45 protein-coding genes and 6 tRNA genes (1 of these 51 running past the window's edge) are annotated in these 57,671 nt (G+C 42.8%); 41 read left to right on the forward strand and 10 right to left on the reverse strand.

Annotated features, from left to right (window positions below; translation table 11 throughout):
• Window positions 1-295 precede the first annotated feature (295 nt).
• Complete coding sequence (locus GQA99_RS09550) at window positions 296-1,534, reverse strand: hypothetical protein (protein WP_160053665.1); 1,239 nt, start codon at window positions 1,532-1,534, stop codon at window positions 296-298.
• A gap of 278 nt (window positions 1,535-1,812) precedes the next feature.
• Window positions 1,813-3,480: an energy-dependent translational throttle protein EttA gene (ettA, locus tag GQA99_RS09555; RefSeq protein WP_160053666.1), complete on the reverse strand. Its 1,668-nt coding sequence runs from the start codon at window positions 3,478-3,480 to the stop codon at window positions 1,813-1,815.
• A gap of 249 nt (window positions 3,481-3,729) precedes the next feature.
• Between ettA and glyA the strand changes: the two genes are divergently transcribed.
• The 9 genes from glyA to GQA99_RS09600 all read left to right on the forward strand — a co-directional run bounded on the left by glyA (window position 3,730) and on the right by GQA99_RS09600 (window position 11,234).
• Entirely contained in the window at window positions 3,730-4,983 is a 1,254-nt protein-coding gene (gene glyA / locus GQA99_RS09560) for a serine hydroxymethyltransferase (RefSeq protein WP_160053667.1), read from the forward strand.
• A 102-nt stretch (window positions 4,984-5,085) separates the two neighbouring features.
• Window positions 5,086-5,535, forward strand: coding sequence for a transcriptional regulator NrdR (gene nrdR, locus GQA99_RS09565; RefSeq protein ID WP_160053668.1), 450 nt, complete (start codon window positions 5,086-5,088; stop codon window positions 5,533-5,535).
• A gap of 70 nt (window positions 5,536-5,605) precedes the next feature.
• Window positions 5,606-6,751: a bifunctional diaminohydroxyphosphoribosylaminopyrimidine deaminase/5-amino-6-(5-phosphoribosylamino)uracil reductase RibD gene (ribD, locus tag GQA99_RS09570; protein ID WP_160053669.1), complete on the forward strand. Its 1,146-nt coding sequence runs from the start codon at window positions 5,606-5,608 to the stop codon at window positions 6,749-6,751.
• 64 nt (window positions 6,752-6,815) lie between these two features.
• Window positions 6,816-7,475, forward strand: a complete 660-nt coding sequence (locus GQA99_RS09575) for a riboflavin synthase (RefSeq protein WP_160053670.1) — start codon at window positions 6,816-6,818, stop codon at window positions 7,473-7,475.
• An 89-nt stretch (window positions 7,476-7,564) separates the two neighbouring features.
• The gene (ribBA, locus tag GQA99_RS09580) at window positions 7,565-8,668 is read left to right on the forward strand and encodes a bifunctional 3,4-dihydroxy-2-butanone-4-phosphate synthase/GTP cyclohydrolase II (protein ID WP_160053671.1); all 1,104 of its coding nucleotides are present in this window, start codon (window positions 7,565-7,567) and stop codon (window positions 8,666-8,668) included.
• A 123-nt stretch (window positions 8,669-8,791) separates the two neighbouring features.
• Window positions 8,792-9,268, forward strand: a complete 477-nt coding sequence (gene ribH, locus GQA99_RS09585) for a 6,7-dimethyl-8-ribityllumazine synthase (protein ID WP_160053672.1) — start codon at window positions 8,792-8,794, stop codon at window positions 9,266-9,268.
• Window positions 9,269-9,281: 13 nt separating this feature from the next.
• On the forward strand, window positions 9,282-9,686 hold the full coding sequence (gene nusB / locus GQA99_RS09590; protein ID WP_160053673.1) for a transcription antitermination factor NusB: 405 nt from the start codon (window positions 9,282-9,284) through the stop codon (window positions 9,684-9,686).
• 87 nt (window positions 9,687-9,773) lie between these two features.
• A complete protein-coding gene (gene thiL, locus GQA99_RS09595) occupies window positions 9,774-10,733 on the forward strand; it encodes a thiamine-phosphate kinase (protein ID WP_160053674.1) in 960 nt (319 codons plus the stop codon).
• A gap of 6 nt (window positions 10,734-10,739) precedes the next feature.
• On the forward strand, window positions 10,740-11,234 hold the full coding sequence (locus GQA99_RS09600; protein ID WP_160053675.1) for a phosphatidylglycerophosphatase A family protein: 495 nt from the start codon (window positions 10,740-10,742) through the stop codon (window positions 11,232-11,234).
• Window positions 11,235-11,307: 73 nt separating this feature from the next.
• On the opposite strand, the gene GQA99_RS09605 is transcribed toward GQA99_RS09600, so the two are convergent.
• From GQA99_RS09605 to barA, 6 genes are all read right to left on the reverse strand, one after another.
• Window positions 11,308-12,444, reverse strand: a complete 1,137-nt coding sequence (locus tag GQA99_RS09605; protein ID WP_160053676.1) for a hypothetical protein — start codon at window positions 12,442-12,444, stop codon at window positions 11,308-11,310.
• A 66-nt stretch (window positions 12,445-12,510) separates the two neighbouring features.
• Entirely contained in the window at window positions 12,511-14,169 is a 1,659-nt protein-coding gene (recN, locus tag GQA99_RS09610; protein ID WP_160053677.1) for a DNA repair protein RecN, read from the reverse strand.
• Between the two features lie 128 nt (window positions 14,170-14,297).
• Window positions 14,298-15,266 (reverse strand): AEC family transporter, encoded by a 969-nt coding sequence (locus GQA99_RS09615; RefSeq protein ID WP_160053678.1) that lies wholly within the window; start codon window positions 15,264-15,266, stop codon window positions 14,298-14,300.
• A 268-nt stretch (window positions 15,267-15,534) separates the two neighbouring features.
• A complete protein-coding gene (locus GQA99_RS09620; RefSeq protein ID WP_160053679.1) occupies window positions 15,535-15,708 on the reverse strand; it encodes a DUF3319 domain-containing protein in 174 nt (57 codons plus the stop codon).
• A 190-nt stretch (window positions 15,709-15,898) separates the two neighbouring features.
• Entirely contained in the window at window positions 15,899-16,495 is a 597-nt protein-coding gene (locus tag GQA99_RS09625) for a YjaG family protein (protein WP_160053680.1), read from the reverse strand.
• Window positions 16,485-19,322, reverse strand: coding sequence for a two-component sensor histidine kinase BarA (barA, locus tag GQA99_RS09630; protein WP_439144427.1), 2,838 nt, complete (start codon window positions 19,320-19,322; stop codon window positions 16,485-16,487). Before barA ends, GQA99_RS09625 begins: the two co-directional genes overlap by 11 nt.
• Window positions 19,323-19,442: 120 nt before the next feature.
• Between barA and rlmD the strand changes: the two genes are divergently transcribed.
• The 13 genes from rlmD to rpoS all read left to right on the forward strand — a co-directional run bounded on the left by rlmD (window position 19,443) and on the right by rpoS (window position 33,762).
• The gene (rlmD, locus tag GQA99_RS09635; RefSeq protein ID WP_160053682.1) at window positions 19,443-20,810 is read left to right on the forward strand and encodes a 23S rRNA (uracil(1939)-C(5))-methyltransferase RlmD; all 1,368 of its coding nucleotides are present in this window, start codon (window positions 19,443-19,445) and stop codon (window positions 20,808-20,810) included.
• 180 nt (window positions 20,811-20,990) lie between these two features.
• Complete coding sequence (relA, locus tag GQA99_RS09640; RefSeq protein ID WP_160053683.1) at window positions 20,991-23,198, forward strand: GTP diphosphokinase; 2,208 nt, start codon at window positions 20,991-20,993, stop codon at window positions 23,196-23,198.
• Window positions 23,199-23,292: 94 nt separating this feature from the next.
• Window positions 23,293-24,114 (forward strand): nucleoside triphosphate pyrophosphohydrolase, encoded by an 822-nt coding sequence (mazG, locus tag GQA99_RS09645; RefSeq protein ID WP_160053684.1) that lies wholly within the window; start codon window positions 23,293-23,295, stop codon window positions 24,112-24,114.
• 115 nt (window positions 24,115-24,229) lie between these two features.
• Window positions 24,230-25,867 carry a CTP synthase gene (gene pyrG, locus GQA99_RS09650; RefSeq protein WP_160053685.1) on the forward strand — a complete coding sequence of 546 codons (1,638 nt, stop codon included), beginning with the start codon at window positions 24,230-24,232 and terminating at the stop codon, window positions 25,865-25,867.
• 274 nt (window positions 25,868-26,141) lie between these two features.
• Window positions 26,142-27,443: a phosphopyruvate hydratase gene (gene eno, locus GQA99_RS09655; RefSeq protein ID WP_160053686.1), complete on the forward strand. Its 1,302-nt coding sequence runs from the start codon at window positions 26,142-26,144 to the stop codon at window positions 27,441-27,443.
• Window positions 27,444-27,541: 98 nt separating this feature from the next.
• A complete protein-coding gene (gene ftsB, locus GQA99_RS09660; protein WP_160053687.1) occupies window positions 27,542-27,841 on the forward strand; it encodes a cell division protein FtsB in 300 nt (99 codons plus the stop codon).
• A gap of 60 nt (window positions 27,842-27,901) precedes the next feature.
• Window positions 27,902-28,603 carry a 2-C-methyl-D-erythritol 4-phosphate cytidylyltransferase gene (gene ispD / locus GQA99_RS09665; protein WP_160053688.1) on the forward strand — a complete coding sequence of 234 codons (702 nt, stop codon included), beginning with the start codon at window positions 27,902-27,904 and terminating at the stop codon, window positions 28,601-28,603.
• Between the two features lie 82 nt (window positions 28,604-28,685).
• Entirely contained in the window at window positions 28,686-29,171 is a 486-nt protein-coding gene (ispF, locus tag GQA99_RS09670; RefSeq protein WP_160053689.1) for a 2-C-methyl-D-erythritol 2,4-cyclodiphosphate synthase, read from the forward strand.
• A gap of 22 nt (window positions 29,172-29,193) precedes the next feature.
• Window positions 29,194-30,288 (forward strand): tRNA pseudouridine(13) synthase TruD, encoded by a 1,095-nt coding sequence (gene truD / locus GQA99_RS09675; protein ID WP_160053690.1) that lies wholly within the window; start codon window positions 29,194-29,196, stop codon window positions 30,286-30,288.
• An 11-nt stretch (window positions 30,289-30,299) separates the two neighbouring features.
• A complete protein-coding gene (surE, locus tag GQA99_RS09680) occupies window positions 30,300-31,049 on the forward strand; it encodes a 5'/3'-nucleotidase SurE (RefSeq protein WP_160053691.1) in 750 nt (249 codons plus the stop codon).
• A complete protein-coding gene (locus GQA99_RS09685) occupies window positions 31,046-31,681 on the forward strand; it encodes a protein-L-isoaspartate(D-aspartate) O-methyltransferase (protein ID WP_160053692.1) in 636 nt (211 codons plus the stop codon). Before surE ends, GQA99_RS09685 begins: the two co-directional genes overlap by 4 nt.
• Before the next feature lie 98 nt (window positions 31,682-31,779).
• On the forward strand, window positions 31,780-32,712 hold the full coding sequence (locus GQA99_RS09690; RefSeq protein ID WP_373291420.1) for a peptidoglycan DD-metalloendopeptidase family protein: 933 nt from the start codon (window positions 31,780-31,782) through the stop codon (window positions 32,710-32,712).
• A 78-nt stretch (window positions 32,713-32,790) separates the two neighbouring features.
• Window positions 32,791-33,762 (forward strand): RNA polymerase sigma factor RpoS, encoded by a 972-nt coding sequence (gene rpoS, locus GQA99_RS09695; protein ID WP_160053694.1) that lies wholly within the window; start codon window positions 32,791-32,793, stop codon window positions 33,760-33,762.
• A gap of 88 nt (window positions 33,763-33,850) precedes the next feature.
• Here the strand turns inward: rpoS and mutS are convergent, their stop codons facing one another.
• A complete protein-coding gene (gene mutS, locus GQA99_RS09700; protein ID WP_160053695.1) occupies window positions 33,851-36,427 on the reverse strand; it encodes a DNA mismatch repair protein MutS in 2,577 nt (858 codons plus the stop codon).
• Window positions 36,428-36,711: 284 nt separating this feature from the next.
• Here mutS and recA point away from each other — a divergent pair, with 284 nt between their 5' ends.
• From recA to GQA99_RS09780, 16 genes are all read left to right on the forward strand, one after another.
• A complete protein-coding gene (gene recA, locus GQA99_RS09705; RefSeq protein ID WP_160053696.1) occupies window positions 36,712-37,776 on the forward strand; it encodes a recombinase RecA in 1,065 nt (354 codons plus the stop codon).
• An 873-nt stretch (window positions 37,777-38,649) separates the two neighbouring features.
• Entirely contained in the window at window positions 38,650-41,274 is a 2,625-nt protein-coding gene (gene alaS / locus GQA99_RS09710) for an alanine--tRNA ligase (protein ID WP_160053697.1), read from the forward strand.
• A gap of 447 nt (window positions 41,275-41,721) precedes the next feature.
• Complete coding sequence (csrA, locus tag GQA99_RS09715; RefSeq protein WP_160053698.1) at window positions 41,722-41,919, forward strand: carbon storage regulator CsrA; 198 nt, start codon at window positions 41,722-41,724, stop codon at window positions 41,917-41,919.
• Between the two features lie 263 nt (window positions 41,920-42,182).
• Window positions 42,183-42,274, forward strand: a tRNA-Ser gene (locus GQA99_RS09720).
• A 22-nt stretch (window positions 42,275-42,296) separates the two neighbouring features.
• Window positions 42,297-42,373, forward strand: a tRNA-Arg gene (locus GQA99_RS09725).
• Between the two features lie 27 nt (window positions 42,374-42,400).
• Window positions 42,401-42,477: transfer RNA gene (locus tag GQA99_RS09730), tRNA-Arg, on the forward strand.
• Between the two features lie 27 nt (window positions 42,478-42,504).
• A tRNA-Arg gene (locus GQA99_RS09735) sits at window positions 42,505-42,581 on the forward strand.
• A 7-nt stretch (window positions 42,582-42,588) separates the two neighbouring features.
• Window positions 42,589-42,680: transfer RNA gene (locus tag GQA99_RS09740), tRNA-Ser, on the forward strand.
• A 60-nt stretch (window positions 42,681-42,740) separates the two neighbouring features.
• Window positions 42,741-42,817 (forward strand) — tRNA-Arg (locus tag GQA99_RS09745).
• A gap of 823 nt (window positions 42,818-43,640) precedes the next feature.
• Window positions 43,641-43,883: an OadG family transporter subunit gene (locus GQA99_RS09750; RefSeq protein ID WP_160053699.1), complete on the forward strand. Its 243-nt coding sequence runs from the start codon at window positions 43,641-43,643 to the stop codon at window positions 43,881-43,883.
• A 13-nt stretch (window positions 43,884-43,896) separates the two neighbouring features.
• Complete coding sequence (gene oadA / locus GQA99_RS09755) at window positions 43,897-45,675, forward strand: sodium-extruding oxaloacetate decarboxylase subunit alpha (protein WP_160053700.1); 1,779 nt, start codon at window positions 43,897-43,899, stop codon at window positions 45,673-45,675.
• Between the two features lie 9 nt (window positions 45,676-45,684).
• On the forward strand, window positions 45,685-46,815 hold the full coding sequence (locus GQA99_RS09760; protein ID WP_160053701.1) for a sodium ion-translocating decarboxylase subunit beta: 1,131 nt from the start codon (window positions 45,685-45,687) through the stop codon (window positions 46,813-46,815).
• A 397-nt stretch (window positions 46,816-47,212) separates the two neighbouring features.
• Window positions 47,213-48,571, forward strand: a complete 1,359-nt coding sequence (locus GQA99_RS09765) for a CmpA/NrtA family ABC transporter substrate-binding protein (RefSeq protein WP_373291425.1) — start codon at window positions 47,213-47,215, stop codon at window positions 48,569-48,571.
• Window positions 48,572-48,643: 72 nt separating this feature from the next.
• Window positions 48,644-49,576, forward strand: a complete 933-nt coding sequence (locus GQA99_RS09770) for an ABC transporter permease (protein ID WP_373291424.1) — start codon at window positions 48,644-48,646, stop codon at window positions 49,574-49,576.
• A 10-nt stretch (window positions 49,577-49,586) separates the two neighbouring features.
• Complete coding sequence (locus GQA99_RS09775; protein ID WP_160053703.1) at window positions 49,587-50,459, forward strand: ABC transporter ATP-binding protein; 873 nt, start codon at window positions 49,587-49,589, stop codon at window positions 50,457-50,459.
• A 161-nt stretch (window positions 50,460-50,620) separates the two neighbouring features.
• On the forward strand, window positions 50,621-51,784 hold the full coding sequence (locus tag GQA99_RS09780; protein WP_373291423.1) for an alginate export family protein: 1,164 nt from the start codon (window positions 50,621-50,623) through the stop codon (window positions 51,782-51,784).
• A gap of 290 nt (window positions 51,785-52,074) precedes the next feature.
• Here the strand turns inward: GQA99_RS09780 and GQA99_RS09785 are convergent, their stop codons facing one another.
• Window positions 52,075-53,325 carry a dicarboxylate/amino acid:cation symporter gene (locus tag GQA99_RS09785; protein ID WP_160053705.1) on the reverse strand — a complete coding sequence of 417 codons (1,251 nt, stop codon included), beginning with the start codon at window positions 53,323-53,325 and terminating at the stop codon, window positions 52,075-52,077.
• A 310-nt stretch (window positions 53,326-53,635) separates the two neighbouring features.
• Between GQA99_RS09785 and GQA99_RS09790 the strand changes: the two genes are divergently transcribed.
• From GQA99_RS09790 to gshA, 3 genes are all read left to right on the forward strand, one after another.
• Window positions 53,636-54,055 carry a YqaA family protein gene (locus GQA99_RS09790; protein ID WP_160053706.1) on the forward strand — a complete coding sequence of 140 codons (420 nt, stop codon included), beginning with the start codon at window positions 53,636-53,638 and terminating at the stop codon, window positions 54,053-54,055.
• A gap of 85 nt (window positions 54,056-54,140) precedes the next feature.
• Window positions 54,141-56,996: a M16 family metallopeptidase gene (locus GQA99_RS09795; RefSeq protein WP_373291419.1), complete on the forward strand. Its 2,856-nt coding sequence runs from the start codon at window positions 54,141-54,143 to the stop codon at window positions 56,994-56,996.
• Between the two features lie 610 nt (window positions 56,997-57,606).
• Window positions 57,607-57,671, forward strand: partial view of a glutamate--cysteine ligase gene (gene gshA, locus GQA99_RS09800; protein ID WP_160053708.1) — the start only. 1,561 nt of this gene lie beyond the right edge of the window; only the first 65 of its 1,626 coding nucleotides appear in the window; the start codon lies at window positions 57,607-57,609; the stop codon falls past the right edge of the window.

Genomic DNA, 57,671 nt, shown 5'->3' on the forward strand with positions numbered 1-57,671 from the left:
TTAGCCGCCACTGCGCAAAATATGAAGAAAATGGCGTTACTCGCCGCTTTTTTGCATTTTTTTAGGGTGATATTAGCGCATATGAAGCTCATAAGAAGAGAGTTGGACGTCGATAATCAACAATGCTGCTCAAGATGTGTTTTTAAATAAAAGTCCTGAAATGCGAATAAACCTATAAAAGAAAACCCCCACTTTAAAAAAAAGTGGGGGTTTGTCATTAATCTGAAGCCATATCATTTGATATGGCTTTATTTTTTTCAATGGGTTGTACCATTACCTGTTTAGCACAACAGCATTACTTTTCGATAGGCTCGTTAGTAAACTCAATGTTTTGCTTTTTGGTAGCAGGGCTAACACCCATAAAGTATTCGTAACCTTTGTCGCTTGAGGTTTTCTTAGCATCATCATCACTTAATTTAATGCTTGTTTGATCTGAAAACAGTGTGTATTTCGCTTTAGGTTTTTGAGCCGCGGGTTGCTGAGCTGAGTTTACCGATGGTTTTAGTATCCCTTTTGGGACTTCTGCAACCACAACCGATGGCTTACTTACGGGTTTTTTAGCAACGGCAACATTAGTGAATTTGTAATTGAATACGCCATTACCTTCAATGTTTTCGACACTCGATTGGTCTTGATTTTGGTAAGACGCTAAAATGCCGTGTTTACCTAATGGAATTTCATGGAACAGTTTTTTACCGGTACCAATTTTAACACCATTAACAAACCAATCGGCAGGCACGTTACTGACTAATGTGACCATTGCTGATTTTAAACCCAACTTTTCATTGAGCATTTCGTCGATTTTGTTGTTATAAGATGGCTTGAACTTCATGGCCACTTTATAGTTTAAATCGCCTCTCATGTTCATGTTGGCATCAATGACTTCATACGACAGTAATACACTTTTATCGTTCAAGAATGGAGATTCATTACGCGTGTTGCTAAGAATACTGCTTTGAGATTCTTTTAAACAGTCAGCAATCGTTTGATACTTAGAACATTCTGTAGAGCCATTAATGTTAACCGGTAGCGTGCTGCTTGATTTTGATAGATCAGCAATTAAACGGTTAGTAATGTCAGTTTTGAGTTTAAATAACTGCTGACTTTTAGAGGCTCGTTGTTTGTTGATTTGTTCGTATTCAGACAGAATTTCTACTTTTTCAGTTTCAAGACGTTTGCTGTCTTCTTCTGCTTTTACGGTTAATTCATCAACTAATGTGACTGACTCTTCAATTTGTTTATATGTGTCAGGCAGAGAAGTTTTAGTGCGAATAGCCTGTGGTAAGCCATCAATCAATTCATCATAACGTTGTTGTTCTGATGCGATAGTCTTTTTTAGGCCTTCTACGTCGTAGGCTTTTTTATTGAGTTGAGAGAATTTGTCATTCACATTGATCAACAGACTATCGATATCATATTCGGTTTCGATTTTATTCAGTGTCTGTTTTTCTGAATTGGTGATGACTTCGAGTGCCGCAAATGAGTTGCTTGCGTATAAGCACAATAAAGCAAGGCTAATTGAACCGTATCTCACTGATCTCTCCATAATATTTCTCTACAAGCTGGAACCATCGACACTCTGTAATGCGCTGAGTGTAATCAGCAAAGAGCAAAATAATCCGTTAATAATTTATAATACTGAAGTTATTTTGGCTTTACAAACAGATTGTGGTGCATTGCTCACAATAAATTGACAAAATTTTGACACTTCTAGATGTTGAACTGAGTTTATAGTGAAAACAAGTAAATATAAACGTAAATCAGCCTGATAAAGCAAAACAGAGACCGGAGTCTCTGTTTTAGTATCAAACGTTATTTGCTGATGCGTTTGTATTTTAAACGGTGTGGTTCAACCACATCGGTACCCAGTGTTTCTTTTAGCCAGGTTGAGTACTCAGTGTAGTTACCTTCATAGAAGTTCACTTTACCTTCATCACGGTAATCAAGGATGTGCGTTGCGATACGGTCGAGGAACCAACGGTCATGCGAAATAACCATGGCACAGCCAGGGAACTCCAATAACGCTTCTTCAAGTGCTCGTAATGTTTCAACGTCTAAGTCGTTGGTCGGTTCGTCGAGTAATAATACGTTGCCGCCAGCTTGCAGTAGCTTCGCTAAGTGAACTCGGTTACGTTCACCACCCGACAGGGTACCAATGATTTTTTGCTGATCGCCACCACGGAAGTTAAAGCGGCCAACATAGGCACGACTTGGAATTTCTGTGTTGTTAATACGCATGATGTCTAAACCGCCAGAAATCTCCTGCCATACGGTATTTTTGTCGTTCATTGAGTCGCGGAACTGCTCAACTGAAGCAATTTGCACTGATTCACCCACAGAAATCGAACCGCTGTCTGGCTGCTCTGCACCCGATATCATTCTAAATAACGTTGATTTACCGGCACCGTTAGCACCAATAATGCCGACAATAGCTCCTTTAGGCACCGTGAATGTTAAGTCATCAATTAACACACGATCACCATATGACTTGGTTAAATTAGTCACTTCGATGACCTTGTCGCCTAGGCGAGGTCCTGGTGGGATAAACAGTTCGTTCGTTTCGTTCCGCTTTTGATAGTCATTGGTGTTCAATTCTTCAAAGCGCGCCATACGGGCTTTGCCTTTTGATTGACGGCCTTTAGCGCCTTGGCGAACCCATTCTAATTCTTTAGCAATGGTTTTCTGGCGTGCGCTTTCTGTTGATGACTCTTGCTGTAAACGTGCATCTTTTTGTTCAAGCCATGATGAATAGTTACCTTCCCATGGAATACCTTCGCCGCGGTCAAGTTCTAAAATCCAGCCAGCCGCATTATCTAAGAAGTAACGGTCGTGGGTAATGGCCACTACGGTACCATTATATTCTTGTAAAAAATGCTCTAACCATGCCACTGATTCAGCATCTAAATGGTTGGTTGGTTCGTCAAGCAACAGCATTTCTGGTTTTTCAAGCAACAAACGGCAAATCGCCACACGGCGACGTTCACCACCCGAGAGCACTTCAATTTTGGCATCCCATTCTGGTAAACGCAGCGCGTTGGCGGCACGTTCAAGAATGCGGTCAAGGTTATGGGCATCTTGCGATTGAATAATCGCTTCAAGCTCACCTTGCTCTTTGGCCAATGCATCAAAGTCGGCGTCGGGTTCTGCATAGGCGGCATACACTTCATCTAAACGGGTTAAGGCATTTTTGGCTTCGCTTACCGCTTCTTCAATGGCTTCGCGAACGGTTTGTTGTTCATTTAAGCGTGGCTCTTGGGGTAAATAACCAATTTTAAGCCCAGGCATTGGGCGAGCTTCACCCTCAATTTCGGTATCAATACCGGCCATGATGCGTAGCAGGGTAGATTTACCTGAACCGTTTAAACCCAGTACACCAATTTTAGCGCCAGGGAAAAAGCTTAACGAAATGTCTTTTAAAATTTGCTTTTTAGGTGGAACAATCTTACCCACACGAAGCATGCTGTATACAAATTGAGCCATGTTTATTCTGTCTAGTTGTCAACAAAGATGACGATAATTCTACTGTATTCTTTGCGTAACTCAACTGTGGATTATGGAATTAATTTTACGGTGCAGCGAAGCAGATTAAATACCACCTCGGGGGATTAACATGAATCGTTTTGTATTGAGAACACAGTGAATTTCATGTTGTTTCTACTGTGAATGATCATCGTTGCAGAGTAGAATACCGCGCAACCCTACTATATAGAAATTGATGTTGGAGCTACCATGTTGAAAAAAGCGATGAATATTGCGGATTACGATCCAGAATTATTTAAAGCCATTGAAGATGAAACTTGTCGTCAAGAAGAACACATTGAATTGATTGCGTCTGAGAATTACACCAGTCCACGTGTGATGGAAGCGCAAGGTTCACAGTTAACTAACAAGTATGCTGAAGGTTATCCTGGCAAGCGTTACTATGGTGGGTGCGAGTATGTTGATGTTGTTGAAACATTAGCTATCGAGCGTGCAAAAGAATTATTTGGCGCCACTTACGCTAACGTGCAACCACACTCTGGTTCACAAGCAAACAGTGCCGTTTTCATGGCGTTATTACAGCCAGGTGACACAGTGTTAGGTATGAACCTAGCTCACGGTGGTCATTTAACTCACGGCTCTCCAGTAAACTTTTCTGGCAAACTGTATAACATCATTCCTTATGGTATCGACGAGTCTGGCAAAATTGACTACGACGAAATGGAGCGCTTAGCGGTTGAGCATAAGCCTAAGATGATGATTGGTGGTTTCTCTGCTTACTCAGGTATTGTTGACTGGGCTAAAATGCGCGAAATCGCTGATAAAATCGGTGCATATTTATTTGTTGATATGGCGCACGTTGCAGGCTTAATTGCTGCCGGTGTATATCCTACGCCAGTACCACATGCGCACGTTGTTACCTCAACTACGCATAAAACTTTAGCGGGTCCACGCGGCGGCATTATTATTTCAGCAGCTGATGATGAAGACCTATACAAAAAGTTAAACTCAGCGGTATTCCCTGGTGGCCAGGGTGGTCCTTTAATGCATGTTATCGCGGGCAAAGCGGTTGCATTTAAAGAAGCATTAGAGCCAGAATTTAAAGTATACCAGCAGCAAGTAGTTAAAAACGCTAAAGCCATGGTTGAAGTGTTTTTAGCCCGTGGTTATAAAATCGTTTCTGGCGGTACTGAAAACCACTTAATGTTGGTTGACTTAATCGGTCGTGACTTAACCGGTAAAGAAGCCGATGCCGCGTTAGGCAGTGCAAATATTACGGTTAACAAAAACTCAGTACCAAACGATCCTCGTTCACCGTTTGTCACTTCAGGTGTGCGTATCGGTACACCAGCCATTACCCGTCGCGGCTTTAAAGAAGCTGAAGCGAAAGAGCTGACAACCTGGATTTGTGACATTTTAGATGACGCATCTAACACTGCGGTTATCGAGCGCGTTAAAGGCCAAGTGTTGGCGTTATGTGCTAAGTTCCCTGTATACGGTTAATCACTATTGCTGTTGAGGTTTAGGTTAACCTTGCTCAACAAATAGGATAAACTTTAATGGCCGCTAATTTTAGCGGCCATTTTGTTTTCTGCAGGAGGTTCAATGCATTGCCCTTTTTGTAGCGCGACCGACACCAAAGTCATCGATTCTCGATTAGTGGCCGATGGCCATCAAGTTCGCCGTCGCCGGGAATGTACCGAATGTCATGAACGTTTTACCACATTTGAAGGCGCAGAATTAGTGATGCCTAGAGTGATAAAACGCGATGGCACCAGACAGCCGTTTGACGAAGAAAAACTTCGTGGTGGCATGTTGCGTGCAGTTGAAAAACGCCCGGTATCAATAGATGAAATAGAACAAGCTCTGACCAAGATTAAGTCAACGCTGCGTGCAACCGGTGAGCGTGAAGTGGGCTCTGAGATGATTGGTAATCTGATGATGGAGCAATTAATGAGCCTAGATAAAGTGGCTTATATTCGCTTTGCTTCGGTTTATCGTGCTTTTGAAGATGTGTCTCAATTTGGCGAAGCTATTGCCAAACTGCAAAAGTAATCACCGACTAAACGCTGATTTTTGAATACTATTTATGTGCTTAACATGATATCAAACGAGAGTGGTAACCATGTCTAACTGGTCTAGCGTCGATATTGAAATGATGAGCCGAGCCATTATGCTGGCAGAACGAGGTCGCTATACCACTCGGCCCAATCCGTGTGTCGGTTGTGTGATTGTTGCAGATGGACAAATTATTGGTGAGGGCTATCACCAACGTGCCGGCCAGGGGCATGCTGAGGTTAACGCACTTAAGATGATCCAAGATCAAGGATTATCAGCTCAAGGGGCTACAGCATATGTCACATTAGAGCCTTGCAGTCATTACGGGCGTACGCCGCCTTGTGCATTAGGCTTGATAAATGCCAAGGTTGCTAGAGTGGTCGTCGCAGTAACAGATGCCAACCCTGAAGTGTCTGGTCGTGGTATTACAATGTTAAAAGAGGCTGGCATTCAAGTGGATGTGGGTCTACTTACAGAGCAAGCTTATGCCCTTAACCTGGGTTTTATGAAACGCATGAAAACTGGGTTACCCTGGGTAACGGTAAAAGTCGCGGCCAGTTTAGACGGAAAAACCGCGTTATCTAATGGTGTGTCAAAATGGATAACTGGCACTGCTGCGCGCGCTGATGTGCAAAAATATCGCGCTTGCCATTGTGCATTAATTACCGGCGTTGAAACGGTTTTAGTTGATAACCCAAGCTTAAATGTCCGCTTTGAATCATTGGGCGAGTTAACCAACCGCCATAACCCTGATGAGATTGTTCAGCCGCTTAGAGTGGTGTTAGATAGCCGAGCAAGATTAACCGCAAGTCAGCAGATGTTTACCATCGAAAGCCCGATTTTATTGGTGTCTGGGTGTGATTATCCGTCAGAGGTTAAAGCCGCTTTCCCTGAACATGTGTCATTTTTAGTTCTAGAGTGTGATTCGTCAGGTAGAATCCCATTACTGACCTTGCTAACGTATTTAGGCAACACGGCCAACTCAGTATTTGTTGAGGCGGGGGCAACGTTAGCTGGCGCATTTGTAGCACAAAATTTAGCCGACGACATTGTGCTTTATCAAGCACCTAAGATCCTTGGCAGTCATGGCCGCAATATGCTGCAATTACCCGATTATAGCACCATGGAACAAACGCCAGCGTTGCAACTCATTGATGAGCGCAGTATTGGCAATGATAAGCGTTATATCCTCAGATATAGCAAACCCTATTAATTGCTAGTTGCCAAGGCTAAAAGTCTGAGCGACAGCAAAGTATAAACGTTAAAAGTGAGTCATTATGTTTACTGGGATAATCGAAGCCCTTGGTACATTACGTAAAATTGATCGCAAAGGTAACGATATTCGCTTAACCGTTGCCAGTGGTAAATTAGATTTAACCGACGTGAAATTAGGCGACAGTATTGCCACTAATGGTGTGTGCTTAACCGTCGTTGAGCGCTTAGCAGACGGTTACGTGGCAGACATCTCAGCTGAAACGGTGGCGTTAACAGGCTTTAGTCATTATCAGGTGGGCCAAAAAGTAAACCTTGAAAAAGCCGTTACGGCGACGACAAGGTTAGGTGGTCACATGGTCAGCGGCCATGTTGATGGTATTGCTAAGGTTGAACAGTGTGCCTACAGAGGCAAAGCGCTAGAATTTTGGTTAATAGCTCCCGCAACGCTGAGTCGTTATATCGCTCATAAAGGATCGATTACTATCGATGGTGTGAGCTTAACCGTTAATGAAGTGGATGGAAGTCGTTTTAGATTAACTATCGTGCCTCACACTGCAGGCGAAACCACATTAGTTGAATTAAAAGTGGGTGATAGCGTAAATATCGAAGTGGATTTAATTGCTCGTTATTTAGAGCGGTTAATGCATCCAGAAGCAGACCATACTAAACCGTCATCGGGTGTGACGATGGAGCTATTGGCCAAATCTGGTTTCTTACGTTAACCGTATTAACATTGGTATCTCGCTTACTTATAAAAATAGAATGACTACTTCAGTATTGAAGCAAACTCTTAATAAATAAAGGTCTGACAATGGCGCTACATAGCATAGAAGAAATCATTGAAGATATTCGCCAAGGTAAAATGGTTATCTTGATGGACGATGAAGACAGAGAAAATGAAGGTGATTTAATCATGGCCGCTGACAAAGTTACGCCAGCAGCAATCAACTTTATGGCAACGTATGGCCGTGGGCTTATTTGCCAAACCATGACTAAAGCGCGTTGTCAGCAGCTTAATTTACCGCTGATGGTTACCAATAATAATGCCCAATTTTCGACTAACTTTACCGTGTCGATTGAAGCTGCAACAGGGGTAACCACAGGTATTTCAGCTCACGATCGCGCGGTAACCGTACAAGCGGCTGTGGCTAAAGATGCCAAAGCATCTGATTTAGTGCAGCCTGGTCATATATTTCCGTTGATGGCGCAAGAAGGTGGCGTGTTAACCCGTGCGGGTCACACCGAAGCCGGCTGCGATTTAGCACGTTTAGCCGGTTGTGAACCGTCTGGTGTAATTGTTGAAATTTTGAATGACGATGGCACCATGGCGCGCCGCCCAGATCTTGAAATATTCAGCGAAAAACACGGCATTAAAATTGGCACTATTGCTGATTTGATTGAATACCGTAATACCAATGAAACCACAGTCGTACGAGAGGCTCAGTGTAAATTACCGACCCGTTATGGCGAATTTACCATGGTGACCTTCAGAGACACTATCGATAATCAATTGCATTATGCTTTGGTTAAAGATGAAGTTAAAGCAAACTGTTTAGTGCGGGTACATTTACAGAATACCTTCAACGATTTACTGCACTCTGAGCGCGATCAAAAACGCAGTTGGCCGTTAGAAAAAGCCATGGAACGTATTGCAGCAGATGGTGGTGTTTTAGTGTTACTGGGTAACAATGAGCATTCAAGTCAGTTGCTTGCAAAAGTAAAAGCGTTTGAAGCTGAAGATAATGGTCAATCGCCAGCGCCCGCAATGTGGCAAGGAACATCACGTCGGGTTGGTGTCGGTTCGCAAATTTTATCCAATTTAGGCGTGACTAGTATGCGTCTATTGAGCTCACCAAAACGTTATCATTCGTTGTCAGGCTTTGGTTTAGAAGTGACGGACTATATTGCCGAGTAATATTGGCAAGTGGTAAATTTAACAATTTCATTAATTGCATAGCGCTCAGGGCTAATGGCTGTGATATCATAGCGCCTCTTTTTGCCCCGAGCCGGGTGCTTTAGCTAATTTAGGTAAGATAGAATGAACGTAGTTCAAGGTAATATCGAAGCGAAAAATGCCAAAGTGGCGATCGTAATATCGCGATTCAATAGTTTTTTAGTTGAAAGTCTGCTTGATGGTGCAATAGACACATTAAAGCGTTTCGGTCAGGTAAGTGACGACAACATCACTGTTGTACGTGTTCCTGGCGCAGTTGAATTACCACTGGCAGCAAAGCGTGTTGCAGCAAGCGGTAAATTTGACGGCATCATTGCACTTGGTGCGGTGATCCGTGGCGGTACCCCTCATTTTGATTTTGTTGCCGGCGAATGTAACAAAGGTCTAGCACAAGTTGCACTAGAATATGACCTACCTGTTTCATTTGGTGTATTAACGACAGATACCATAGAACAAGCTATTGAGCGTTCAGGTACTAAAGCAGGTAACAAAGGTGGCGAAGCCGCTCTTGGTTTACTTGAAATGGTTAATGTACTGCAACAACTAGAACAACAGCTGTAATAGTAGGAAAAGTATGAAACCTTCAGAGCGCCGTAAGGCCCGCCGTTTAGCCGTTCAAGCCATTTATTCATGGCAGTTAAGTAAGAATAATGTTGCTGACGTAGAACATGAGTTTTTAACTGAACAGAACACTGATGGCGTAGATGTCGCTTATTTTCGCGAGTTATTATCAGGTGTGGCCTCTAAAACCGCACAGATTGATGATTTGTTAAAGCCACATTTAGATCGTGATTTCGAAGATGTTTCACCAGTTGAAAAAGCCATCGTTCGTTTGGCAACTTACGAGTTGACCTTCCGTAAAGATGTGCCGTTTAAAGTGGCCATTAACGAAGGCATCGAATTAGCGAAAGCGTTTGGTGCAGACGACAGCCACAAGTTTGTTAACGGCTTGCTTGATAAGATAGTGAAGCAAAAGTAATACCAGAACGGTATCTTCGGATACCGTTTTTCATTTCTATTAATTGTTTCTAAATTAAGGTGGTCGGTTTACCGCACCAAACTGAATGTGAAAGAATTCCAACTTATCGAACATTACTTTCGTAATAAAGGCCAAAAAAGACGCGATGTAGCGCTTAGCATTGGCGACGACTGCGCTTTAGTTAATCCTGCAGAAAACAAATCAATTGCGATTTCATGCGATACTCTCGTTGAAAATGTCCATTTTTTAGCAGACATTCCAGCCCACGCATTAGGGTATAAATCTTTAGCGGTTAATTTATCCGATCTTGCCGCAATGGGAGCAGAGCCCGCATGGTTTACTTTGGCTTTGACGCTACCGAGTGTTGATGAACCATGGCTAGCCCGTTTTAGCGAAGGGCTTTTTGAAATTGCAGAATATTATGGCGTAGCATTAATTGGTGGTGATACCACTCGCGGCCCCCGCAGTATTAGCATTACCATTAATGGCCAGGTGATTAAAGGTACTGCATTGACACGTGCCGGCGCTAAAAATGGTGACTGGGTGTATGTCACGGGTACATTAGGTGATTCAGCATTAGGATTAGATATTTTAAGAGGTGTTAAAACCGTTAATACTGAAGATAAAGAGTACCTGATTAATCGTCATTATTATCCAACTCCGAGAGTATTAGCAGGCCAAGCGTTAAGAACATTAGCCACCAGTGCGATTGATTTATCAGATGGGTTGGTGTCAGATATCCAGCATGTACTAAAGGCTTCAAAAGTGGGCGCGATCATCGATGTCAGCCAAATCCCGCTGTCATCTTCCATTAAAGCAAACCTAAGTCGTGAAGAGGCGCTGAGTTATGCATTAACGGGAGGAGAAGATTACGAGCTATTGTTTACAGTGCCTGAGTCTCAGCGTGGCGCTATTGATACCGCGCTTATCCATGCCGGAGTTAAATTTGTCAAAATTGGCCAAATCTGTGCAGGTGATAAACTTAAATTTGTCGACGACGGTAAGGCATTTATCCCTGTCTCCCGTAGTTTTGAACATTTCAGTTAACCGATTATGAAACTTATCACTCAAGATAAATTCGTCAATAAGCTGTCTTTAGCTAATCCTATTCACTTTTTAGCATTAGGTTTTGGTAGCGGAAAAGCAGCGAAAGCACCTGGCACTTTTGGCACTTTAGCTGCCGTGCCTTTAGTACTACTAATGCAACAGTTAAGTTTAATGCCTTACTTGCTAATTACTGTGCTGAGTATGCTGGCAGGCTTTTACATTTGTGACAAAGCCGCCAAAGACATGGGCGTACATGATCACGGTGCGATTGTGTGGGATGAAGTGGTTGGTTTAATGATCACTATGATAGCAGCGCCTGCTGGTTTTGTGTGGTTGCTGCTTGGTTTTGTATTATTTCGTTTTTTTGACATTATTAAACCCTGGCCTATCCGCTGGCTTGATGCCAAAGTTCACGGTGGTTTTGGGATTATGATAGACGATGTTTTAGCAGGCATATTTGCATTAATTGGTGTGCAGCTAACGGTTTATTATTTAACCTAATTTATTAATGCTAGCCATGAATGAAATAATAAAAAAGAGCACCTGGGGCTCTTTTTTTATTATTGTTTTTTCGCTATTGAGTCATCATTAAATTGTTGCGTAGCTGTTCTATTTCAATATTCATATTGACGATGCGCAACTTAAGATCTGTTTCATAAAAAGTACAGCTTAATACTTTACCGATAGGATTGTAGCGTAATTGCCATAACTGCATCAAGCCATTGTCGTTATCGCAATATTCTGGTTGTATAAGCGTAATAGATGCATCTGTTGAAACGGGCTCTTTAACCATGTTAACGAAATATTCAGCCCGCAAGTTATCATCATCAATGGATTTAATAAACATTTTAGCTAACCATTGCTGGTAAAAAGGCACACTCTCTTGTTGAGCATCTATTTCCATTTGCTGCATAATATTACGACCAAAAAGCCATTCACCTGAAAATATTCGCTCAAAGTCGCTTTGAGTTAATACGAAAGGAGATTGCCAGGTGGTAATTTTTTTCGAAAACTCTTTGTTTTCAGGGGTAATAGAACTAGCCAAGTTTAACTGTAGCTTGAGCATGTTATAGGCAATAGTATGGCTCATTAACGAGCGAGAAGAGTGATACACATTATTCCAAAAATGAGCATCTCTATTTAAGAATACTGTAATGCTATCAATATCTAATTTACTTGCCGTTGCGTTAACGCCTTTTATCGATGCTAGTATGCTTAAATCTCTAAGTTGAAAAAGTTTACTCCAGTGGATTTGCTTCTGAAGTGTCAGAGATTGATCGCTTTCTTGCCAAAAAGGCATACTTAATAAAGTATTGTATTGCTCTATTTCTGCCTTGTATGCGCCTATAACATCCTTAATATCATTATCGTTATCATGAAAAAATTGATTACATGTAGTGATGTCAGTTTGATAACAAGCGGTTTTAAAACCCCGTGTTAACTCAACCGCTGCAGTGCTCAGGGTTAACAACGATTTTTGTTCAAGCGATGCATTATCTTCAGCCGTGCCAACGATAGTTTTGGCATATTCAAACCCGTTTGCGTCCGATACAACGGGTTGTTGTTTTAGCCAGCTTTCAACTAACAGTGTGTTTGGCGATTTTGTTCTGTCAGACGCGTTGATTGCCACTAGGCAAACAACGACAAATACCAATAGGCTGCTTATTATCCCAACCAGCACACCAATCGTTTTTAACAACGTCATCATCATTCTTTATCCGTAAAGTCCATTTAACACAATGGTAACATGTTGCTGGCATTTGATAAATCATGAGCTTTATTGTAATAACTCACGAGCGTTAGCTATGGTGTTTTCAGTGATCACGTCGCCACCTAATAAACGCGCCAGTTCATTTACGCGCTGATCTTTATCTAATGCTTGCATGGTGGTTTCAGTGCTGCCGGCCTTATTGAACTTATTTACAAACATGTGTTGATGACCATTGCCTGCAACTTGAGGTAAATGGGTAACACACAAGACTTGAGTCGATTCGCCAAGGCTACGCAGCATTCTGCCGACAACTGACGCGGTAGGGCCTGAAATACCCACATCAACTTCATCAAATATTAGTGTTGGGGTAGCGACTTTTTTAGCGGTTATCACCTGAATACCTAAACCTATACGTGACAACTCACCGCCTGAAGCGACTTTGGAAATCGGTTGTAAAGGTTGGCCTGGGTTAGTTGTCACCATAAAGTCGATACTGTCGCAGCCATTGACTGAGATATTGGCTGGGTCGTGATTGACTTGGATGCAAAACTTACCCTTAGGCATGTTGAGTTCATGAATCGATTGAGTCACCAATTTATCTAATTCTTTCGCATATCGGTTGCGGCTTTGACTCAGTTTTTGTGCATTGGCTAAATAGGCATTTTTGCTCGCATCTAATTGCAGTCTTATCTCGTCAAGTTTGCTTTCATCGCCAGCGAGTTCGGTGAGTTCTGCCATTAGCGCTTGGTGATGTAATGCTAGCTTGTCTGGGCTTACATGATGCTTACGGGCCAGTTGCATTGCTGTTGATAAGCGCTTCTCAAGATAAGCAAAGTGCTCTGGATCAAGTTCTAAGCGACTTAAATAGCTTTCTATTTCACTGGCACTTTCTTGTACCTGGATTAGCGCATCGTTAAGCATGGTACTAATGGGTGCAAGTGACTCATCATAACCTTGTAACGTGTCTGCAATGCTAGCAACTTTATTTAATAGTGACTCAATATTGCCCTCATCACTTTCGGTGAGTAAGTGCAACCCAGCCTGGCAACGCTCAATTAAATCGGTGCCATTCGCTAAACGCTTGTGTTCCTGCTCTATTTCATCAAACTCGTCTAGGCCCAGGTTAAATTCGTTAAGTTCTTCTACTTGATATTGCAGTAGTTGTTGGCGAGAAATTCGCTCGTGTTGAGCTTGTTCAAGCTGCTTGAGTTCATTCTCAACCTGTTTGCACCTCAGATAACTAGCGCTCACGTTGTCGAGTAATATTTTGTGGTTGGCGTAACTGTCGAGCAAATTTAATTGATGCTCACTTTTTAGCATTGCATGATGGGCATGTTGGCCATGAATACCAATTAATAATTGGCCTATAGCTTTTAATTGCGTCACTGGAACGGGATTACTGTTGATGTAAGCGCGTGAGCGACCATCACTATTAATGGTACGGCGAAGTATGCATTCATCGTCTGCGTCGAGATCATTATCTTCAAGCCAACGTTTTGCTAACGGCACATCTTGTAGGGTAAAGCGGGCACTGACTTCGGTTTTGCTGGCGCCTGGTCTTACGGTGTTGGCGTCACTGCGATTGCCTAAACATAAACCCAGTGCGTCGATTGCAATCGATTTACCGGCGCCGGTTTCACCGGTGATGCTTGTCATACCGGCTTTAAAGTCGAGTTCTAAAAAACGTACGATAGCAAAATTGTTGATGCTGAGTTGGCAAAGCATAATGAATTCCTGTCTATGAAACCACCAAACTACTGTATTGATAAACAGTATATACTGATTTTTTATACAGTAAAGTAGTAGACAAAAAATTATCTTTGCACGTTTGTTAAACGCGAATTGAACAATAGTTAACCATACGTTTTCAAAAGAGATTCTATAATAGGTAGGCTAATAAAAGTCATTAAGGTGCCATAGAGTATTGCTTGTGCACTGACTGTAGCATGCACCTGGTATCGGTCTGCCAGTAAGTAAACACTCGCTGCCGTTGGTAATGATGCGAGCAATACGCCCATCAACAACCACTGTTGTTCAACCCCAAATGCGCTTAATAAGCCGAAGGCAATGAGAGGCTGAATAACCAACTTGAGCAGATTAATCACATTGAGCTCGGCAATTAAGCTGGCGGTAAATAACTTATTGCCTGTTTGTTGGCGTAAGGCTTTGACTAATACCATGCCAATAGCAAACAGGGCACAAGGGCTCGAGGTATTACCTAATTGATGCAGCATCAGTGACACGCTATTAGGTAGACTAATATGGCAAGCAGATAAGATGATACCTATAGCACTTCCCACAACGATAGGGTTTTTACCCAGTGCATTAGCCATGATTAAAATAGCTGGTTCAGATGATTGTTTGTTTCGGCTAGCAAGCTCGATAGACACCAGTGCAAAAGCGAACATGATAACTGATAGTAAACTGGCTATGGCCGCAGCGACCAGTGCCATTTTGTTATTGGGGAACATTAAGCCCATTAATGGGATGCCAATAAATGCCGTATTGCCAAAGGTTGAGTTTAATCCACGCATAGCCGCGATGGCTTGTTGTTTAGGCGCTTGCCAAAGTGATAGAACAATAACCAATGCGTAAGTGATGACCATGGCTAAACTAAAGCCTGCAATAAAGCCCCATTGAGCAATGTCTTCGATAGGTGTTTCAGCTAATACAATCAATAGAATAGCGGGGAAAGCCACATAATAGACAAATTGGTTGAGCACCACATCGGTATCAGCGGGAAGCAACCGTAACTTTTGAACAAGGCTGCCTAGCAGCATGATGGCGCATACAGCGATTAGCGGGGTAAGAATACTCGACATCCCTCGCAATTCCTTAGCAAAATGATAATGTTGTCACTTTACTGCTTTTACTGGCTTTGATGCAATTAGACTTAGGCTCAAGGTGATGTTTTTTCAATAAATCATTGAATTAACACACCCTAGATTATTTGAGTATTGAACGTAGATAATTGATTTTATAACTTAGATTTAGCGTTGAGGTGATAGCTTAGATTGATATTTTCGAACCGCAGCTGAGGTTTATCCCCCTAGCGGTACAATAATGCAAGTACCACGTTATGAATGCGCCTTATTTAGCTATTTTAGGTGGCGGGAGAATACCCAGTTCGGTAAAAAAGTGTACTTGTCGTCTTAATTCAAATAACGAGCCCACGCGAACCTGATTGCCAATCACGAGTGTCCAATTGTCGGTTTTACCGTTTGGATTAGTGAAGGTGAAGCCTTGATAGAAAATTTTTTTCATAGGGCCTTTGACGTTTTAAAACTCAATATCACAGCGTGTTATGGTCGTTACTATAAGGGATGTTGCAAGGTGTGACGTTTTATCTTCATACTTAATAATAGCCTGAAATATTCAGGCTATTATTAAGGGGTAAAGGTGTTTACTTGGCTACAAACATCAATTTGTAGCCTCTCGTTAATGCCTGTATTGATTACTCGCTAATGCCAATGTTTGACACGCCAGCCTCAATAATATCTTTACGTAAACCTTTTACTAACTCGCTGTTAATGTCTGGGTTCGCTTCGATAATATCAAGCAACATACCTTGAAGCTCTTTTTCTTCTTCCATTACTGGATGAGAAAACACAAACTCATCTAACTCTTCATCCATTAATGATTCATCACTAATGGCTTCAATGTAATTAGCAACAGTACTTGATGATAGTTTGCTGATATTGGTGATGTCTTCTTCAATTTTACTGTCAATAGCACTCATTAACGTGGCGATAGCGACGGCGGCATCCATAGCAGGGTAGGCACCATAAGCTTCAAAGTCGCTCGGGTCTGGCGTGTTTTCATCGAGGCGCTGTAAATGTACATCAATGTTAAATTTAAGTTTTTTGTCGTATTGGCTTTGCCATAATAACTCAAGAGCGGTACTTAATACCTGAGGCTCACCAAATTCACATACTTCAGAGAATAGCTTGTAATTAGGTAGCATACGTTGACATAAGGCCAGCGCAAAAAGTTGTTTTTGCGGTAAAGAAAGTGCCTTAAGGCGTTTAAAGAATCCGGGTTTACTGGTCATTAGGTGTATCCACTGATAGCTGGTTTATCACTTGATTTGCCGCTGATTCTACCTTAGTTAGCTCATCAAGTAACTCAAGTATTTCAGGTTCAATATCATCAATATCAATTTTATGCTTCAAGGCCGATTCGATATCTTTACAAAGCTTTTGTGTTGTCGGAACGCCGCAATAGCATGTGGCGCCATGCAGTTTGTGTACAGCTTGTAATAATGTTGCACTATCATGCTTCTTAAAGGCACTGTCGATAGCCTCAATTGTTTCAGGAAGTGAGCTCACCAACATTTTGAGCATATCTAAGGCTAAATCTGGTTTTTGATTGGCTTGAGTCAAACACAAGTCCCAATTTAATATGCTGTTGTCGAAGTGGGTAAATTTAGGCTTGGTGATCCAACGACTAATCACACCTTTTAACGACACTTCATCAATGGGTTTGGGTAAAAAACCATCCATGCCACAGGCGAGAATTTTTTCACGTTCTTCAGCAATCGCATGAGCCGTCACCGCAATAATAGGGGTGTTACGGTTAAGTGATGCAAAGCGAATTTGTTCGGTTGCGGTAATACCGTCTGTGCCAGGCATTTGAATGTCCATAAATATTAAGTCAAATACATGTTCTTGAGCTTGTTTTATGGCGGCCTTTCCGTTGTTTACTGTGACAACATTAACGACTAACTCTTTTAATAAAGTGTCGATAAGTTTTAAATTGGCAATATTATCATCAACTGCGAGCACAGAGGCGTTGATACGTTGTGCGCCTTCATCACTCGGGCGCTCAGGTAAGCTGATTAATGCAGCAGGCGTTGGAGGATAAATTAAATGACGCGCTAGGGTAAAGTCACTGATTGGCGTGTTAAGCAGTACATCTGCATTAGCTTTAAGCACATTAATGATCACATCTTGATCAAGACAGTCATGCAGCAGCACAAGGCAATCAGTATGCTGACGCGCTTGTTTTAGTAAATGGATAAATTCAGCATTATCAACAAAGCCATGACAACTCATAATAATATAATCAAATTTACTGTGTTGACTTTGCAATACCGAGGTCAGGTTTTCTGGATTGGCGACATTGGTTAAAATTAACTGCCAAGAGACTAAGCGGCGGTTTAAAGTGTCACGAGACAACTCTCGAGGCTCATAAAGCAACACTGATTTATGTTGCAGTACATTAACGGGCAAGACTTCGCCTATTTCAAATTGGCTGATCCCAAGCGGTAAAATAAACCAGAAGTTTGAGCCTTTATTGGGGGCAGACGTAAAACCAATTTGACCGCCCATTTGGTTAATGAGGCGCTTGGTGATCACTAATCCTAATCCGGTGCCTCCAAAGCGACGTGATATTGAAGAATCTGCCTGACCAAACGCTTGGAATAAATATTCTTGCTGGCTCTCGTCGATGCCAATGCCGGTATCGATAACTTCACAGCGAAGAGTAATATTATCCTCATCTTGACCGACTAAATGAATCTTAAGAATTACACTACCAGAATCAGTAAACTTAATTGCGTTACCCACTAAGTTGGTAATAATTTGACTCACTCGCATGGCGTCACCGCTAACACTCTCAGGGACATTACTATCAATGTCGATAACCAGCTCCAGGCCCTTTTCTTGGGCGCTGCCTGCAATAATGGTCAGCGTTTCAGCAAGTGTTTCACGCAGTGCAAAAGGCATTTTTTCGAGTACCATTTTGCCCGCTTCAAGTTTAGAGAAGTCGAGAATGTCGTTAATAATACCCAGTAAGTTACTGGCGCTACGTTCAATGGTTTTGATGTAATCAAGCTGGCTAGTATGCAGTGGGGTTTTTAATAACTGCCTTGCAAAACCGATGACACCATTGAGCGGTGTGCGAAGCTCGTGCGACATATTCGCTAAAAACTCCGATTTAATTCGACTGGCTTCTAAAGCGCGTTTTTTAGCCAAATCTAACTCAACGTTTTGAATTTCAATTTGCTCTAGGGTTTCACGTAAATCTGATGTTGCTTGATCAATATTTTGCTGCATCTCGTCATGATATTCAGATAACGAGCCTGCCATGGCATTAATACCACGCTTTAATAAATCAAGCTCACCGATTAAATGGCCTTCAAGGCGTGTATCAAGTTTACCTTCACGAATTTTAGCCACCACCCGCACCATTTCGGTAATAGGGTGGTTAACATGTTTCACTAAGCGAAAGGTAAAAAAGAGATTAAATTGCACGCCAATTAACACAATAATAAATGCTGCTATGGCGGCTCTATGTTGCTCGAGTAGTGCATTTTCTTTATTAAGCAGGACTGAAATGTAGCCTAAAATCTGTTCTTGCTGGCTATTGAAAATAGGTTCTATGAATTGTGGGTTATGTTGTTTGCCTGTATCTGTATTGCTCACGCGATTTAAGCTACTGAGCAAGGTACTTTCAAGGCCGGTGTGCGAAATAATGGGAACCCGAATGACTAGGGTATCACCAATGGTCTCATGTTCTGTGCCAATCAGCGCGGTTAACGGCTTTTTAAAACGCATCGTTTCAAAATCTTTATGATAATGAGACGTCACAAATAATTGATTTTCAGCGTCAAACACGGCAATGGAGTGAATTAACGAAGCATTATTGATTTGCGATGCCGCCAGCAGACGTTTAGTCGATTCGCGGTCTTGATTAATAATACCAAACTCACTGGCAATGGCTAAAGGCTCAACAATATTGCTGCCTTTGATAATTAAGGTGTCTTCCAATTCATAAAAGCGGTTTATCGTGAAATAACTTCCAAGTAGAATACCCACGACAATTGTGGGCGCTAACGCAAGTACCAGAACCCAGGAGCGAAGGCTATATTTGGTCATATTGTTGGCACTTTTCATGGCAGTTAGGTGTGTTCCTGATACTAAATCGCTATTATAGCGTCTAGACTGCCAGAAACAGCGCACTCTTGACTAGTTTTTTATTCGACATCTGAGGCCGAAATGGCACAATTCTTCAAAGAAAAACCGAACAAATCTAAACAATTATCTGCAAAGCTCACGCTAGATGTTACCCAATTAGACCACCTAGGCGCGGGGATTGCCCAGCATCAAGGTAAAGTTGTGTTTGTCGCGGGAGCTTTACCCGGTGAGCGTGCAACGGTGCAGCTCGTTGAGCAAAAGAAAAGTTATGCCAAAGCTAAGTTAATTTCCATTGCTAATCCAGCGCCCAGCAGAGTCACACCTTTTTGTCAGCATTACAGTCAGTGTGGCGGCTGCGATTTACAACATATGGACACTCAGGCACAACGCGAACATAAACAAACAGCGTTAGTTGACCTTATTGCTAAGTTATCCAGTGCTGAAGCTGTAGCTGAAAACCTTGTTGCCACTCCCATTGTCGATGATGCCTGGCATTATCGACGCAGAGCTCGCCTAGCGACCGTATTTGACAAGAACACTCAGCGTTTACAGTTGGGGTTTCGCGCCGCCAGCAGCAACAAAATTGTTGAAATTAACCAATGTCCAGTGCTTGCAACGTCGTTGTCTGAACTTTTCACGCCGCTGGCGGTTAATTTAAATCAGCTAAAAGCCAAAGCCAGTATCGGTCATGTTGAGTTAACCCAAGCTGACAATGGACATTTTGCCGTTGTCAGGGTCACTAAAAACCTGCCTAACTCCGATATTAGGTGGTTAACTGGTTTTGCAGAAAAACATCAGCTTCATTTATTGTTGCAAGATGATACCGGGCAACTAACCCAGCTTTATCCTGCGCTCGCTACAACTGAGCAAGCGGTAACCTTACCTTTTTATCATTTAGTATCTGAAAGCGTACGATGTTCATTTACCCCAGGTAACTTTGTTCAAGTTAATGGCGCAATAAATCAGGCGATGGTAAATCAAGCAATCGATTGGCTCGATCCTCAAGCGGGTGAACGTATTCTCGATTTATTTTGTGGTGTCGGTAACTTCAGTTTACCGCTAGCTAAAAAAGCGGCGCAAGTGATTGGGGTTGAAGGTGTGCCTGAAATGGTTGAGCAGGCAAAGCAAAATGCCTTAGATAACCACTTAGACAATGTCACGTTTTATCATGCCGACTTAAGTGCCGATTTATCTGAGCAAGCCTGGCTAGGTAAAATTGATAAGTTGTTACTCGATCCTGCCAGAGCTGGCGCTTATGAAAGTTTACAGTGGTTACAGAAGATGCAACCTAAAAAAGTGGTGTACGTATCGTGTAATCCTGCAAGTCTCGCCCGCGACAGTAGTGTATTATTGGCTAATGGTTATCGTATAGCGCAAGTTGGATTTGTTGATATGTTTCCACAAACGCATCATATTGAGGCGATGGTCTTATTTGAACTAGGTAAATAAGTGTCAGCTTTTTTAATATTATCAAACGGTATGCTATAAATTTGTTCAACTAAACACGTTTGAATTGACAAAAGAGCCAAGGGCTTCAAGATAGCGTATTCAGTGGTAGTTAACGTCTGGTTTTTTCTAATTCACAGACACAAAGGTGTAAAAGTCGGTCATGCGGCTAAGGAAGGGTTCATGGTATCTGTTCGCGAAGCACATTTTAATACGCAAACATTCCAATTGGATGAGTGGGTCGCCCGTTATATTGACGATAAAGACGATGCTCAAACTTTATTAGTATTGATCCAGCAAGTGGAGGCCTTACCGGTCAAAAACAAACTGGCTCATACTGAATTGCTTGCTCGCGCTCGCGAAATGATCGAAATCTTAGCGCCGCTAAACATGGACATTGAAACCCTGCAAGCTGCAGTGCTGTTCTTAATGCATGAAGCAGGCGTGTTAAGTGATGAGCAATTAGCTGAACAATATGGCGACAATTTAGCAAAGTTGGTGGCCAGCGTGGTTACCATGAATGCCATTGGCGCACTTAAGGTCAGCGAAAACTCACGTGATGCCGAACCGCAAATCGACAATATTCGTAAAATGTTACTGGCGATGGTTGAAGATGTACGTGCCGTTGTCATTAAGCTTGCCGAGCGCGTGTGTTTATTACGCGCGGTTAAAAATGCCGATGAAGAAACACGGGTATTGCTCGCCCGTGAAATTGCCGATATCTACGCACCACTGGCAAATCGTTTAGGTATTGGTCAGCTAAAATGGGAGCTTGAAGATATTTCGTTCCGCTATTTACACCCAACGGTATATAAAGACATCGCTAAACAGCTTGATGGCAAACGTGTTGATCGTGAAGTGTTTATCGACAAGTTTGTCACCCAACTGCAGCAACGTTTAGACAATGATGACATTCGCGCTAAAGTCTATGGCCGTCCCAAACATATTTACAGCATTTGGCGTAAAATGAAGGGCAAAGATCTTAAGTTTGATGAGCTGTTTGATGTAAGAGCTGTGCGTATCGTTACCGAACGATTGCAAGACTGTTATGGCGCCTTAGGCGTAGTACATGATTTATGGCATCACATTCCACGTGAGTTTGACGATTATGTCGCCAACCCTAAACCGAACGGTTATCAATCGATTCATACCGTCGTTGTGGGGCCAGAAGGCAAAACCGTCGAAATTCAAATTCGCACAGAAGCCATGCATCAAGATTCTGAACTTGGTGTTGCAGCCCATTGGAAATACAAAGAAGGTGCAGGTAACACCAAACAAACTGGCTACGAAGAAAAAATTAACTGGCTGCGTAAAATTTTACAGTGGCAGGAAGATGTGGCCGAAAGCGGTAACCTGGTTGACGAGGTTCGCAGTCAAGTATTTGAAGACCGAGTTTATGTATTTACCCCTAACGGTGAAGTAGTCGATTTACCACTGGGTTCAACCGTACTCGATTTTGCTTACTACATTCACTCCCAAGTAGGACATAAATGTATTGGCGCCAAAGTGGACGGCCGAATTGTGCCATTTACTTATCAGGTTGAAACTGGTGAGCGCATTGAAATTATCACCTCAAAAACACCTAACCCAAAACGTGACTGGTTAAATCCAAACTTAGGCTATATTAAGTCGTCACGTTCACGCTCTAAAATTCAGCACTGGTTTAAGCAACAAGATCGCGACAAAAATATTGCCGCCGGTAAAGAGATGCTCGAGTCTGAATTATCGCGTGTGGGCTTAAAAATTAAAGATGCGGCAGTGGCGGTTGAACGTTTCAACCTTAATACCATGGACGACATGCTCGCGGCCATTGGTGGTGGCGATTTACGCTTAAACCAAGTAGTGAACTTTACTGAAACTAAAATCCGCAAAGTCGTCGATACCGATGAAGACCTCGTTGAAGACATTCTGAAAAAAGCTTCACATAAGCCTAAAAAGACAGGTAAAGGCCAGGTAGAAGTCAGTGGTGTGGGCAACTTAATGAGCCACATTGCCCGTTGTTGTCAGCCAGTACCTGGAGATGAAATTTTTGGGTATATCACCATGGGCCGCGGAATTTCTGTGCACCGTAGTGATTGTGAGCAGGTTAAAGAGTTAATGCGAGCTCACCCTGAGCGTAGTGTCGATGTGATATGGGGCGAAAACTACTCTGGCGGATACCGCATTCGAGTACGAGTATTATCTCATGACCGTAGCGGTTTATTGCGCGACTTAACCACAGTGCTTGCCGCTGAAAAGTCTAACGTAATGGCCATGAGCTCATCATCGGACGTAAAAACCCAAACTGCGACCGTAGAGCTTGAACTTGAGCTCTATAATTTAGACGGTTTATCACGCATCATTGCCAAATTATCGCAAGTTGACGGTGTGATTGAGTCTCGCAGATTGTAAATCGTTAGCTAAAAAGTGACAACGATAGCTAAAGGCACCTAAATTAAGGTGCCTTTTTAATTAAAGAAACCGCTAAATGTAGAGGATATACAAGGTGGCAAACATTCAATCGTTATTAGACATTATGGCGCAATTACGCGATCCAAAAACGGGTTGCCCGTGGGATCTTGCCCAAGACTTTGCCACCATTGTGCCTTTTACTCTAGAAGAAGCCTATGAGGTGGTCGATACCATAGAGCGTAGAGCATGGCAGGAGTTACCCGATGAACTGGGTGATTTGTTATTTCAGGTGGTGTTTTATTGTCAACTTGGTCAGGAACAAGGCATGTTTGACTTTGCCACAGTTGTCGAGCGCATCAGCGATAAACTCACCCGACGTCATCCCCATGTGTTTGCTCAGGCTGATGGGAAAATAAGCGATCCTATCACTAATACTCAGGAGTTAAGCCTGGCCTGGGACACATTAAAAGCCAATGAGCGCCAACAAAAGCAATTGCACTCAACCTTAGATGACATCCCACAAGCATTACCAGCATTATCGCGCGCGCGTAAAATCCAACACCGGGTGGCTAAAGTCGGCTTTGACTGGGCAGAACTTGAACCCGTTGTGGCCAAAATACATGAAGAAATCGATGAAGTGCTCGTTGAGGTGAATAAGCTGCCCAACGATGCAGACTATTCTAAAGATAAAGTGCAAGATGAAATGGGCGACTTATTATTTGCAGTGGTTAATTTAGCTCGTCATTTAAAGGTTGATCCTGAGCAAGCTCTGCGGCAAGCAAACACTAAGTTTGAGCGACGTTTTAGAGGTGTTGAACAATATGTAGCCGGCAGTGGTAAAGCCATTGAACAGCATACATTAACTGAATTAGATGGTTACTGGGACAAGGTAAAGCAAGACGAAAAGGCAAATTAAGCTAAATATAGCGCGTTTAAGTTTGTCGAATCGAGGTGGCTTTGGTATAATATCGCCCCGTCCTAGTGCTTTCTTACAAGCACGTTTTTTTCCAACACATTTTCTCAGGTTCAGCATGACTACAAGGTATATCTTCGTTACTGGTGGCGTTGTTTCATCACTAGGTAAAGGCATTGCAGCAGCTTCGCTAGCAGCAATTTTAGAGGCGCGTGGCCTCAATGTAACCATTATGAAACTGGACCCATACATTAACGTCGATCCAGGTACAATGAGCCCAACTCAGCACGGTGAAGTATTCGTGACTGAAGATGGCGCTGAAACCGATCTCGACTTAGGTCACTATGAACGTTTCATTCGCACTAAAATGAACCGTCGTAACAACTTTACTACCGGCCGTATTTATGAAGAAGTGCTTCGTAAAGAACGCCGTGGTGATTACTTAGGCGCAACCATTCAGGTTATTCCGCATATTACCAATGCGATTAAAGAAAAAGTCCTTGAAGGTGGCGAAGGTCATGATGTTGCAATCGTAGAGATTGGCGGCACAGTAGGTGACATCGAGTCATTGCCTTTCCTTGAGTCTATCCGTCAATTAGGTGCTGAGCTAGGACGTGAACGCACTTTATTTATGCATTTAACTTTAGTGCCATTCTTAGGTGCTGCGGGCGAAATTAAAACCAAACCGACACAGCACTCAGTTAAAGAGCTACGTTCTATTGGTATTGCACCAGATGTATTGGTTTGTCGTGGTGACCGTGCAATCCCTGCCAATGAAAAAGCTAAAATCTCGTTATTCTGTAACGTAGAAGAACGCGCTGTTATTTCATTAAAAGACGTAGATAGTATTTATAAAATACCTGCACTACTTCGCTCGCAAGGTTTAGATGACCTAGTGATCAAACGTTTCCATTTAGATTGTAACGAAGCAGATTTGTCTGAATGGGAAAATGTAATTTACCAGGAAGCGAATCCAAACGGTGAAGTCACTATTGGTATGGTTGGTAAGTACATTGAATTACCGGATGCTTATAAGTCAGTTAACGAAGCATTAAAGCATGCTGGGTTAAAAAACCGTGTAACGGTGAACATCAAATATATTGATTCGCAAACAGTTGAAGCCAAAGGCGAAGAAGTATTGCAAGGGCTTGACGGTATTTTAGTACCGGGCGGCTTTGGCGAACGTGGTGTTGAAGGCAAAATATTTGCTGCTAAATTTGCCCGTGAAAACAACTTACCTTACTTTGGTATTTGTTTAGGTATGCAAGTGGCGTTAATCGAATTTGCACGTCACGTTGCTGGTTTAGAAGGGGCACATTCAACTGAATTTAACCCACAATCACCGTATCCTGTTGTTGGCTTAATTACCGAGTGGATTAACGAAGAAGGCGATGTTGAGAAGCGTCATGAATCTTCTGATCTTGGCGGTACAATGCGTCTTGGTGCTCAGTTATGTCACTTAAAAGAAGGCACTAAAGCTGCAGCGGCATATAATTCAACAACCTGTGTTGAACGTCATCGTCATCGTTATGAAGTGAACAACAACTACATCGAACGTCTTGAAAAAGCCGGTTTAGTATTTAGTGGTTTGTCATCTGACCGTAAGCTGATTGAAATGATTGAGTTGCCAGATCACCCTTGGTTTGTTGCGGGTCAATTCCACCCAGAATTTACTTCAACCCCTCGTGATGGTCACCCATTATTTGAAGGCTTTATTGCTGCATCATCGGCGTATCAAAAACGCGATATAAGCTAATATGTATTAGCCGCTAATGTTCTGCATTAGCGGCTTTTTTGTCTACGATATATGCGTAAGATCAAATAATCGCGTTTTTGATGTCTCACAGCTGTTAAAACTAAGTTGAAGCTGAGACCAATTCGATTTATCCTAAGCTCTAAATAGAATAAAATTACCAAACTGAAAGTTACATACCAATAAAGCAGCAGTGTTGATGTTATCGAGTGATTTATTGGTATTGGCTTTTAACTTTTATTACATTTTTAATTTACTGACACAGTACGAGGAAATTATGGCTAACATTATTAAAGTGATTGGTCGCGAAATTATGGATTCGCGTGGTAACCCAACCGTTGAAGCAGAAGTGCATTTAGAAGGCGGTTTTGTCGGTATGGCAGCCGCACCTTCTGGCGCATCAACCGGTAGTCGTGAAGCATTAGAACTTCGTGACGGCGACAAAGCACGTTACTTAGGTAAAGGCGTATTAAATGCCGTTGCTGCTGTTAACGGTCCAATTGCTGACGCAATTAAAGGTAAAGATGCATTGGCTCAAGCAGAACTTGACCAAATTATGATTGACTTAGACGGCACAGAAAACAAAGCTAAATTTGGTGCAAACGCCATCTTAGCTGTTTCACTGGCTATTGCTAAGGCTGCTGCAGCTGCGAAGCACGTGCCTTTATATGCACACATTGCTGATCTAAACGGAACACCTGGTGTTTATTCAATGCCACTCCCTATGATGAACATCATCAACGGTGGCGAGCATGCAGACAACAGTGTTGATATTCAAGAGTTTATGATTCAACCTGTTGGCGCTAAAACTTTCCGTGAAGGTTTACGCATGGGCGCAGAAGTATTCCACAGCCTGGCTAAAGTCCTTAAAGCAGACGGTCACTCAACTGCGGTAGGTGATGAAGGTGGTTTTGCTCCAAACCTAGCCTCTAATGAAGCAGCACTTGCTGCAATTAAAGTGGCAGTTGCTAATGCTGGTTATGAGCTAGGTAAAGACATCACATTAGCGATGGATTGTGCTGCTTCTGAGTTTTACGACAAAGAAACAAACATTTATGATCTTAAAGGTGAAGGCAAAAAATTCACTTCTGAAGAGTTTAACTTCTTCTTACAGGGTCTTACTGAACGTTATCCAATCGTTTCTATTGAAGATGGTCTTGACGAATCTGACTGGGACGGTTTTGCTCATCAAACTAAATTAATGGGTGATAAAATCCAATTAGTGGGCGACGATTTATTCGTTACTAACACTAAAATCCTTAAGCGTGGCATTGATAACGGCATCGCCAACTCTATCTTAATTAAGTTCAACCAGATCGGTTCATTAACTGAAACGTTGGCGGCAATTAAAATGGCAAAAGATGCAGGTTTCACCGTGGTGATTTCTCACCGTAGTGGCGAAACTGAAGATTCAACTATTGCTGATTTAGCCGTTGGTACTGCTGCTGGCCAAATCAAAACAGGTTCATTAAGCCGTAGTGATCGTGTTGCCAAATACAACCAATTGCTTCGTATCGAAGAAGCATTAGGTTCAAAAGCACCATACAACGGTTTGAAAGAAGTGAAAGGCCAAGCATAATTTTGCTTTAGCTTAAAAAAGGCCACCACTCGGTGGCCTTTTTTGTTGTACTATATCCAATATACATTCTAAGGGTTAATGCGACGTAACTTGATATTATGAAACAATTAATATTACTCATGATTGCTTTACTGGCTGTCTTACAATATAGACTATGGCTGGGGGACAACAATTTTTCTGAATATGTTCTGCTGCAAACCCAGATTGAAGCTCAACAACAAAGCAACGAAAAGTTGATCGCTCGCAATCAAATCCTCAAAGAAGAAATCATCGATTTACAAAGCGGTACCGAAGCGATAGAAGAGCGCGCCCGAAATGAGCTTGGCATGGTTAAAGAAGGCGAAACGTTTTATCGTGTTATTGGCACCGAGTCCCGTGAACAACCGTTTAATCCATAGTTTACCGTGCACATTTATTGCGTGTTAAACGAACTATCATAATGCTAAAAATGGTTTACTATGCAAAATAATACTCAGTCAATTATTGCCATTGTTCCAGCTGCTGGTATCGGCAGTCGCATGGGGGCAGACAAACCAAAGCAGTATCTAATGCTAGGTCAGCAGAGTATTTTGGCGCACACACTCGATGCTTTATTGTCGCACAAACGCATTGATAAGGTTATTGTCGCACTGCATCCACAAGATCAATATTTCAAGCAACTTCCCCAAGCTAAACACCCTAAGCTGATACAAGTGATTGGCGGTGGAGAACGTTCCGACTCCGTTCTTGCTGCGCTAGATCAGGCAATGCAGATTAATGCCAATGCTTGGGCGTTAGTTCACGATGCCGCAAGACCTTGTTTACGCCATGAAGATATTAACAAGTTGATTGCATCGCTAAAACAATACCCTCAAGGGGCTATTTTGGCCGCGCCAGTGCGCGATACCATGAAGCGCAGCGATGCCAGTGGCTTAATCACTAATACGGTTGAGCGTGCATTACTTTGGCACGCACTCACGCCACAGTTTTTCCCCATATCTGCACTGCATAATAATTTATCTCAGGCACTTGCGGCGAATGCCAGTATTACGGACGAGGCGAGTGCCATGGAATGGGCTGGAGTCAGACCTGGGCTAGTGAGTGGTCGTGTTGATAATATTAAAGTCACTCACCCTGATGATTTACAACTCGCAGCGTTATTTATGCAGCAAGCACAATGACGTTTATGCAATAAACCCAATAAAATTTATGCAATAAACCTAATAACCTTATTGTAATGATAAGCTCATCACAAGGATTAACATGAATATACGTATTGGCCATGGTTTTGATGTACATAAATTTGGTGGCGATAAACCGCTTATTTTAGGTGGTGTAGTCGTGCCTTATGAGACTGGCTTAATAGCTCACTCTGACGGTGATGTGGTGTTGCATGCAATAAGCGATGCTATCCTCGGTGCGATGGCTCTAGGTGATATCGGTAAGCACTTTCCCGATACCGATGCTAACTTTGCCGGAGCGGATAGTCGTGAGCTGCTAAAGCATTGCTATGAGCTCGCTCGGCAAAAGCTGTTTGTGATAGGTAATGTCGATGTCACGGTGATTGCCCAGGTTCCTAAAATGGCCCCACATATTGAAGCTATCCGTGAGTGTTTAAGTACTGATTTACAAACGGATATCGAAAATATTAATGTGAAAGCCACAACCACTGAAAAATTAGGTTTTACCGGACGTAAAGAAGGTATTGCTGTCGAAGCTGTCGTACTGATGGTTAGTCAATCGCGTTAATAATATAGAGAATGTTTGCCAGATGAACGAATTACATTACCTGCTGGATAAACCGTTAAGCCAAGCTGATTTACGCACTCATAATAGTGATTTTATTGTGAAAGAAATTTTGCCTTTTACTCCAACAGGGGAAGGCGAGCACCATATGTTGCATATTCAAAAAAATGGCTTGAATACCGTTTATGTTGCTGAAATTCTGGCAAAATTTGCTAAAGTTCATCCTAAAGAGGTGACTTATGCAGGGCAAAAAGATAAAAACGCCGTCACAGAACAATGGTTTGGTGTGCGTATTCCTGGCAAAGAAACCCCTGAGTGGACGCAGCTTAATAGCGATAAACTGACCATATTGTCCAGCAGCCGTCACAGCAAAAAACTGCGAATAGGGGCGTTATTAGGCAATCGTTTTGTGCTCACTTTACGCAATATTACCAATGTGGCTGATGTTGAATCTCGCTTACAACAGATTGCCACAGTCGGTGTGCCTAACTATTTTGGTGAACAACGTTTTGGCCATGATGGTAAAAATTTAGTGATGGGGCGTCAGATGTTAAGCGGCGGCCGCAATATAAAAGATCGCAACAAACGCAGTATGTATTTGTCTGCAGTGCGATCAAACATATTTAATTTAGTGGTGTCGCATCGCTTAGCGACAAAACACATCAATACCACAGCGGGTGACTGTGTGATGTTAGCCGGCAGTAAGAGTTATTTTACCGTTGATGCCTGGGATGATGTGCTTAATGCGCGTTTAGCTGAAAAAGACATTCAGCTATCGGCTCCGCTTTGGGGTCGTGGTACTCCTTTAGCGAAAGACGATGCACTTACACTAGAAATGGCGCCATTAGCTGATTATTCAGATGATTTAACTGGCCTTGAAAATGCAGGACTCTCCCAAGAAAGGCGACCTTTGTTGCTCGAGCCGCAAGGCATGAAATGGCAATTTGACCATGATGTATTGACCCTTGAGTTTATGCTACCTGCAGGCAGTTATGCGACATCAGTTTTGCGTGAACTTGCTGATTATCAAGATGTTCAAGAGCAACAAAGACAAATTATGGTGGCTGAACAACAAGCACAGCGTGTATTGCAAGAGCAATCGCAACTTAATAAAGAGTAGAGTCCTAAGCAATGATTAATATTTTAGTCAGTAATGATGATGGTGTTAATGCCTCTGGTATTATCGCATTAACCCAGGCACTGAGTGAGTTTGCACAAGTGCTTACCGTTGCGCCCGATCGAAATTGTTCCGGCGCGAGTAATTCATTAACCTTGACTAACCCATTAAGAATTAATAACTTAGATAATGGTTATATTTCAGTCAATGGTACACCTACTGATTGTGTCCATTTAGCCATTAGGCAGTTATGTGAGCATGAACCCGATATTGTCGTGTCGGGCATAAATGCGGGTGCCAATATGGGCGATGATACCCTGTACTCTGGGACTGTTGCGGCAGCGATGGAAGGGCGATTTTTAGGATTGCCGGCCATCGCTATTTCTTTAGTGGGTAAGTCATTAACTCACTATGATAGCGCGGCCATCTATGCTGCAAAAATTGTAAAAGGATTATTAGCGCATCCGATTAATCGCGATCAAATTTTAAATGTGAATGTACCTGACTTACCAGTCGATCAAATTAAAGGAATTAAAGTCACCCGTTTAGGGGCAAGACATAAAGCCGAAGGCATGATTAAAACTCAAGACCCAGCAGGAAAAGATATTTATTGGTTGGGGCCTGTAGGCAGTGAACAAGATGCTGGAGAGGGCACAGATTTTGGTGCTGTTGCTGCGGGTTACGTGTCTATCACACCGTTAACAGTGGATTTAACTGCATACAATCAACTAAATGGATTAGCTGAGTGGATAACAAAAATATGACCAGGGTAGCTTCAACATCAGCAATGAATTTGGCAAAAAAGTTGTCAGATGCTGGGATCCGCCACCCCGCGGTATTGCACGCGGTTGCAACGACTCCGCGTGAGTTATTTCTCGATGGTGCATTAGCGCATAAAGCCTATGAAAATACCGCGTTGCCCATTGGACAAGGCCAAACCATATCGCAGCCTTACATTGTGGCGCGCATGACTGAGCTTTTGCTGCAACATAACCCACAAAAAGTACTCGAAATTGGTACCGGTTCGGGTTACCAGGCTGCAGTGCTCGCGTCGCTCATTCCTGAACTTTGCACAATCGAAAGAATTAAAGCACTGCAAATTCAAGCCAGGCAAAGGCTTAAACGCTTAGACTTGCATAATGTGTCATTTAAATACGGTGATGGTTGGCAAGGTTGGCCTAATCGTGGTCCTTTTGATGGCATTATGGTGACCGCCGCTGCCGCCTCGGTGCCGCAAGCCTTGCTTGAGCAGCTTGCTGATAAAGGAGTGTTAATTATTCCTGTAGGTGAAGATACTCAACAACTGTTAAAAATCACTCGCGCAGGCACTGAGTTCCATTCGGAAATAATCGAAGCGGTTAAATTTGTGCCATTAATTAATGGTGATTTAGCCTAAACCATGAGTTCTGCTTCATGTTAGGCTCAGAGTCATGCTTTATCATGTAGAATGCACCAGCTTTCTATGCGCTCATGTATTTTCTTTAAGGATATTGTTTGATGAATACCGGTTGGCCAAATGGTTTGGTCTTAGCAATCATGCTGACAGGATGTAGCTTTCAAGCTGAACGTCCCGCGCCGGTTGATAGTTTATCATCAAAAAATCATGGTCCTCGTTATCATAAAGGCTCGCTTAAAACCCATAAGTACATTGTAAAAAAAGGCGACACCTTGTACTCCATTGCATGGGGTGCCGGCCGTCATTTTGCTGCACTTGCCAAAGAAAATAATCTGCACGCGCCTTATACTATTTATCCGGGTCAAACGCTTAATTTAGCGAGTGCTAATGATTCAGTGTCTACTGGCGTGAGAACACCGCAAACCTATGCAACTTCAGTGCAAACTCAGGCCGTAACTCAACCCTATTCATCGGTTTCTAATCGTACGGGATCGCAAACAATCCAACCCGCTACAACTGTAAAGCCGCAGCCAGTGGTCGTATCAGACAGAACGAAAAAAGATCTTGATCACAAAGTCAAGCCTGCGTATTCTGTAACAACTACCCAACAAACAGTTAACCAAAATGCAAACGGTCCTGTCGCAAACTTGCCACAACAAGTTCAGCAATGGCACTGGCCAGTTAGAGGCCGAATAATCGGGTATTTTTCGGCATCGGAACAAGGCAATCAAGGTATTAAGATTGCTGGTAATCGCGGAGACATTATAAAAGCCGCAGCAGATGGTAGAGTCGTATATGCAGGCAATGCGCTTCGGGGATATGGCAACTTAGTTATTATCAAACATAACGATGATTTTCTAAGTGCTTATGCTCATGCAGACACGATTACGGTTAAAGAAAAGCAATATGTTAGCGCAGGCCAAACAGTTGCAAAAATGGGCAGTACAGGGACAAGCCAAGTGATGCTTCATTTTGAAGTACGTTATCACGGCAAGTCGGTTAACCCATTACGATATCTACCTAAACAGTAATTGTTTAGCAACATAAATAACGGAGGATAGGCAAGTGAAGTAGATTACATATCACAAATTAGGTTTGGGAGAGCAATTATGAGCCGCAAAAAAAGTACTGCTATAGCAGAACCACTTGTCGATCTAGCTAAACAACCACAAGAGGTTGCAGCCAAAAATGGCGATTTGGTGCAGCAACTCGAAATAGAAGACAAAGTCCAAGATGACTTACAAAAAAATCTCGATGCTACTCAATTATACTTAGGTGAAATTGGTTTTTCTCCTTTGCTTACCGCTGAAGAAGAAGTCTATTTTTCACGTAAAGCTCTCAAAGGCTGCGAAAAGTCTCGCAACCGCATGATCGAAAGTAATTTACGTCTTGTCGTTAAAATCTCCAGAAGATACAACAATCGCGGCTTAGCGTTACTCGACCTTATCGAAGAAGGCAATTTAGGCCTGATAAGAGCGGTTGAAAAGTTTGATCCTGAACGCGGTTTCCGTTTTTCAACTTATGCAACCTGGTGGATCAGGCAAACCATTGAACGTGCGATCATGAATCAAACTCGTACAATTCGCCTCCCTATTCACGTAGTGAAAGAATTAAATGTCTATTTGCGTACTGCAAGACAGCTGGCGCAAAAACTTGATCATGAACCCACGGCAGAAGAAATCGCAGAAAAACTTGATGTTTCAACTGGCGATGTAAGCCGCATGCTTAAACTGAATGAAAGAATTACCTCAGTAGATTCACCCTTAGGTGGTGATAATGAAAAAGCATTATTAGATGTCATTGCTGATGACGATTCAGTCGGGCCAGATCATCAAGTACAGACTGAAGATCTGTCTAACTCAATTGTGGGTTGGTTAAATGAGCTTAATACGAAGCAACGAGAAGTGCTTGCAAGACGCTTTGGTTTGTTAGGTTATGAACCATCAACACTTGAAAATGTGGGCGCTGAAATTGGTTTAACTCGTGAACGAGTGCGTCAAATTCAGGTAGAAGCGTTAAAGCGTTTAAAAGATTTACTTGGCTCGCAAGGGCTGTCAGTTGAAGCACTGTTTAGAGATTAATACTCAATATATTAAGGGTGACGTTAACGCGCCCATAATAAAAAAGGACACATTTTAGTGTCCTTTTCATTGCCAGTTTTTTATGATCTTAGCGTGCTAAACGTTTTAATTCATACAATAAATCAAGCGCTTGCTTAGGCGTAAAATCATCAGGATTTATTTGCGTTAGCTTATCCATTGCTGGAGATGCTTCAGGCATCGGTGTAAGTAAATTCATACTTACCTGTCTTGGCGCTTGTTCTGTTGCGGTCATATCGCGGTTTTCGAGTTGATGCAATTTATGTTTGGCAGCTTTAATCACTTGGCTTGGCACACCGGCTAATGCAGCAACTTGCAATCCATAACTCTTACTGGCTGCCCCTTCTTGAACAGCATGCATAAAGGCAATGGTATCGTCATGTTCAATCGCATCTAAGTGCACATTAACTACCGCAGGTAATAATTCTGGCAATTGAGTCAGCTCAAAATAGTGCGTTGCAAACAAGGTCAGGGCACTGACTTGTTTTGCGAGATACTCAGCAGCAGACCAAGCGAGTGATAAACCATCATAGGTCGAGGTTCCGCGGCCTATTTCATCCATTAATACCAAACTATTGGCCGTGGCATTATGCAAAATATTGGCGGTTTCGGTCATCTCTACCATAAAGGTTGAGCGGCCCGATGCCAAGTCGTCCGATGCCCCAATACGGGTAAATATTCGGTCAATTTCACCTATTTGTGCAGAATCTGCTGGCACAAAGCAACCAATGTGAGCCATTAAAGTGATAAGTGCTACCTGACGCATGTAAGTCGACTTACCGCCCATATTGGGGCCGGTGACGATCAACATTTTGCGCTGAGGCGTCAGGCTAACTGGGTTAGCAATAAAGGCTGATTGACTGACCTGTTCAACCACCGGATGTCTGCCGGCATCAATATGAATCCCAATATCGTCAGTCATTTGTGGACACTGGTAATTGAGGGTTTCAGCGCGCTCAGCAAAATTGCTCAACACGTCGAGCTGTGCGGCTGCTGTAGCAAAGGCTTGCAGTTCTTGTAATTTTGGTAACAGTAAGTCAAACAATTGTTCCCATAATTGTTTTTCTAACGCGAGCGCTTTCCCCTGGCTTGACAGGACTTTTTCTTCGTATTCTTTAAGTTCTGGAGTGATATAGCGTTCGGTACCTTTTAACGTCTGGCGACGTTGATAACTCAATGGCACTTTGTCTGCTTGTAAGCGACTGACTTCAATATAATAGCCGTGTACACGGTTATAACCCACTTTTAGGGTACTTATCCCAGTTTGTTGTTTTTCGCGTGCTTCAAGTTCAACCAAATAATCATTGGCACCTTCACTCAGCTTACGCCATTCATCAAGTTCAGCATGATAACCGGATTTAATCACGCCGCCATCTCTAATGAGCATCGGTGGATTATCGACAATAGCGCGTTCGAGCAAGTCATGTTGCTCAGGAAACTCGCCCAATTGCGCCGCTAATGTTGCCATTTGCTGTTGCTGGCAAGCTGATAATGTTTGCTGAATACCAGGCAGTAATGCCAGGGCTTGCTTTAGCCGTGAAAAATCACGTGGTCTGGCACTGCGCAGGGCAAGGCGCGCCATAATACGTTCAATATCGCCTAGGCTTTTTAGTTGTTCGTGCAGAGTATGGTAAAGGTCTTTTTCAATTAACTCATTGACCGCACCGTGACGTAATTGAATTGCTGTGCGATTGCGCAGCGGCTCATGGATCCAACGTTGCAACATGCGACTGCCCATAGGTGTTGCTGTATTATCGAGCACCCAAGCAAGAGTGTTGTCTCTTCCGCCAGATAAATTTTGGGTTAACTCTAAATTACGGCGCGTCGCAGCATCTAAAATAATTGATTCAGATTGATTAAAGCGCACAATGGAGTTGATGTGCGGTAATGCCATTTTTTGGGTGTCTTTAACATACTGCATTAAGCAGCCAGCAGCTTGTAATGCTAAGCGCGCGTCGCTAATACCAAAACCATGCAAATCTTTAGTGCCAAATTGGTTGAGCAATAAATTGACGCAGGTGTCGTAATCAAATTCCCATTCAGGTCGGCGGCGAATACCTTTCATGTTATTGATTAGCAACATGTCAGTAAAATCTTCGCTGTACAGCAATTCGGCTGGATGAGTACGCTGTAATTCTGCTTCTAATGCTTCTCGAGTCGGCAGTTCTGCAATAACAAAACGCCCTGATGAGATATCCAGTGTGGCATAGCCAAAACCGGTTTTACCTTGATAAAGCGCAGCAAGTAGGTTGTCTTGTTTTTCTTGTAATAGTGCTTCATCGGTTAATGTACCAGGGGTAACAATGCGCACAACTTGACGCTCAACCGGACCTTTTGAGGTCGCTGGGTCGCCAATTTGTTCACAAATAGCCACAGATTGACCGATTTGAACCAATTTAGCTAAATACCCTTCAACCGCATGGTAAGGAATACCCGCCATTGGGATTGGGTCGCCACCACTTTTACCCCGAGCGGTTAATGAAATACCCAGTAGTTCAGAGGCTTTTTTGGCATCATCATAAAATAACTCGTAAAAGTCGCCCATTCGATAAAACAGCAACATGTCAGCGTGAGCGGCTTTTAAGCTCAAATACTGTCGCATCATTGGGGTATGTTTTTCTAAATCGCTGGTATCAATTACAGTCATTATGGACTCTTCACTCTATCAAACTTGGGGCATGAAACTTTATGGCGCTAATCTTAACAATTTTTATCTTCGGGGTATAAATCAATTCACAATAAAAATGCCTAGTGGATAAAATATTGATGTCAAAAGGCAAATTAACTTGAATTAAAAAAAATTACCATCAGCACTTGATACTGTATGACTATACAGTATACTGATGGACATATTGAAATGAGTTATCACATTTCACCTAAATAAAAATCGCATTTTACTAAACGTATTGAATGCCTTAAGAGGGTTTTACAATGAAGGTTGATCCAAACAAAGAGAAAGCACTTGCCGCCGTTTTAGGCCAAATTGAAAAGCAATTTGGTAAAGGCTCAATTATGAAGTTGGGCGAAGACCGCACAATGGATGTTGAAACTATCTCTACCGGTTCACTTTCATTAGACGTTGCACTCGGCGCTGGTGGTTTACCAATGGGCCGTATCGTTGAAATTTACGGACCAGAATCATCAGGTAAAACCACATTAACGCTTGAAGTTATTGCTGCGGCTCAACGCCAAGGTAAAACCTGTGCGTTTATCGATGCTGAGCACGCACTAGACCCTATTTACGCTAAAAAACTTGGTGTAGATATTGATAATTTACTGTGTTCTCAGCCAGACACGGGTGAGCAAGCGCTTGAGATTTGTGATGCACTAACACGCTCTGGCGCTGTTGATGTCATTATTGTTGACTCAGTAGCGGCATTAACACCTAAAGCTGAAATCGAAGGTGAAATTGGTGATTCACACATGGGCCTAGCGGCACGTATGATGAGCCAGGCAATGCGTAAGCTTGCGGGTAACCTTAAGCAGTCAAATACTCTGCTTATCTTCATTAACCAAATCCGTATGAAGATTGGTGTGATGTTTGGTAACCCAGAAACCACAACAGGTGGTAACGCACTTAAATTCTACGCTTCAGTTCGTTTAGATATTCGTCGTACAGGTGCTGTAAAAGACGGTGATGAAGTTGTCGGTAACGAAACGCGCGTTAAAGTCGTTAAAAACAAAATTGCAGCGCCTTTTAAACAAGCTGAATTCCAAATCCTTTACGGGCAAGGTATTAACCGTACTGGCGAATTAGTTGATTTAGGTGTACTTCATAAAATCGTCGACAAAGCCGGTGCATGGTACAGCTACAAAGGTGAAAAGATTGGTCAAGGCCGTGCAAACGCGGGGAAATTCTTAACAGAAAACCCAGCTATTGCTGCCGAGATTGATACTACACTGCGTACAATGTTACTTGCTGGTGGTGCTGCAAGCTCGTCAAGTTCAGACGATGGTGATGAAAACATCGATTTAGAAACCGGTGAAGTTTTTTAACCTAGGCTTGCCTAGACTATAAATTCGTTTGCTGAAAAGCCGTGGTTGCGTTTGTTACGCACTGCGGTTTTTATTTTGGGCTTAGGCAAAACTTATACTCAGTCACCTCGTTATTACAGGCCATAGGTGTTTGCCGATAAAACCAGCTTTGGCGAATAGTGGGTAGGCAAAACGATCATTGAAGCCGCCATTGATAACTGCGATTTGATTGGTTTGTCATAGTAATACCATTGCGCGTTAGTCAATGATCTCTCTGCGAGAATTTAAAAGGGCTTAAACAAGGCGAATGACTGAATGAATCGTTGTTCTTTCGAAGTCATGCAACGCAGTGTAAGCCCTTTTAAAGCTCGCCACAAAGGAAAGCCCCAGCAGCTTTTGCTCTGCGTTCTCGCTATTTGAAAGGGAGCAAGCATTTCTATATAGCGACGCCTTAATCAAAAACCGCTGGGCGCATTCTGAGTGGTCACTTATTAATGCGCAATGGTATAAAAGCTGGAAAATTCGGCCAATAAACTGCAGATAACAATAAAGAATAATCCCGTCGTATTCGTCAGCTCTTTGCGCAAAACTTGAGTTTTGAACATATTGCTTATGCCTTTGACTATGCTACTACGAGTCCGATTTAAAGCGATTACGCCTTAAGGTGACTCAAGCCATCGCCAATAATCGTCCTAATTGCCAAAGTTGCTGCTAATAAGCGCACTATTGCGTTATTTATACGATAAAACTATTGAGTAATTATCGTTTTTTGCTCAGATGATAATCGGTTTACTCGTCTCGCTTATTTCCTTAAATTCAGTATATAATGCCTTCATTTACTGGCTTGCGTGTCAAGTTGGTTATTCTTGTATTCTCATATTTCAGGGCCATTTCATGTTTCAGACTACAGCAGAGTTAAGAAGTGCTTTTTTAAAGTACTTTGAAGATAACGGACATCAGGTTGTTGATAGCAGTTCACTCGTTCCTACAAACGACCCAACACTGTTATTTACCAATGCGGGTATGAACCAGTTCAAAGATGTGTTCCTAGGCATGGATAAGCGCAGCTATACACGTGCGACATCTTCACAACGTTGTGTTCGTGCAGGTGGTAAACACAACGATTTAGACAATGTGGGTTATACCGCACGTCATCATACATTTTTTGAAATGCTTGGTAATTTCAGTTTTGGTGATTACTTTAAAGAAGAAGCTATTCGTTTTGCGTGGACTTTTTTAACAGAAACCTTAAAGCTGCCTAAAGAGCGTTTATGCGTCACGATTTATGAAACCGACGATGAAGCCTACGACATCTGGACTCAAAAAATTGGTGTACCTGCTGAAAGCATGATCCGTATCGGCGACAACAAAGGTGCTGCTTTCGCTTCAGATAACTTCTGGCAAATGGGTGATACTGGTCCTTGTGGTCCTTGCAGTGAAATTTTCTATGATCATGGCGATCACATTTGGGGTGGACGTCCTGGGACACCAGAAGAAGATGGCGACCGTTTTATTGAAATTTGGAACATTGTATTTATGCAATATAACCGTCAAGCTGACGGCGAAATGTTGCCATTACCAAAACCTTCAGTGGATACCGGTATGGGGATTGAGCGTATTGCAGCCATTATGCAAGGTGTTCATTCAAACTACGAAATCGATATCTTTAAGCAATTAATTGCTAAAGCCGCTGAGATTATTGGTGTCTCTGATTTAGAAAATAAATCATTACGCGTTATTGCGGACCATATTCGATCATGTGCATTTTTAGTCGCAGATGGCGTGATGCCATCAAACGAAGGCCGTGGTTATGTGCTGCGCCGAATTATTCGCCGCGCAGTGCGTCATGGTAATAAGTTAGGTGCAACGGAAGCATTTTTCTATAAGTTAGTGCCGACGTTAATTAGCGTTATGGGCGATGCAGCAAACGGCTTAAAAGCCATGCAAGCTATTGTTGAAAAAGCACTAAAAGCCGAGGAAGAGCAATTTGCCCGCACCCTTGAGCGTGGTTTAGTCATTCTAGATGGTGCGTTAAATACCCTTAAAGGCGATACCTTAGATGGTGAAACAGTCTTTAAACTGTATGACACCTATGGTTTCCCCGTCGATTTAACCGCTGACGTTTGCCGCGAGCGTGACATTAATGTTGACGAAGTCGGTTTTGAAGCTGCTATGGCCGAGCAAAGAAGCCGTGCACAAGCTGCAGGTAACTTCGGTGCAGATTATAACAGCAATTTAATCATTGATGCTGAAACTGCGTTCTGTGGCTACACGGAGCTTACGGGTGAGTCAACGATAACGGGTTTATATGTTGATGGAAAAGCTGTTGAGCAAGTTGTTGCCGGTCAAGAAGCCATAGTCGTATTAGCCAATACCCCATTTTATGCTGAATCAGGCGGGCAGGTGGGTGATAAAGGTTTGCTAACGGCTCAAGGTATTGAGTTTACCGTTAACGATACTCAAAAGTTTGGTCAAGCTACAGGTCATCAAGGCCAATTAGCGCAAGGTCAATTGGCCGTAGGCCAAACCTTATCAGCGCAAGTGGATAAAAAATTACGTCACCGTACTCAGTTAAATCATTCTGTGACTCACTTGTTACATGCTGCATTACGTCAAGTATTAGGCTCACATGTTACACAGAAAGGGTCGTTAGTGAACCCAGAGCGTTTGCGTTTCGATTTTTCACATTTTGAAGCGGTTAAACCGTCAGAATTAAAAGCGGTTGAAGAATTAGTTAACACACAAATTCGTCGTAATCATCAATTAAAAACCGCTGAAATGGCCATTGATGAAGCCAAAGAGAAAGGCGCTATGGCGCTATTTGGTGAAAAGTACGATGACCAAGTACGTGTTGTAACAATGGGCGACTTCTCAATTGAACTGTGTGGCGGTACTCACGTTGGCCGCACTGGCGATATCGGTTTATTTAAAATCACATCAGAAGGCGGTATCGCTGCAGGTGTTCGCCGTATTGAAGCTGTAACGGGGGCTGCGGCTATGAGCTATGTTGCAGAGCAACAAGCCATGCTTGATGAAGCTGCACAATTGCTAAAATCAGATAATACATCGGTTGTGACTAAGTTAAAAGCGCAGCTTGATAAAGTGAAGCTGCTTGAAAAAGAGTTATCGCAACTTAAAGATAAGTTAGCCGCAGCAGCCAGTGCCGATATGGCTGGCGATGCTAAAGACATTAATGGTGTCAAAGTGCTGGTTAAAATGATGGAAGGTGTAGACCCTGGTTCATTGCGTGGCTTACAAGATGAGTTAAAGCAGAAGCTTAAATCTGCCATTATTGTGCTAGGCACAGCAAAAGATGGCAAAGTTAACCTGATTGCAGGTGTCAGCAATGACTTAACTAAACAAGTTAAAGCGGGTGAGTTGGTTGCTATGGTTGCTCAGCAAGTGGGTGGTAAAGGTGGTGGACGACCCGATATGGCTCAAGCTGGTGGCACACAACCTGAAAACTTAGCGGCTGCATTAGCATCGGTTGAACCTTGGATTACTGAGCGTTTGAGCTAAGATTTAGCCAAAATAGCGCTTTAATTGGCACTTAAGACATAAAGTCTAAGATATTCAACTTTATAACTTGAGTGCCAACAGTAGATTTGGCATAGTGAAGTAACTCGCTAACAGTAAAAAGCGTTTAAAGGGATTGCTGAGTAATAAGTGGTGATTGCTACAAGTGTGTGTACACAAGGTCATTAATGGTTTTATTCCTGTCGTTTTGTTATTGGTTTTGCTGTTTAGATTGATTTAGCACCGTGGTGAGTACCAATATGATGAATTTGGACTTGTTACGTATAGATAGTTGATATTTCGTCAGACTTTAAATTTTCCGAATAGATAATGCTTTAAAAACCGACGTATTTAGAAATAGATACTATGATTTTATGTAAAGCAAACCTTATAATAAACGCATATTACGGACAAAGCGTGTTATGCAGATTGAACTAAAGGAGCAATCGAATGCTAATTTTGACTCGTCGTGTAGGCGAAACATTAATGATCGGTGATGAAGTCACTGTTACTGTGTTAGGTGTTAAAGGTAATCAGGTACGCATTGGTGTTAACGCACCTAAAGAAGTATCGGTTCACCGTGAAGAGATCTACCAACGTATTCAATCTGAGAAGTCAGGCACACCTCCTGAAGGTGGCAATTACTAAATTTGGGCTATTTTGTCCGATAATAATAAAGTCAGCAGTTTGCTGACTTTTTTGTTTTCTGAGCAAATGATCATTTTTAGAGTGGAATAAAAAAGTCTTTGAAAATCATTTTTTAAAGCAATATTCGTAAAAATGAATACAGTTTTTGCGACTATTTGGAGCTATTATCCTCAATGTGATTAAAAACAGTCCAAATGAAGATGGGTTTCCTAAAAAGGGTTTGACTTATTTTCGTCAAACAGTAATATGTGCGCCAAGAAAACGGAGAGGTGGCCGAGTGGCCGAAGGCGCTCCCCTGCTAAGGGAGTATGGGCTTTAAATCCCATCGAGGGTTCGAATCCCTCCTTCTCCGCCATTTCTTACAATAGTTAAACGATGCGGATGTAGCTCAGCTGGATAGAGTACCTGGCTACGAACCAGGCGGTCGGAGGTTCGAATCCTCCCATCCGCACCATTTACTATTGATGTGATAAATATGAACGCGCGTGTAGCTCAGCTGGATAGAGTACCTGGCTACGAACCAGGCGGTCGGAGGTTCGAATCCTCCCACGCGCACCATTCATATTGCACCATAACCCAAATTTCGCGCGTGTAGCTCAGCTGGATAGAGTACCTGGCTACGAACCAGGCGGTCGGAGGTTCGAATCCTCCCACGCGCACCATTTTTGCGGAGAGGTGGCCGAGTGGCCGAAGGCGCTCCCCTGCTAAGGGAGTATGGGCTTTAAATCCCATCGAGGGTTCGAATCCCTCCTTCTCCGCCATTTATTGTTTTAGCAACTATACTGTTGTGATAATAATAAATGGCATGTTGTACCGATTTTGCGCGTGTAGCTCAGCTGGATAGAGTACCTGGCTACGAACCAGGCGGTCGGAGGTTCGAATCCTCCCACGCGCACCATAATAGAAACGCCCTGTATAATTACAGGGCGTTTTTTTATGGGTAAAATATATCATGTCTCATATTTATTCACTTGCCCACAACTGAAGCGCAGGTATGAAGATTTACACAGCACTAACCGGTTCCTATTATCACTTCCTGCTAACCACAATATCCACTTTAAATACTCAACTACTATCTGCATACCTCTTGGCCAAATTATCCCGAGCTCAGGTTAATGACTGTGTTTGCTGAACACTCATGTCATTTTTATCACTTGAACATTAAAGAGTGAGATTGGTAAACGATATCTATGTCTAAAAAGGGGCAATACATGATTGAAGTGTATTTATATTCATATAAAGTGAGTAAATAAACGATTTTTGTGTGGAGTGACTATTTATTTGCACTATTTTTTTATGTTGCTGAATAGTTAATTTTAACGATTTTATTATGTATTGTTAAAAAATGGCTTAAATATTATTGAATCTTCATTTTTTAGGTGGTTATCTTAAACTTTGTTAACCTGCACTGAGGTTGGGCATTTATTTTGGTAAGACCAATTTACAAAGGGATAGTATTGTAACCGTTTTTTGTTTATATTTTGTGACAAGATTTTGAGTTTAACGCGTTTAAATAAGCCGTTTTACTCAGATAAACCACGGTGTTGAATGACGTTTGATATGAATATTTATGCTTGCTTAATTAGCTTGTCGTTAATGTGTGAGTCAATGTGAGATTGTCTTTTTAGATCAAACTGCGAAGTAGGCCTCTATAGAGCATTGATTTAAAGCATATTCATCAAATCGGCTGATTTTAATTGTTTGATAAAAAGTGAGGAAGCATGACATCGATATCTGAGCAGTTATCCGATGCGCTGGGCATCATGATAATGGGCATGGGCTTAGTGTTTATCTTTTTAAGTCTATTAATAGTGGGTATAGGGATTGTTGCGAAACTTTTTCCTGCGCCAGTGGCCATGCCAACACCTGCGCCAACCGCGCCAAGTACATCGGCCCAGGCAACCTTAGATCCTAAGCTGGTAAGCGCTATTACCTCTGCGATACATCAATACCGCGCGAAATAAATTTGGAGTCAATATGAGCAAGCCACTAGCACTAACCGATGTTGTCCTACGTGACGCCCACCAATCAATACTTGCAACGCGGTTACGCATCGACGATATGCTGCCCATTGCACCGTTATTAGACAAAATTGGTTTCTGGTCACTCGAATCATGGGGCGGAGCCACATTCGATTCTTGTATTCGCTATCTTGGTGAGGATCCTTGGGATCGCATTCGTGAATTAAAGAAAGCCATGCCAAATACGCCGCAGCAAATGTTATTGCGTGGGCAAAATTTACTCGGCTACCGTCATTATGCCGACGATGTCGTGACTCGCTTTGTTGAGCGTGCTCATACTAATGGTGTCGATGTATTCCGTATTTTTGATGCAATGAATGATGTGCGCAACCTTGAAACAGCTGTAAAAGCCGTTAAGAACGTTGGCGGGCATGCTCAGGGCACCATTTCATTTACCACAAGCCCAGTGCATACCATCGATACCTGGGTAGACATGGCTAAGCGTTTAGAAGACATGGGCGCAGATTCTTTGTGTATTAAAGACATGGCCGGTTTACTTAAGCCAATGCAGGCCTATGAGCTTATTAGCCGTTTAAAATCGCAAACTGACTTAATGGTTTCAATGCATTGCCATGCCACCACAGGATTAAGTACTGCAACTTATCAAAAAGCCATTGAAGCTGGGGTTGATGTACTTGATACCGCGATATCGTCAATGAGTCAAACCTATGGTCATAGCGCCACTGAAACACTTGTTGCTATGGTCGAAGATACCGACAGAGCCACGGGCTACGACATGGTGCTGTTAGAAGAAATAGCAGCGTACTTCCGTGAAGTGCGTAAAAAGTACGTGCGTTTTGAAGGTGCGTTAAAAGGTATTGATTCACGTATTTTACGCGCTCAAGTGCCAGGTGGCATGTTAACCAACATGGAAAACCAATTAAAAGAGCAGGGCGCTGCAGACAAAATGGATGCCGTGCTAGAAGAAATTCCACGGGTGCGTGAAGATCTCGGCTTCTTGCCTCTAGTGACCCCCACATCGCAAATTGTTGGCTCACAGTCAGTGATCAACGTATTGATGGGCGAGCGTTATAAATCGATGACCAAAGAAACCGAAGGGGTATTAAAAGGTGAATATGGTGCCACACCAGCGCCGGTTAATGCCGAGCTTCAAGCCCGTGTGTTAAAAGGCGAAGCGCCTATTACGTGTCGTCCGGCTGATTTAATTGCGCCAGAGCTTGATAAATTACGCACAGAATTAGCTGAAAAAGCTAAAGAACAGGGTTTTGCGTTAGCAAGCGAATCAGATGACGACGTCATGACCTACGCACTGTTTAATCAAATTGGTTTGCAGTTCTTGAAAAATCGCGGCAATCCAGACGCATTTGAACCTGTGCCAAGTGCCGATGATCTACAGGTTAATACTGATAAAGGCCCGCAAACCTACACCGTGAATGTCGATGGCCAAAGTTTCGTGGTTGAAGTCAGTGCAGGCGGCGACATAAGTAACATCGCGCCCACATCGGCCGTCCCTGTTGCCTCGGTATCTGCTCAAGCCGCTCCAGCCCCTGCTGGTGAGGTTAAATGCACGATGTCTGCGCCTCTATCAGGTAATATTTTTAAAGTGCTTGTAAGTAACGGCCAAGCGGTTAAAACCGGTGACGTAATCATTATTTTAGAAGCCATGAAAATGGAAACTGAAATTCGTGCTCCACAAGACGGTGTTATCGCCAACCTTGCCGTTAAGCAAGGTGACAGCGTGACAGTGGGTTCAGCATTACTTGGATTAGCATAAGAGGTCAAAATGGAAGGATTAATGGCCTTTTGGTCTGAAACAGGTGTTGCCAATTTTTCTGGCGGCCAATTATTGATGATGGCTGTAGGGTGTTTATTATTATTTTTAGCAATTGTTAAAGGGTTTGAGCCGCTTTTATTGTTACCTATAGGCTTTGGCGCTATTTTGGCCAATATTCCTAATGCAGGCTTTACTGACGAAGGTGGCTTACTCTACTTTGCTTATCATGTTGGTATTGAGACAGGGGTGTTTCCGCTACTGATTTTTATGGGAGTAGGGGCATTAACAGATTTTGGTGCGCTAATTGCTAACCCGAAAACCTTGTTATTAGGTGCCGCCGCGCAGTTTGGTATTTTTGCGACCTTATTAGGCGCGATTGCACTTAATGCTGTGCCTGGTTTTGCCTTTACAATGCAAGATGCTGCCGCTATTGCCATTATTGGTGGTGCAGATGGTCCAACAGCTATTTTCTTAGCATCAAAGCTTGCTCCTGAGCTATTAGGCGCTATTGCTGTTGCGGCATACTCTTATATGGCATTAGTGCCATTAATCCAGCCTCCAATCATGAGATTGCTGACCACCAAAGCAGAACGCGCAATCAAAATGGAGCAGTTGCGTGAAGTCAGTAAAAAGGAAAAAATCATCTTCCCATTGATGGTATTGGGAATGACTATCCTGTTTTTGCCTGCAGCAACACCACTTGTTGGCATGTTTTGTCTGGGTAACTTAATGCGTGAGTCGGGGGTGGTTGATCGTTTGTCTAAAACCGCACAAAACGAGTTAATCAACATCGTGACCATTTTTTTAGGGCTAGCTGTGGGATCAAAGTTATCAGCCGATCAGTTTTTACGCATAGAAACCTTAGGTATTTTAATCCTTGGCGCGGTTGCTTTTAGTATTGGCACCGCAACGGGCGTATTAATGGCTAAGTTAATGTGTAAGCTGTCTGGCGGTAAAGTGAACCCGTTGATTGGTGCTGCGGGTGTATCAGCGGTGCCGATGGCAGCCAGGGTTGTGAATAAAGTTGGTTTAGAGTCTAACGACCAAAACTTTCTACTTATGCATGCCATGGGGCCAAACGTTGCGGGCGTGCTCGGTAGTGCGGTTGCCGCCGGTGTATTGCTTGCGGTGCTTGGTTAATCCCAAGATTTATTCTGAAACTGAGCCAGTGCTATAGCACTGGCTTTTTTCTTTTTGCTCTACCTCTTTTGGAACATATTGGTGCGTTAATGCTGTAATGTTGCACTGTTATGATATTACACCTGGTTAACCAAAATTTAACAACTTAAGTTAAATCATGTATTTAACAGGTTGGCACGAATGATGAATATGATTATTAACACGAGTTAAACATTTTGTATGAGTAGTTAGGTGTTAATTTTTCATTTAACTGGCTGATATATAACGTGTAAAAATTAATTTTTTAGCAAAGGCGCTATCGAGATATTCCTTTATGGATATCCGAGGCGCCTTTTTTGTGGGCAATTTTCATCAATGGGGAATTAACATGACTTGGACAACAGCGATAACACAGCAGATGCTTAAGCCGCTCATCTTGGGGATAACGATAGGCACTAGCTTGTGTATCACTTCAGCCAATGCTGAAATCGGCTACCCAGAAAAAGAAGAGCTTAAATTTGGTTTTATCAAATTAACCGATATGGCACCGATAGCTGTCGCGTATGAAAAAGGCTATTTCGAAGAAGAAGGCCTGTACGTTACCATCGAAGCACAAGCTAACTGGAAAGTCTTACTTGATGGCGTTATCGACGGTCGCCTTGATGGCGCGCACATGCTCGCGGGCCAGCCTATTGCAGCCACCATAGGCTATGGCACTCAAGCTCATATTATTACCCCATTTTCAATGGATCTTAACGGTAATGCGATTACGGTTTCAAATGATGTGTGGGCCAAAATGAAGCCGAACATTGCCAAGCAAGCAGACGGCAAGCCGGTTCACCCCATCACAGCTGACTCATTAAAGCCGGTTGTTGAAGAATTTAATGCGGCGGGTAAACCATTTAATATGGGCATGGTATTTCCTGTATCGACTCACAACTACGAGTTACGTTATTGGTTAGCGGCAGGGGGTATTCACCCAGGCTTTTATGCGCCGCACAAAGGTGATACTTCAGGGCAAATTGACGCACAAGCGTTATTGTCGGTAACACCACCACCACAAATGCCTTCAACACTTGAGGCAGGCACTATTTACGGATATTGCGTTGGTGAACCCTGGAACCAACAGGCCGTGTTTAAAGGCATTGGCGTTCCGGTAGTGACAGATTATGAAATTTGGAAAAATAACCCAGAAAAAGTCTTTGGTATCACGGCACAGTTTGCTGAAAAATACCCTAATACCACCATACGTTTAACACGTGCACTCATCCGCGCAGCAAAGTGGCTCGATGACAATAACAATGCTAACCGCCCAGAAGCGGTAAAAATATTGTCACAACCTAACTATGTCGGCGCAGATTACGACGTGATTGCCAACAGCATGACAGGCACCTTTGAATATGAAAAAGGCGACAAACGTGCCGTGCCAGACTTCAATGTGTTTTTTAGACACAACGCTACGTACCCATACTATTCAGATGCGATTTGGTATTTAACTCAAATGCGCCGTTGGGGCCAAATTGAGCAAGATCAATCAGACGATTGGTACAAAGATGTTGCTGCTAAGGTTTACCGTCCTGATCTTTATGCTAAAGCAGCCCAATCGCTTATCGACGACAAATTAATCCCTGCGAGTGCGTTTCCTGACTTTAGCAGCGAAAGTGGATTTAAAGCGCCGCAAACTCACTTTATCGATAATTTAGTGTACGACGGTAACCAGCCAAATGCGTACATCAATTCATTTAAGATTGGTTTGAAGCAAGGTGACAAGCTGTAATACACGCCTAAGGAGTCTGGGATGAATAGTCTAACGTCGATGACACAACATCGCTTAATGGAGCGGGGCAGGATGGCAGCAATGATGGTGAAAATGGCTGAGCTCAGTAAAGTGATCTTGTTACCGTTTATTGGTATTGCCATATTTTTAAGCATATGGACAGTGACCGCCAATAGTATCGATACGTCTTTGGGTAAGTTTCCGGGACCGGTTGCGGTAGTGACACAGTTTGAAAATTTATATCAAGAACATGTTAACGAACGGGAAAAAGCACAGGCATTTTATCAGCGCCAAGAAACGCGTAATGCGGCTCTGCTGGCAAAAGACCCAAGCTATAAAGCCAAAGTTCGTGGCTATACCGGTAAAGAAACCTTTTGGGATCAAATTGTCACCAGTTTAGTGACCGTAATGAGCGGTTTTATATTGGCCGCGGTTATCGCCATCCCCTTAGGTATTTGGATGGGGCTAAGCCGCAGCTTACAAGCGGCAATCAACCCCATTATTCAAATCTTTAAACCGGTATCACCGCTAGCCTGGTTGCCTTTGGTCACTATGGTAGTGAGCGCGGTGTATGTGTCGCCAGATCCTATGGTATCAAAATCGTTTATTAACTCTATGCTAACCGTCACCCTGTGTAGTGTGTGGCCAATGATCATCAATACCGCGATTGGGGTGTCGAGTATCGATAGCGACTTAATTAATGTCAGTAAAGTACTGCGATTATCGGCCATTACCCATGTGCAAAAAATTGTACTACCTGCGTCTATTCCAATGATTTTTACCGGAATGCGTTTATCGCTGGGTGTGGCCTGGATGGTATTGATTGCCGCCGAAATGTTGGCGCAAAACCCAGGGTTAGGTAAGTTTGTTTGGGATGAGTTTCAAAACGGCAGTTCTGAATCATTAGCGCGCATTATGGCTGCCGTCGTGGTTATTGGTTTTATTGGCTTTTTACTCGACCGCGGTATTTTGGCATTACAACGCTGGGTTTCTTGGGATCAATAAGGAAAACACAATGAGCACATTTTTAGATATCAGTGGTGTTGATATGGTTTTTCCAACACCTAAGGGAACATTTACTGCCCTCAAAGATGTTAATTTGAAAATAAACCAGGGTGAGTTTATCTCGTTAATTGGACACTCTGGTTGCGGCAAATCTACCGTGTTAAATATTGTTGCTGGGTTATATCAAGCCAGTTCTGGTGGGGTGATTTTAAAAAACACTGAAGTAAACGAACCTGGGCCTGAGCGTGCAGTGGTGTTTCAAAATCATTCATTATTACCGTGGCTGAGCGCCTATCAAAATGTTGAATTAGCAGTAAAGCAGGTCTTTGCTGGCAAAATGAATAAAACCGAAATGAAGCAATGGATTGAGCATAATTTGCAACTGGTGCACATGGACCACGCTATGCACAAGCGCCCAGGTGAAATCTCTGGTGGTATGAAGCAGCGTGTCGGTATTGCACGTGCGCTTGCCATGCAGCCAGAAGTGCTATTAATGGATGAGCCCTTTGGCGCACTCGATGCACTGACCCGAGCACATATGCAAGATTCGTTAATGGAAATCCAAAGTCAGCTCAATAACACTGTGATTATGATTACTCACGATGTCGATGAGGCTGTATTGCTGTCAGACAAAATTGTCATGATGACCAATGGCCCCGAGGCCACCGTGGGCGAGATTTTATCGGTAGGTCTAGAGCGTCCCAGAAACCGCTTAGCCTTAGCACAAGATGCTGAGTACAACAGACTTCGTTCAGAAGTACTTAAATTTTTGTATGAAAAACAACGCAAGGTCGAACCATTAATACAAAGTAAACAAGCATCTAAAATGCAGGATATATCACAGCAAGAAAGCCATAAAGACGTTAAAGTGAGCAGTAGCTAGTCGTACTTCTACGCTTTAGCGTGTGTAAATAACTCAAAAATAAAGGATGTAAGATGAATAAAAAACTGCTTGCTAGCCAAGTTGCGGGTAAGACTTGCCTAAATTTAGTCATGACTAAAAAAATGGCCTTATCAGCGTTAACCTGTTCGTTATTATTAGCGATGGGCAGCGCAACTGCAGCAGACACTTCGATCACTTCAATTGCAGATGCTGTCACCCAAGGTAGTGCTAGTGTAGATTTAAATTTACGCTACGAATCAGTTGATCAAGATAATGCGTTAAAAGATGCTGATGCGTTGACTTTACGCACTCGTTTAACGTTTGCAACGGCTGAGTATTATGGGTTAAGTGCATTAGTTGAGTTTGAAGATTCACGCAGTGTGGCAGGGGTAAATGATTACAATGATGCTATTGGTAATAATGCCGCTTACTCTGTTATTGCCGATCCTGAAACCACTGAGTTAGACCAAGCTTTCTTACAATATAAGCGCGATGGTTTTAAAGCTAAAGCTGGTCGTCAAGTGATGGCTCTTGATAATATGCGTTTTATTGGGCATGTAGGCTGGCGTCAAGACCGTCAAACTTTTGATGCTGTGACCATGCAATATGTTATCAACGACTTTAGCGTTGACTATGGTTACATTTACAAACGTAACCGTATTTTTGCAGAAGTAAAAGACATTGATTCAAAAGATCACGTGTTTAATGCATCTTACAATTTAGGATTAGGTAAACTTAGCGCATATGGCTATTTACTTGAAGAAGATACCAACGTAGAAAATGCTATTGACACCTATGGTATTCGCTTTGTGGGTGCTAAAGATTTTGATAACGTTAAACTACTTTACACAGTAGATTATGCAACTCAAGATACTGATACTGCAACAACTTCTTATTCTACTGATTATATGCTTGGAGAAGTGGGAATAGGCTATAGTGGTTTAACGGTTAAGCTTGGTTATGAGTTATTGGGTTCTGACGATGGCGAATATGGATTTTCAACGCCATTAGCAACCTTACATGCATTTAATGGTTGGGCAGACCAATTCTTAGCAACACCAGCACAAGGCTTAGCAGATACTTATGTGTCAATCAGTGGCAGTGTTTTAGGCGGTAAATGGGCATTGGTTTACCACGATTTTGAAGCTGATGACTCAAGTGCCACAGTGAGTGACTTAGGTGATGAAATAGACGCGGTATTTAGCTTACCAATCGATAAGCATTACACTGTTGGTGTTAAATATGCTGCTTACTCTGCAGGGGATGCAGGTGCCGGTAAAGTTGATGCAGATAAAGTATGGTTATGGGCAAACGCTAAGTTCTAATTTATTAACCTGAGTTCGGGATAAGGGGTGAATTTATGCTATTTAAAATCAACATGTTACCCATTCTCACTTTCAAACTTGTGATTTGTTCTGCGAACAAGGCGAATTGACGCGTCAATAGCTAGCCTATTGCAAGTCGATTCAACGCAGTTAGCAGGGCAAAGGACTGCTTGAAAGGCGTTTATTATCCAGAGTTGAGGTTTATTAGTGTGCTATAACAAAAAAAGCGAGCATCAATTGATGCTCGCTTTTTTGATTTTTATTAATGGTATCACCGCGTGTTATTAAGGTTAAGACTGAGTTTGCGGCGCAATTGATTCATCTGCATAAAACCGCTCTACATCCAACTGGCCTTCACTTTTACCAATGACAACAGCCGTCATCATATCGCCAGTGACGTTTGTGGCAGTGCGGATCATATCGATAATACGGTCAATGGCGGCAATAAAGGCAATCCCTTCAAGGGGTAAACCAATCACGCCTAATGTCACTGTTAACATCACCATCGCGCTACCAGGCACGCCCGCAGTACCCACCGAGGCCACCGTTGCGGTCACCGCAATCAACATGTAATCGGTCATATCCAGTGGAATACCATAAATTTGCGCAATAAATATCGCGGCAATGGCAGGGTAAATCCCGCCGCAACCGTCCATATTCATTGTTGCGCCTAGTGGCAGTACAAACGCGCTATAACGTTTAGACACGCCCATGGCTTCAGTGCAGCGGGTGCTGGCAGGTAAAGTACCAAAACTTGATGCGGTACTGAACGCCACGACTTGCGCTGGCAATGCTTTGCGGAAAAACTGTATTGGGCTTAACCCCGCAGCAAACTTAACGAGGCCACCGTAAACAACAATAATGTGGATAAGCGCAGCAATATAAATCGCCATAATAAACTTACCTAACGGCAAAAGCGTACTTAAGCCATACTCGCCCACAACCCAAGCCATCAGTCCAAATACGCCGATAGGGGTTAATTTAAGTACCATGCGAGTTAACTGGAACATCACTTCAGCACCTGCTTCCATGATATTTTTAAGCGGAACGGCTTTTTCGCCCACGGCATTAATTGCAATGCCCACCAACGCAGCAAATACAATAATTTGCAACACGTTACCTTCAGCCAACGAAGCAAATGGATTCACCGGGATCATGTTCAATAATACTTGCGCAAACCCAGGGATATCGCGTTCGCGCACTTCTGTGGTGGCCAGCGTCAGGCTACCGCCCATGTCGATAAGGCTACCAATGGTGAGACCGATAAACGAGGCAATGGTGCCAGTAAACATAAACATCGCTAAGGTTTTAAAACTTAAGCGCTTTAAATTACCTTGCGATCCTAGCGAGGTAATACTGACCACGATGGCACAAAATACCAGCGGTGCAACCAGCATTTTAATCGCACTGATAAATAAATCGCCAAGGGGTTTTAGTATGACCGCCGATTCACCTAAACCAACTCCGGTGAGGGTACCCAATACAAAACCAGCAATAACTTTTTGCCAAAACGGAATACGATTGAGCGTTTGCAGTATCATGTCAATTCCAAGTGTAAACCCACGGTGTTATGCCAAGTCGATAGCATGTTAATGGGTTAAATAGCAGGCCATGGCGTTTAAAACGTCCAGTGATCCCGCATAAGATTAATAATTATTAATTGCATTGTATGAACTGAACTCATAGCCGACAACGTTATTTTGTTATAACTTATAAGAATAAGTGGGTTTGTTATTATAACTTTAATTTTTTTACGCTTTTTTAACCTATTTCAATAACAAAACCGATTTTTGTTGGTCGAAAGTATGGCCCGTTAACTCATAACCTTTTTGCGAGACGATAAAACAAGTCATGACCAGTTTATGGATGATGTTCTCTGGCGCTTTTTTAGCGGCCACCTTATTACCGGGCGGCTCCGAAGTCTTGCTGGTGGCGTTACTCAATGATACGTCGACAATGTGGCCTGAATTGCTACTTATGGCGACGTTAGGCAATACGTTGGGCGCGTTGACGAGTTACGGTTTAGGCCGCGCTGGTCGGATGGCTAAAAATCCGCAAGACATTCAAAGCAAATCTCATCAAACCGCCTTGGTGTGGGTTGAACGTTACGGCATTTGGTCGTTGTTATTATCTTGGTTGCCACTCGTGGGTGATGTGCTATGTCTACTTGCTGGCTGGTTAAAGTGGCCTCTAGTGGCATCAACATTATTGATATTTGTCGGAAAAATATTACGTTACAGTGTGATTGTTTTCATCTTTCTGTCGGTATGACAATATGAAATGAATCTCGAATTAATAGGTTAGTGCAACAAGTTCCTTGTGCGTTAGACGCTTTGCTAAAAGGATGGACTCGATTTTGAAACTACATTTAAAAAAATGGTTATTGGCCAGTGCCATCAGTGCTGCTCTTGCAGGCTGTGCATATGATGGGCAACAAGCATCATCATTGCCTCAAGGCGTCAGTTTAATTGAAGCCGTTACCCAGGCCGAAAACCAAGTGAGTATTCCCTATAAAAAGTACCAACTGGCTAATGGCCTGACGGTAATTTTACATCAAGACAAGTCAGACCCTTTAGTGCATGTCGACGTCACTTATCATGTAGGTTCTGCCCGTGAACTTGCCGGTCGCAGTGGTTTTGCTCATTTATTTGAACACATGATGTTTCAAGGCTCTGAGCATGTCGCAGACGAGCAGCATTTCAAAGTGGTCACCGAGTCTGGTGGCACACTTAACGGTACCACTAATACCGACCGCACTAACTATTTTGAAACCGTACCGAGTAATCAGCTAGAAAAAATGCTCTGGCTAGAGTCTGACCGCATGGGCTTTTTACTGCCCGCATTAACCGACAAAAAGTTTGAAGTGCAACGTGAAACCGTAAAAAACGAACGTGCTCAACGAATTGATAACCGTCCATATGGCCGCTTAAATGAACGCTTTAATCAAGCGCTTTATCCTGCAGGGCACCCTTATTCTTGGCCGGTTATTGGTTGGCCAGAAGATTTAGACCGCGCTACCGCAAGTGATGTTAAACACTTCTTCCAACGCTGGTACGGCCCCAACAATGCCACCTTGACCATTGGCGGCGACTTTGATGAAGCGCAAACCTTAGCCTGGATTAACCAATACTTTGGTGAAATTCCGCGTGGGCCAGAAGTTAAGCTCGATGCTAAAACGGCCGTAACATTAGATAAAACCCGCTATATTTCGATGCAAGATAAAGTCCATTTACCGCTACTGTATATTGGTTTTCCAACTGTATATGCCCAGCATCCAGATGAAGCCGCGCTCGACTTATTGGCCAATATATTAGGCGGCGGTAAAACCTCGCTGATTTATAAAAATTTAGTCAAAGAAGGTTTTGCCGTACAAGCCGGTGTGAGTCATCCTTGTCAGGAACTAGCATGCCAAATGTCATTGTATGCGGTTGCCAATCCTGCAAAAGGTGGAAACCTTGCTGATATAGAAACCAAGGTTAACCAGACCATTGCCGAGTTTGAACAACGTGGCGTTACTGATGATGACTTACAAAAAGTCAAAGTGCAGTTTGAAGCCGACACCATATTTGGCATGCAAAGCGTGCAAGGTAAAGTGTCGACATTAGCGGCTAACCAAACCTTTTTTGGTCAGCCTGATATGGTTGCCTCTGATTTGGCCCGATATGCCAATGTAACTAAAGCCGATGTCATGCGAGTGTTTAACACTTACATCAAAAACAAACCTATGGTGGTCATGAGCATAGTGCCAGAAGGGCAAACACAATTAATTGCCCATGCTGATAACTTTGAGCCGACAGTATTACCAATAGCGCAAGACGCGGTAACGGGCTTAACCGACACCGCCATTGCTAAGTCATCTTTTGACCGCAATAACATGCCAACAGCTTCAGCCGCGCCGTCACTTACTGTGCCGCAACTTTGGCAAGCCAAGCTTGACAATGGCATCAGCGTGATGGGCACCGAAAGTAATGAAACACCCACCGTAGAGCTATTAATTTATCTTAATGGTGGACATCGTTTAGCCACACTCGATAAAGCCGGCGTGGCCGATTTAACGGCATCGATGCTAAATGAATCAAGCAATAAACGCAGCAGTGAAGAACTTGCTGGTGCATTAGACATGCTAGGTTCAACCATTAGCTTTGGCGCGAGCAGTTCTCAAAGCTACATTAAAGTATCGAGCTTAACTGAAAACCTGGACGCAACATTGGCATTAGTTGAAGAGCGTTTATTTAGCCCAGGCTTTTTACAGGCAGACTTTGATCGCGTTAAACAACAAGCCATACAAGGTTTGCAGCATCAATTATCAGACCCTAACTACATTGCCAGTAGTGGGTTTAACGAGTTACTTTACGGTACTAACAGCCCAATGGGAGTGAGCAGTAGCGGTACGGTAACGTCCTTGTCGGCGATTACTCTAGATGATGTAAAGCAGTATTATCAGCAGCAATACCGTGCCGGTAATGCACAGATGGTCGTGGTGTCAGATTTAAACCAGCAACAATTGTTGCCTAAACTATCCATGTTTTCACAATGGCAAGGTGATGCTACTCAGGTGGCTAAGTTGCCGGCTGTGCCTGTACACCCGAAAAACACCATTTACGTCATCGACAAACCCGGCGCTGCACAATCGGTGATTACCATTGGCAAACCCTCATTAATTTACGATGCCACAGGTGATTATTTTAAAGCTTACCTGATGAATTACCCGTTAGGCGGTGCTTTTAATAGCCGAATTAACTTGAACCTACGTGAAGACAAAGGCTACACCTATGGCGCAAGAACCACGTTTGTCGGCGCCGAAGATTCGGGTGAGTTTATGGCTTACGCTAGCGTACGCAGTGACGTAACAGCCAATGCTTTAGTGGAGTTTGTTAACGAGATTAACGCTTATCAAGCAAGCGGCATGACCGAAGCTGAGCTTAACTTTATGCGCAGCTCGATTGCACAAAGCCAGGCACTAGAGTACGAAACACCGTATCAAAAAGCCGGTTTTTTGCGGATGATTCAACGTTACCAGCTCGACAAAAACTTTACTCAAAAGCAAGATGAAATCGTCAACAATATCTCAGTAAAAGAGTTAAACCAACTTGCGAGTAAGTTTTTGAATATTGAAGATATGATTATGCTAGTTGTCGGAGATAAAGCCAGCGTTGAGCCGAGTTTACGTGCGCTGGGTTATCAGGTTGAAACAGTAACACTTGCCCAGTAGTTGAACACTTGATACGCTTCGAGTTAACACTGGCACTTGAAACAAGCCAGTGTTAACCTCATATTGTTAAGTCAGTGGCGATGCTTGCTGGCTTTTTTTAATGTTATTGGCCAAACTAATACCCGTAGTTCGTATTAGCTTTTCATTGTCGGTCATTAAATAATTGAACGGCTTAGGCCTTATATACCCAAACAACCTGAAGATGCTCGATTTCAGCAAGAATTTACACGCGTTTAGGTAAGGCATTGATTGCAGGTAATGGTTGTTCCCTTTCCAAAATCAATAACGCAGCATAAACGCGTGTAAAACTTGCCCTTTGGGAGTTTCACCGTGTTCCCACTACGTTGTTGCGCTAATTTATAAGGTACCTACATTACCGCATTAACGCGCCTAGTATTGAAAACACGGTGAAGCTTTGAAACACGGATCTTCAAGTTGATTGGGTATAAACGGTAACCGCAACGTGTTGCCGTTTTTATTTTATTCAGCGTAGTTAGCGCAGTGCCTAGCTCACGTAGAAATACATTTTTTGCGAATTTAGTAACAATATCCTTTATTATCAGGTCTAGCTGTTTACTCGCAATGCGAATCCATAAAAGAGAGTAATAAATTGAAGTCTTTCAATGAAAAAGTCGAACACTTAAGCGACACTCAAGGCCGAGAGGCATTATTGGG

The sequence above is a fragment of the Shewanella litoralis genome (assembly GCF_009828585.1).
Classification (GTDB): domain Bacteria; phylum Pseudomonadota; class Gammaproteobacteria; order Enterobacterales; family Shewanellaceae; genus Shewanella; species Shewanella litoralis.

Excerpts from the sequence above, each read along its gene's own strand:
- ettA (WP_160053666.1), bottom strand. The coding sequence starts at position 3,480 with ATGGCTCAATTTGTATACAGCATGCTTCGTGTGGGTAAGATTGTTCCA.
- glyA (WP_160053667.1), top strand. The coding sequence starts at position 3,730 with ATGTTGAAAAAAGCGATGAATATTGCGGATTACGATCCAGAATTATTT.
- nrdR (WP_160053668.1), top strand. The coding sequence starts at position 5,086 with ATGCATTGCCCTTTTTGTAGCGCGACCGACACCAAAGTCATCGATTCT.
- ribD (WP_160053669.1), top strand. The coding sequence starts at position 5,606 with ATGTCTAACTGGTCTAGCGTCGATATTGAAATGATGAGCCGAGCCATT.
- GQA99_RS09575 (WP_160053670.1), top strand. The coding sequence starts at position 6,816 with ATGTTTACTGGGATAATCGAAGCCCTTGGTACATTACGTAAAATTGAT.
- ribBA (WP_160053671.1), top strand. The coding sequence starts at position 7,565 with ATGGCGCTACATAGCATAGAAGAAATCATTGAAGATATTCGCCAAGGT.
- ribH (WP_160053672.1), top strand. The coding sequence starts at position 8,792 with ATGAACGTAGTTCAAGGTAATATCGAAGCGAAAAATGCCAAAGTGGCG.
- nusB (WP_160053673.1), top strand. The coding sequence starts at position 9,282 with ATGAAACCTTCAGAGCGCCGTAAGGCCCGCCGTTTAGCCGTTCAAGCC.
- GQA99_RS09600 (WP_160053675.1), top strand. The coding sequence starts at position 10,740 with ATGAAACTTATCACTCAAGATAAATTCGTCAATAAGCTGTCTTTAGCT.
- GQA99_RS09605 (WP_160053676.1), bottom strand. The coding sequence starts at position 12,444 with ATGATGATGACGTTGTTAAAAACGATTGGTGTGCTGGTTGGGATAATA.
- recN (WP_160053677.1), bottom strand. The coding sequence starts at position 14,169 with ATGCTTTGCCAACTCAGCATCAACAATTTTGCTATCGTACGTTTTTTA.
- GQA99_RS09615 (WP_160053678.1), bottom strand. The coding sequence starts at position 15,266 with ATGTCGAGTATTCTTACCCCGCTAATCGCTGTATGCGCCATCATGCTG.
- GQA99_RS09620 (WP_160053679.1), bottom strand. The coding sequence starts at position 15,708 with ATGAAAAAAATTTTCTATCAAGGCTTCACCTTCACTAATCCAAACGGT.
- GQA99_RS09625 (WP_160053680.1), bottom strand. The coding sequence starts at position 16,495 with ATGACCAGTAAACCCGGATTCTTTAAACGCCTTAAGGCACTTTCTTTA.
- barA (WP_439144427.1), bottom strand. The coding sequence starts at position 19,322 with ATGACCAAATATAGCCTTCGCTCCTGGGTTCTGGTACTTGCGTTAGCG.
- rlmD (WP_160053682.1), top strand. The coding sequence starts at position 19,443 with ATGGCACAATTCTTCAAAGAAAAACCGAACAAATCTAAACAATTATCT.
- relA (WP_160053683.1), top strand. The coding sequence starts at position 20,991 with ATGGTATCTGTTCGCGAAGCACATTTTAATACGCAAACATTCCAATTG.
- pyrG (WP_160053685.1), top strand. The coding sequence starts at position 24,230 with ATGACTACAAGGTATATCTTCGTTACTGGTGGCGTTGTTTCATCACTA.
- eno (WP_160053686.1), top strand. The coding sequence starts at position 26,142 with ATGGCTAACATTATTAAAGTGATTGGTCGCGAAATTATGGATTCGCGT.
- ftsB (WP_160053687.1), top strand. The coding sequence starts at position 27,542 with ATGAAACAATTAATATTACTCATGATTGCTTTACTGGCTGTCTTACAA.
- ispD (WP_160053688.1), top strand. The coding sequence starts at position 27,902 with ATGCAAAATAATACTCAGTCAATTATTGCCATTGTTCCAGCTGCTGGT.
- ispF (WP_160053689.1), top strand. The coding sequence starts at position 28,686 with ATGAATATACGTATTGGCCATGGTTTTGATGTACATAAATTTGGTGGC.
- truD (WP_160053690.1), top strand. The coding sequence starts at position 29,194 with ATGAACGAATTACATTACCTGCTGGATAAACCGTTAAGCCAAGCTGAT.
- surE (WP_160053691.1), top strand. The coding sequence starts at position 30,300 with ATGATTAATATTTTAGTCAGTAATGATGATGGTGTTAATGCCTCTGGT.
- GQA99_RS09685 (WP_160053692.1), top strand. The coding sequence starts at position 31,046 with ATGACCAGGGTAGCTTCAACATCAGCAATGAATTTGGCAAAAAAGTTG.
- rpoS (WP_160053694.1), top strand. The coding sequence starts at position 32,791 with ATGAGCCGCAAAAAAAGTACTGCTATAGCAGAACCACTTGTCGATCTA.
- mutS (WP_160053695.1), bottom strand. The coding sequence starts at position 36,427 with ATGACTGTAATTGATACCAGCGATTTAGAAAAACATACCCCAATGATG.
- recA (WP_160053696.1), top strand. The coding sequence starts at position 36,712 with ATGAAGGTTGATCCAAACAAAGAGAAAGCACTTGCCGCCGTTTTAGGC.
- alaS (WP_160053697.1), top strand. The coding sequence starts at position 38,650 with ATGTTTCAGACTACAGCAGAGTTAAGAAGTGCTTTTTTAAAGTACTTT.
- csrA (WP_160053698.1), top strand. The coding sequence starts at position 41,722 with ATGCTAATTTTGACTCGTCGTGTAGGCGAAACATTAATGATCGGTGAT.
- GQA99_RS09750 (WP_160053699.1), top strand. The coding sequence starts at position 43,641 with ATGACATCGATATCTGAGCAGTTATCCGATGCGCTGGGCATCATGATA.
- oadA (WP_160053700.1), top strand. The coding sequence starts at position 43,897 with ATGAGCAAGCCACTAGCACTAACCGATGTTGTCCTACGTGACGCCCAC.
- GQA99_RS09760 (WP_160053701.1), top strand. The coding sequence starts at position 45,685 with ATGGAAGGATTAATGGCCTTTTGGTCTGAAACAGGTGTTGCCAATTTT.
- GQA99_RS09765 (WP_373291425.1), top strand. The coding sequence starts at position 47,213 with ATGCTTAAGCCGCTCATCTTGGGGATAACGATAGGCACTAGCTTGTGT.
- GQA99_RS09770 (WP_373291424.1), top strand. The coding sequence starts at position 48,644 with ATGGCAGCAATGATGGTGAAAATGGCTGAGCTCAGTAAAGTGATCTTG.
- GQA99_RS09775 (WP_160053703.1), top strand. The coding sequence starts at position 49,587 with ATGAGCACATTTTTAGATATCAGTGGTGTTGATATGGTTTTTCCAACA.
- GQA99_RS09780 (WP_373291423.1), top strand. The coding sequence starts at position 50,621 with ATGGGCAGCGCAACTGCAGCAGACACTTCGATCACTTCAATTGCAGAT.
- GQA99_RS09785 (WP_160053705.1), bottom strand. The coding sequence starts at position 53,325 with ATGATACTGCAAACGCTCAATCGTATTCCGTTTTGGCAAAAAGTTATT.
- GQA99_RS09790 (WP_160053706.1), top strand. The coding sequence starts at position 53,636 with ATGACCAGTTTATGGATGATGTTCTCTGGCGCTTTTTTAGCGGCCACC.